The following is a 55,682-nucleotide window of genomic DNA, read 5'->3' as shown; positions in this document are numbered from 1 at the left end:
CCCCGGCGGCGCCCGCGCTCAGCGGGCCGGGGCTGTTCACCGTCCTGCTGGCCGCGGCGCTGCCGCTGGTCGACTTCTTCATCGTCAACGTCGCCCTGCCGACCATCGGTGCCGATCTCGCCGCGGGCGAGGCCGTACTGGAGCTGGTCGTGGCGGGATACGGGGTCGCCTACGCCGTGCTGCTCGTGCTGGGCGGGCGGCTCGGGGATCTGTTCGGGCGGCGGCGGCTGTTCCTCGGCGGCATGGCCGCGTTCGGGCTGACCTCGCTGGCCTGCGGGCTGGCGCCGGGCGCGTGGAGCCTGGTCGCCGCCCGTATCGCGCAGGGCGCCTCGGCCGCCGCGATGCTGCCGCAGGTGCTCGCCACCATCCAGGCCGCCACGAGCGGCACCCGCCGGGCCCGGGCGATGAGCCTGTACGGCGCCACCGCCGGACTGTCCATGGTGGCGGGGCAGATCCTGGGCGGGGTGCTGGTCGCCGCTGACCTCGCCGGGAGCGGCTGGCGGACGATCTTCCTCGTCAACGTGCCGGTCGTGCTGCTCGGCCTGGTGCTCGCCGTCCGGCACGTGCCGGAGACGCGGTCGCAGCACCCGGAGCCGGTCGACGGCCCGGGCACGATCCTGCTCGCGGTGTCCCTGCTGACGCTGCTCGCGCCGCTCACCGAGGGCCGGGCGGCGGGCTGGCCGCTGTGGACGTGGCTGGCGCTGGCCGCGTTCCCCGTCGCCGCGGCCGCGTTCTACGCCGTGGAGCGGCGGGCGGACCGGGCGGGCCGGACCCCGCTGGTGCCGCCGAGCCTGTTCGCGCTGGCGTCGCTGCGGCGGGGGCTGGTGCTGATGGTGCCGTTCTCGATGGGCTTCAGCGGGTTCATGTTCGTCATCGCGCTGGCGCTCCAGAAGGGGGCCGGGCTCGGACCGGTGCCGGCGGGCCTGGCGCTCGCGCCGATGGCCGTGGTGTTCCTGTTCGTCTCGCTGGCCGGGCCCCGGCTCATCGCCCGCTACGGCACCCGGGTGGTCACCGCCGGCTCGCTCGTGCAGGGCGTCGGGGTGCTGCTGATCGTGCTGGCCGCCTGGCGGGACTGGCCGCATCTGGGCTTCGGCTCGCTGCTGCCGGGCGCGGCCGTCGCCGGGGCCGGACAGGCGCTCCAGCTCCCCAACGTGTTCCGGATCGTCATGTCCGAGGTGCCGCCGGCCCGTGCGGGCGTCGGCAGCGGTGTGATGGTCACCACCCAGCAGTCCGCGCTCGCCCTCGGCGTGGCCACCCTGGGCACCCTCTTCCTCTCCCTGGTCCCGCACCACGGCATGCGGGACGCGCTGGTCATCGCGCTGCTGGTGCAGCTGGCCGGCATCGTGCTCACCGGTCTGCTCAGCCTGCGGCTGCCCCGCACCGTCGGCTGAGCCCGGCGACGGCCCGGCGAACTCGCCGGGAAGCTCTCCCTGTTGATGTTGCGTTTGCTGCACACTCCTTGCCGTCGGACAACGGCACCAGCGGACGTGGGAGACGTCATGCCGCAGAACAACACCATGAGCAAGGTCAGCCGCTGGGACCAGCACGGGCGGGAGCACGTGGTCCGGGTGCAGCGCACGGGCATCCAGCGCACCCTCAGATGCGACACCTGCGGCTGGCGGAAGGCGGCCCAGTTCCTGCCCTGGCTGAAGGCGGAGGAGCATCTGGCGGAGGCCCATCAGGCCACGGTGGACCCGACGGCGGACCGACAGCCGTCACGCTGAGGGCGGCACGGCGGTCACGGGTGCCCGGGTGCGGTCGATGACTTCCGGCGGCGGCAGGAGTCGTACGTACGACAACAGCGACGACAACCGCGTACGACGACAACCCCGTACGACGACGACCGCCGACCGGAGGGCCTGGACCATGACCGCACTGCACGACACCCTGCGCCGGTACGTGGACGACGGGACCGTGCCCGGCGCGGTGGCCCTGGTCGCCCGCGGGGACGACGTCGAGGTGGTGACCGTCGGACACGCCGACACCGGGCGCACGGCGCCGATGGCCCGGGACTCGCTGTTCCGGATCGCGTCGATCACGAAGCCGGTGACGGCGGCGGCGGTGCTGATGCTGGTGGAGGAGGGCCGGATCGGCCTCGACGACCCCGTGGACGCGTGGCTTCCGGAGCTGGCGAAGCCGCTGGTCGTGCGGACGCCGTCGAGCCCGCCGGACGACCTGGTGCCGGCCGTCCGGCCCATCACCGTCGAGGACCTGCTCAGCTCGCGGACCGGCTGGGGCTTCCCGTCCGACTTCTCGCTGCCCGCGGTGGGAGCGCTGTTCGAGGTGCAGAAGGACGGCCGCGCCCCACAGGCCTGTCCCGCCCCGGACACCTGGCTCGCCGCCCTCGCCCGGGTGCCGCTGCTGTACCAGCCCGGGGAGGCGTGGCTGTACCACACCTCCTCCGATCTGCAGGGGGTGCTGATCGCGCGGGTGTCCGGCCGGAGCCTGCCGGAGTTCCTGGCCGAGCGGGTCTTCGAGCCGCTCGGGATGCGGGACACGGCGTTCGAGGTGCCCGCGGGCCGGCGGGACCGGTTCACGACGTCCTACCGGCCGGGCGCCGACGGCACACTGGAGGTCGCCGACACCCCCGACGGCGAGTGGAGCCGGCTCCCCGCGTTCCCCTCGGGCGGCGGCGGGCTCGTCTCCACGGCCGACGACTATCTGTCCTTCGCCCGGATGCTGCTGGCCGGCGGCGAGGCGGGCGGCCGACGGCTGCTCACGCCCACCTCGGTGAGCCGTATGACCAGCAATCACCTCAGCGCCCGCCAGCGGGAGATCGGCCGGCTCTTCCTGGAGGGCCAGGGCTGGGGCTACGGCGCCCAGGTCGACGTCATGCCGGACCAGCCCTGGAACGTGCCCGGCCGCTACGGCTGGGTCGGCGGCACGGGCACCACCGCCCACCTGGTCCCGGCCACCGGCACCGTCGCCCTGCTGCTCACCCAGGTGTACATGGCCAACCCCACACCGACACCGCTGATGCGGGACTTCTGGCGGGTCGCACGGTAGGCGCACGGTAAGAAGTCCGACCGGCGATCCGGGCGGTGACCTGCGGTCTTACACAGAGGACGGCTCGTTCTGACTCGTTCTGCCACGATCTCGGCTGGCCGCCCGCACCGACCGGCGCCAGCCTGAGAAGGTCCAACGAGCGACAGGACGGGAGACGCCTATGACCTCCGTACTCCGCCACCGTTACGGCCGCGCGCTCGGCGCCGGCGCGCTGTCCGTGGCCCTGCTCTCCGGCAGCTCGGCGGCCACGGCCTTCGCCGCCACGGACACCGCCAAGCCCAGCCCCATGGCCGGCTCGATCACGGTCAAGGCGAACAAGTCCTCGGTGAAGGCCGGGGACAAGGTGACGTTCACCGGCCGCACCAAGGGCCTGAAGATCGGCACCCCGCTCGTGCTCCAGCACGAGAAGAACGGCAAGTGGAACGCGCTGAGGGCGACCGCCAAGGTCAAGAAGGGCAGCTCGTACGCTCTGATCGCCCAGCTCAACACCAAGGGCACCGAGGAGCTGCGCGTCGCGAGCGCGAACACCTCCGGCAAGGTCCACTCGCCCACCGTCACGGTGAAGGTCAGCTGAGACCGCGTACCAACAGGTCCACGACGGCCCTGAACTCCTCCTCGACGCCCGGCCGCTGCCACTCCCGCGCGTAGCACGGGTCGTGGAAGCGGCCGGTGGCCTGGAAGACGGCGCGGGCCGCCGCGGCCGGGTCGGACACCCGGAAGGCGCCCGACCCGGCACCGGCCTCGATGATCCGGGTCAGCTGCGCGGTCAGGTCGGCGATGTGCTCGCCGACCGCCGTGCCGTTCTCGTCGGCCAGCACGCTGTAGGTGGCGAACAGCTCCGGATCGTCGCCCGCCTTGTGCCGCTTGGCCTCGAACAGGGCCGCCAGCCAGGAGCGCAGCCGCTCCTCGGGAGTGCCGTCCCCGGTGACGATCCCGGCGAGCCGCAGCGAGGTCCGGTCCAGCCAGCGCTTGGTCACCGCCTCGCGCAGCGCCGCCTTGGTGCGGAAGTGCCGGTAGACGCTGCCGTGGCTGACGCCGAGCGCCCGGGCCACGTCGACCACGGTGGCCTTCGCCGGGCCGTGACGGCGCAGCACCTCCTCGGTCGCCTCGAGGATGCGCTCGGCGGTCAGGGTCTCGGTGGTCGCTGCCATGTCCTAGACCGTACCTGGCGGCATGGTCAGCGCTCGCTGTCGAGGTGGGCCATCGCGGCGGCCGGGTAGCGGTCGCCCGCCGCCGCGTCCGCCGGCACGGCCGCCTCGACGGCCGCCAGGTCGGCCGCGTCCAGGGTCACGTCCAGCGCGCCCAGCGACTCGGCCAGCCGCTCGCGGGTGCGCGCGCCGATGAGCGGCACGATGTCCTCGCCCTGGGACAGCACCCAGGCGATGGCGGTCTGCGCGACGCTGACGCCCTTCTGCTCGGCGACCTTGCGGAGCGCGTCGACGAGGTCGAGGTTGCGCTGGAGGTTGTCGCCCTGGAAGCGGGGCGAGTAGGCGCGGAAGTCGTTCGCGGCGAGTTGCCGGTCGCGGGCGAAGTGCCCGGAGATCAGTCCGCGCGAGAGGACGCCGTACGCGGTGACGGAGATGCCCAGCTCACGGGTGGTGGGCAGGATCTCCCGCTCGATGCCCCGGCTGATCAGCGAGTACTCGATCTGGAGGTCGGCGATCGGGGCGACGGCGGCGGCCCGGCGGATGGTCTCGGCGCCGACCTCGCTCAGTCCGATGTGCCGGACGTACCCCTTCTCGATCAGTTCGGCGATCGCGCCGACGGTCTCCTCGATCGGCACGTCCGGGTCGAGGCGGGCGATCCGGTAGACGTCGATGTGGTCGACGCCGAGGCGCTGGAGGGAGTAGGCGGCGAAGTTCTTCACGGCGGCGGGACGGCCGTCGTAGCCGGTCCAGTTGCCCTCCGGGTCGCGCAGGGCGCCGAACTTCACGCTGGTCAGGGCCTGCTCGCGGAGGGCGGCCGGGGCGGTGCGCAGGGCCTCGCCGACCAGCATCTCGTTGTGGCCCATGGCGTAGAAGTCGCCGGTGTCGAGCAGGGTCACGCCCGCTTCCAGGGCGGCGTGGATGGTCGCGACGGACTCCGCGCGGTCGCTGTCGCCGTAGAGGGGGGACATGCCCATGCAGCCGAGGCCGAGGGCGGAGACCTGGGGTCCGGTGGTTCCGAGGGTTCGGGTTCGCATCGTCATGTGCTCCAGCCTGCCATGACAGCTGACAGATTTCAATATCTGTCAGTCCATAGTTGTCAGTAGACCCTGGCTGGTCCAGACCTATTGACGGAAGGTCTGGACCAGAGCACTGTCATGTCTACGACCACACCGACTGTCATGTCTGCGACATCAGCGCGCACCCACCCCGACCCCACCGGGAGGCCCCGCATGATCCGCCGCACGCTGTCCCTGCTCGCCGCCGCACTCGCGACCGCCTGTCTCACCCAGCTCCCGGCCGCCCCCGCCGCCTCCGCCGCCGACACCTGCGCGGTGAAGTCCCGCCCGGTCGGCAAGGTGCTCCAGGGCTACTGGGAGAACTGGGACGGGGCCGCGGGCGGCGTTCACCCGCCCTTCGGCTGGACCCCGATCACCGACTCCCGTATCCCGGCGCACGGTTACAACGTCCTCAACGCGGCCTTCCCGGTGATCCGCTCCGACGGCACCGCGCTGTGGGAGGACGGCATGGACAGCGGGGTGAAGGTGGCCACGCCCGCCGAGATGTGCGCGGCCAAGGCGTCCGGACGGACGATCCTGCTGTCCATCGGCGGCGCGGCGGCCGGCATCGACCTCAACTCCTCCGCCGTGGCCGACCGGTTCGTGGCGACCATCGTCCCGATCCTGAAGAAGTACAACTTCGACGGCATCGACATCGACATCGAGACCGGTCTGGTCGGCAGCGGCAGCATCACCCGACTCTCCACGTCCCAGGCCAACCTGATCCGCATCATCGACGGGATCCTCGCTCAGATGCCGCCCGGCTTCGGGCTCACCATGGCCCCGGAGACGGCGTACGTCACCGGCGGCAGCATCACCTACGGCTCGATCTGGGGCGCGTATCTGCCGATCATCAAGAAGTACGCGGACAACGGCCGTCTGTGGTGGCTGAACATGCAGTACTACAACGGCAGCATGTACGGCTGCTCCGGCGACTCGTACGCGGCCGGCACGGTGGCCGGGTTCACCGCCCAGACGGACTGCCTGGGCAGGGGCCTGGTGGTGCAGGGCACGACGATCAGGGTGCCCTACGACAAGCAGGTCCCGGGCCTGCCCGCCCAGCCCGGCGCGGGCGGCGGCTACATGTCACCGTCCCTGGTCTCCCAGGCCTGGCGGCACTACGGCAGCTCGCTCAAGGGCCTGATGACGTGGTCGGTCAACTGGGACGGCTCGAAGAACTGGACCTTCGGCGACAACGTCAAGGCGCTTCAGGGCCGTTGACGTTCACTTGGCCGTGACGGCGAGCTTGGCGCCCAGCGCGAGGAACGATCCCGCGAAGCTCCGCCGCAGCCACGTCATCACGCGCGGCCGTGCGGTGACGTGGCCCCGGACCGAGGCCGCGAGGACGCCGTACGCGGCGAAGACCACGAAGGTCGCCAGCATGAACACGCCGCTCAGCCCCAGCATCCGCGGCAGCGCGTGCGGCTCGTCCAGGTCCACGAACTGAGGGAGGAACGCGAAGAAGAAGATCGTCAGCTTGGGGTTGAGCAGATTGATCAGCACACCCCGGACGATCACCTGCCCGGCCGACCGGGGCCCGCCGTCCTCCTCGACGACGATCGCCTCCTTGTCCCGCAGCGTCGCCCACGCCATGTACAGCAGATAGGCCACACCGGCGTACTTGAGGACCTGGAAGGCGGCGGCACTGGCGTTCAGCAGCGCGGCGAGCCCGGTGACGGTGGCGAGGACATGCGGCACGATCCCGAGCGCGCAGGCGAACGCGGCGATCACACCGGCGCGGCGGCCGTGCGCGAGAGCGGCGGCCAGGGTGTAGACGACACCGGTGCCGGGGGTGGCGACGACGACGAGGGTGGTCAGGAGAAAGGCGAGGCTCATGGGAGCCACCCTGCTGATCACGGCGATCGCCGAACAGGGCCAATCCCGGGCCGTCATGGGGGACCACTCGGGGGCGTGAACCGACGGACGACAGCCCCCACCAAAACGCCCACCCACCAGCCGACCGAGTCGGGTGGTGGGTGGGCGAAAAAGCGGCTGAGGCGCCGGGGGCCTCAGCAGCCGAGCAGGCGACCCGCGAGGTACCCCTCGATCTGGTCCAGCGACACCCGCTCCTGCTTCATCGAGTCCCGCTCGCGAACCGTCACCGCGTTGTCCTCGAGCGTGTCGAAGTCGACGGTCACGCAGTACGGCGTACCGATCTCGTCCTGACGGCGGTAACGGCGGCCGATGGCGCCGGCGTCGTCGAACTCGATGTTCCAGTGCTGGCGCAGCGCCTGCGCGAGGCCCTTGGCCTTCGGGGACAGCTCCGGGTTACGGGACAGCGGGAGCACCGCGACCTTCACCGGGGCCAGGCGGTGGTCCAGGCGCAGCACCGTGCGCTTCTCCATCTTGCCCTTGGCGTTCGGCGCCTCGTCCTCGACGTAGGCGTCGAGGAGGAAGGCCAGCATGGTGCGGCCGACACCGGCCGCGGGCTCGATGACGTAGGGGGTCCAGCGCTCGCCGGCCTCCTGGTCGAAGTAGAAGAGGTCCTGGCCGGAGGCCTTGGAGTGGGCGCTGAGGTCGTAGTCGGTGCGGTTGGCGACGCCCTCGAGCTCGCCCCACTCGCTGCCGCCGAACTGGAAGCGGTACTCGATGTCGGCGGTGCGCTTGGAGTAGTGGGAGAGCTTCTCCTTGGGGTGCTCGTACCAGCGCATGTTCTCCTCACGGAGACCGAGGCCCCGGTACCAGTTCCAGCGCTGCTCCATCCAGTATTCCTGCCACTGCTCGTCCTCGCCCGGCTTGACGAAGAACTCCATCTCCATCTGCTCGAACTCGCGGGTGCGGAAGATGAAGTTGCCGGGCGTGATCTCGTTGCGGAAGGACTTGCCCATCTGCGCGATGCCGAACGGGGGCTTCTTGCGCGCGGTGGTCTGCACCTGGGCGAAGTTGGTGAAGATGCCCTGGGCGGTCTCGGGACGCAGGTAGGCGACGGAGCCGGAGTCCTGGGTCGGGCCGAGGTGGGTGGAGAGGAGACCCGAGAACTGCTTGGGCTCGGTGAACTGGCCCTTGTTGCCGCAGTTCGGGCAGTTGATGTCGGCCAGCCCGTTGGCGGGGGCGTGGCCCTTCTTCTCCTCGTACGCCTCCTCCAGGTGGTCGGCGCGGAACCGCTTGTGACACGAGGTGCACTCGGTCAGCGGGTCCGTGAAGGTGGCGACGTGGCCGGAGGCGACCCACACCTCCGGGGCCAGGATGACGGACGAGTCGATACCGACGACGTCCTCGCGCGACGTCACCATGTAGCGCCACCACTGACGCTTGATGTTCTCCTTGAGCTCGACACCCAGCGGTCCGTAGTCCCAGGCGGCACGCTGTCCGCCGTAGATCTCACTGCACGGGAAAACGAAGCCACGGCGCTTGCTCAGGCTGACGATGGTGTCGATCTTGTCGGCGGCCACGGTGCTCTCTTCATTACGACGACGGGCGTTGAAGCGAGATGCTTCCAGCGAATGATTCAGGTTACCGGCGCAGGCTCCCCCTCGGCCAAATCGGCCCCCCTGCCAGAGGCTCCCCACCGGGCTTGTTGACAACGGTTTCCATGTTTGTTGAAAATGACTGTCATGAACGTACGACGACGCCTCATACCCGCGGCCGTGATCACGGCAGTCACCGCCCTCGGGACCGGCACGCTCTCCGCCTGCTCCACCAGCGCCGCGGCCAGGAACACCGACAAGTTCGACGTCGTCACGTCCTTCTATCCGATGACCTTCCTCGCCGAGCAGATCGGCGGCGACCACGTGCACGTCACGACGCTCACCTCCCCCGGCCAGGAACCGCACGACCTGGAGCTCAGCCCGCAGCAGATCGCCGGAATCCAGGAGTCCGACGCCGTCCTGTACCTGAAGAACCTCCAGCCCTCCGTCGACGACGCGGTGGCCCAGTCCCCGGTGAAGACGAAGATCGACGCGGCCTCCCTGACCACGCTGGAGGAGCACGGCAACGAGGTCGGCGGCCACGCGGCCGCGCACGACAGCCACGAGGGCGAGGAGTCCGGCGGCAAGGACCCGCACATCTGGCTCGACCCGGTGCGCTACGCCCAGGTCGCCGAGGGCGTCGGCAACGCCTTCGCCAAGGCCGACCCGAAGCACGCGGCCGACTATCAGAAGAACACCGCGAAGCTGGTCGGGAAGCTGGACGCCCTGAACTTCGAGTTCAAGCAGAGCCTCGCGCACACCAAGTCGAAGGTCTTCATCACCACGCACGCCGCCTTCGGCTACCTCGCCGAGCGCTACGGCCTCACCGAGGAGGCCATCAGCGGCCTCGACCCGGAGTCGGAGCCCAGCGCCGCGCGCGTGAAGGACCTGGAGAACATGGCCAAGGCCGACGGGGTCACCACCGTCTTCTACGAGACGCTGGTCAGCGACAAGACCGCCAAGACCGTCGCACACGACGCCGGTCTGCGGACGGACGTCCTCGACCCGATCGAGGGCATCACCGACCGGTCCCGCGGCAAGGACTACTTCTCCGTCCAGGAAGCCAACCTCAAGGCGCTCCAGCAGGCTCTGGGCGCCAAGTGACGGGAGACGACGAGATGACCACCGAGCCCGTCATAGCCCTGCGCGGGGTGACCGCCGAACTCGGCGCCCGGCCCGTGCTGCGCGGCATCGACCTCACCGTCGGCCGCGGCGAGGTCGTCGCGCTGCTCGGCGCGAACGGCTCCGGCAAGTCGACGGCCGTGCGCGCCGTCATCGGCCAGGTGCCGGTCAGCGGCGGCACGATCGAGCTGTTCGGCACCCCCCGCCGGTCCTTCCGGGACTGGGCGCGGGTGGGCTACGTACCGCAGCGCACCACCGCCGCCGCCGGGGTCCCCACCACGGTGACCGAGATCGTCTCCTCCGGGCGGCTCTCCCGCACCCGCTTCGGCCGCTTCCGCAGGGCGGACCGGGAGGCCGTGCACCGGGCTCTGGAGCTGGTCGGCATGGCGGACCGCGCCAAGGACTCGGTGACCGCGCTGTCCGGCGGCCAGCACCAGCGGGTGCTGATCGCCCGCGCCCTGGTCGCCGAGCCCGAGCTGCTGATCATGGACGAGCCGATGGCGGGCGTCGACCTGGCCAGCCAGGAGGTGCTCGCCCGCACCCTCCGCGAGCAGGTCGCGGCCGGTACGACCGTCCTGCTGGTCCTGCACGAACTGGGCCCGCTGGAGCCCCTGATCGACCGGGCGGTCGTCCTGCGCGACGGCTGCGTCGTCCACGACGGCCCGCCCCCGCAGGCCCTCGGCCAGCACGCCCTGCCGGGCCACGACCACGTACACCCGCACGCACCCGCGGGCGCCGAACCGATCCGCACGGGACTGCTGAGCTGATGGACATCCTGAACTACGACTTCATGCAGCGGGCGCTGGTCGCGGCCGTCCTGGTCGGCATCACGGCACCCGCGATCGGCATCTACCTCGTCCAGCGCCGCCAGCCGCTGATGGGCGACGGCATCGGGCACGTCGCGATGACCGGCGTCGGCCTCGGCTTCCTGCTGAACGCCTCGCCGGTGTGGATGGCCACGGCCGTCGCCGCGCTCGGCTCGGTCCTGATGGAACTGATCCGCTGGTACGGCAGGACGCGCGGCGACATCGCCCTCGCGATGCTCTTCTACGGCGGCATGGCCGGGGGTGTGCTGTTCGTCAACATCACGCCGGGCGGCTCCAACGCCAACCTGATGTCGTACCTGTTCGGCTCGCTGTCGACGGTCTCCCCCTCGGACGTGACCGCGATCGTGATCCTCGCGGCGTTCGTGATGCTCGTGACCCTCGGGCTGCGCCGGCAACTGTTCGCGGTCAGCCAGGACGAGGAGTTCGCGCGGGTCACCGGGCTGCCCGTGCGCGCCCTGAACCTGCTCACCGCCGTCACGGCGGCCGTCACGGTCACCGTGGCCATGCGGGTCGTCGGCCTGATCCTGGTGTCCGCGCTCATGGTCGTACCGGTCGCCGCCGCGCAGCAGCTCACCCGCAGCTTCGCCGCGACCTTCGCGATCGCCGTCGCCCTCGGCGTCACCGTGTCGATCGGCGGCACGGTCACGTCGTACTACCAGAACGTGCCGCCCGGCGCGACGATCGTCCTGCTGACCATCGGGGTGTTCGTCGCCCTCACCGCCCTGGCCGCTCCCCTGGCCCGTCGCAGGGCCCGCGCGGCCGCCGCGGCACTGCCCGCCGGGGACCCGGCGGAGTGCGCGATTCCGGCCACCCGGGCGGCCGGGGACGGGGTCGGCGTCTGACCGCCGAAGGCCCGGACTGGCACAATGGCCCGGGCAGACGCGAGACGCGCCATCGAAGGAGGCAACCGGTGACGACCGCTGGACCGCCCGTGCGGGGCCGCGCCACCCGGCAGCGTGCGGCCGTGGCTGCGGCCCTGGACGAGGTCGACGAGTTCCGCAGCGCTCAGGAACTGCACGACATGCTCAAGCACAAGGGCGACTCGGTCGGCCTGACCACGGTCTACCGCACCCTCCAGTCCCTCGCCGACGCCGGCGAGGTCGACGTGCTGCGCACCTCCGACGGCGAGTCCGTCTACCGCCGCTGCTCCTCCGGCGAGCACCACCACCACCTGGTCTGCCGCAGCTGCGGCAAGGCGGTCGAGGTCGAGGGCCCCGCCGTCGAGAAGTGGGCCGAGGCCATCGCCGCCGAACACGGCTACGTCAACGTGGCCCACACGGTGGAGATCTTCGGCACCTGCGCCGACTGCGCGGAGTGCGTGGTGCAGCACGACCGACGTGCCTAGGGCCTGTCCGGCGGATCCTGTCTCAGACGCGGGGCCCTAGACCCGGCTGAGGTGGCGGTCCAGGATCGCGCGCAACCGGTCGACGTCCGCCGGGTCGGTCAGGCAGCTCTTGGGGAGCATGGTGAACCCCGTGGCGTTCTTGTCGTCGCTGAGAAGCACGAACACGCGGGCCGTCTCCCGGTACCGGGGCTGCGCGGCCCAGTTGACGGAGGCCGTGCTGTTGTCGGTGGCCACCGTGACACCGCCCTCCGTCACCGTCACCCGGAACTCGCCCTGCCGCTCCGCGAGCCGCTGGACCGTGCGGGCCTGCAACCACGGAGTCAGCGCCGACACAACCGTGGCCACAACCGCCGCCACCAGCATGCCGGGCGAGAAGCCCCATGTCCATGACCATGAGGCGGGATCGTACATAAGCCGATCATGCAGCGCTCGCGCTTATACCGAGGCGGCCCGCGTGAACCGCGACGGCTACGAGGTGGACTCGCCCTTCATCGCGGCCTCCATGGCGAGGAGTTCCTCGTTGGGGACGGCCCCGCCGAAGCGGCGGTCGCGGGAGGCGAATTCGACGCAGGCACGCCACAGGTCGCGGCGGTCGAAGTCGGGCCACAGGACGTCCTGGAAGACCATCTCGGCGTAGGCGCTCTGCCAGATCAGGTAGTTGGAGGTGCGCTGCTCGCCGCTGGGGCGCAGGAACAGGTCCACGTCCGGCATGTCGGGGTAGTACAGGTACTTCGCGAGAGTCTTCTCGGTGACCTTCGACGGGTCGAGCCGGCCGGCCTTCACGTCCTCGGCGAGGGCCTTCGCGGCGTCGGCGATCTCCGCGCGGCCGCCGTAGTTCATGCAGAAGTAGAGGGTGAGCAGGTCGTTGTCCTTCGTCTGCTCCTGGGCGACCTGCAGCTCCTTGGCGACCGACTTCCACAGCTTGGGCATACGGCCCACCCAGCGCACCCGGATGCCGAGCTCGTCGAGCTGGTCGCGGGTCTTGCGGATGAAGTCGCGGTTGAAGTTCATCAGGAAGCGGACCTCGTCGGGCGAGCGCTTCCAGTTCTCGGTGGAGAAGGCGTACAGGGAGATGTTCTTGACGCCGATCTCGATGGAGCCCTGCAGCACGTCGAGGACGCGCTCGGCGCCGACCTTGTGGCCCTCGGTGCGGGGCAGGCCGCGCTCCTTGGCCCAGCGGCCGTTGCCGTCCATGACGATCGCCACGTGGTTCGGGACCAGCTCGCCGGGGAGCTTAGGTGCGCGGGCGCCGGACGGGTGCGGTTCCGGCGTCCGGTACTCGCGGCGCTGGCGCCCCAGGATCCCGCGTACGACCATGTGCTTCTCGTCTCCTCTGTGGTGCTTACGACTTTTCCACGTACCTGAGCGAGCGCAGCCCGCGCTCCAGATGCCAGTGCAGGTAGGCGGACACCAGTCCGCTGCCCTCCCGGACGTAGCGCGCCTCGCACGCGTCCGCCGTCTCCCAGTCTCCCGTAAGCAGCGCGCCGAGCAGTACCAGGGTCCCCGGGGAGGGTACGACGCTGCCGGGCGCCCGGCAGTCGGCGCAGACGCTGCCGCCGGAGGCGACCGAGAAGAACCGGTTGGGTCCGGGCATGCCGCACTTCGCGCAGTCGCCGAAGCTGGGCGCGTAGCCGTTGACGGCGAGGGAGCGCAGCAGGAAGGCGTCGAGGACGAGGTGCGGGGCGTGCTCGCCGCGGGCGAGGGTGCGCAGGGCGCCGACGAGCAGCAGGTACTGCTGGACCGCCGGCTCGCCCTCGTGGTCGGTGAACCGCTCGGCGGTCTCCAGCATGGCGGTGCCGGCGGTGTAGCGGGCGTAGTCGGTCACGATCCCGCCGCCGTACGGGGCGATCGTCTCGCTCTGCGTGCACAGCGGCAGCCCACGCCCGACCAGCTCGCTGCCCCGCGCGAAGAATTGCACGTCGACGTGGGAGAACGGCTCCAGCCGGGCCCCGAACTTCGACTTGGTCCGCCGCACGCCCCGGGCCACGGCACGCACCCGGCCGTGACCGCGTGTGAGCAAGGTGATGATCCGGTCCGCCTCACCCAGCTTCTGGGTGCGCAGCACGATGCCGTCGTCGCGGAACAGGCTCATGGCCCCATTGTCGCGTACGGCGTCAGCGCGTGCGGTCGGGGTGACGAATGGCGTCCCAGGGGACCTGGTTCCAGGGGCTGGAACGATTCGCCGGGTCGAGCAGGAAGCGCAGGTGGGCGTCGGCGGCGGCCTGCAGCGCGGGGAGATCCGCGTCAGCGGTGCCCCGCGGCCCGTCCTGCCACACCTTCCGCCCCAGCAGGCAGTGATCGGCGTACTCCTGCCAGGAGGCGTAAGCCCCCGCGACCGCCGGCACGATGTTCTTCAGCGCGGTCCAGGCCTCGGCCTCGGTGATGATCCCGCAGCCGAAGGCCAGGCGGGAGATGTCGACGTACAGGGCCGCGTCCCAGGCGAGTGGCGAGACGCCGAGGAGCCGCTGCGCCCGGGCCCGGTAGCCGACGCGGGCCAGCCCGTCGAGGCGGCCGACCAGTTCGTCCCGTGAGGTGATGGCCCATTGGTCGGCCAGCCGGCTGCGGGCGCCGGCCTCGTCGATGCGCGTGAACGGATACAGGGTGGTCCGCGAGGCGTTCCGGTCCCGGCTCACCGGGGCGCTCAGCGACACCATCCAGAACTGGTGCGTGGTGAGGCGACCGGGATACCGGCTGACGGTCCTCGGTTTTCTCCAGTCTCTCCAGACTCTCTGGTCTCTCCAGGCTCTCCAGTTCCAGGGACCCATGGGCCCGCAGCCTACGTCAAGGCACCTCGCCCCGACTGCGGGCGTTGGCGTACGCGGTCGCCGCGCTGAGCCGCTCGGCGGGCGTGGCATGCCGGATCGCCCCGGGCTCACAGTCCCACTCCTTCCCGCCCCCATGCGGTCTGAGTTGCACGTACGGCCCCTCGTGCCCCATGACGATGCCCAGCCTCCCGTCGCGGGTGTCGACGACATACGTACCGAGCGGCAGCTCTCGGGCGCTCACCGCAGGACCGCCGCGAGCCGGGCGGCCGCCTGGACGGCTCGCGCGGACACCGACCGCAATTCCTTCACCGTTTCCTCCGCCTCTTCGACGCAGCGCGCCGAGGTCGTGCCGTCAGATGGCTCCCCTCCCCTTTCGGGTTTCACGCTTTGTGTCCCCGGGATGACGTTGCGCATCTAGAATCGGCGCGCGTCTGCGTCCTCCATGTGTGGGGCAGCGCGAGGGGGGCCGTGGCCGACGGTTCGCGTCAGGCGGCGTGGGAATGCTTCGTTCTCCGGCGCGGCGGGGCGACTGCCTCGAGGGCGGCTGCGGCCAGAGGTGCGAGGTCACGGTGCGTACTGGTAGCTGACGCTTCTGGTGCCGCCCGGGCTGTGGACGATGACGCTGACGCTGCCGGGGGCGCCTCCTGGCGCGACGGCCACGACTTTGGTGTCGGAGACGGTGACGAACGAAGCCAGGATGCCCCCGACCCTGATGCTGTCGGTGTAGGTCAGGTTGCTGCCGGTGATGGTGAAGCTGTTTCCGCCGGCGGCCGGCCCCTGGTCGGGGCTGAGACCGGTGACGAGAGGCTGCCCGACGTAGGTGTAGTACGGATTGCCGACGGTGGGAAGGCTCGTGCCGCCCGGCGTGGTGGCGGTGACGCTGACAGTTCCGGAGCCGGAAGGAGCAATGGCGGTGATCTGGTCGTCCGAGACGACAATGATGCCGAGGGCCGATCGGGAGCCGAAGCGTACGGCGCTGGTGAAGGACAGGTTGCTCCCGGTGATGGTGACGGTGTTGCCGCCCAGAGTGGGCCCCAGAGCGGGGTCGACGCTGACGACGGTCGGCGGGGGGACGTAGGAGTACGGCAACGGATTGCTGGTGCCTCCCGCCGTGATGACCGTGACGTTGACGGGCGACGCCGCGGGGGCCTGGGCGGTGATCTGTGTGCCGGTGTTGCCGGTGATGGTGGCACTGTGGCTGCCGACCATGACGGCGGTGGCAGCGGAGAGGTTGGTGCCGGTGACGGTGACGGTGTTCCCTCCGGCCGTGGGGCCCTGGTTCGCAGTGACCGAGCTGATGACCGGGCTGGTGAGGTAGGTGAAGGTCACGCCGTTGCTGGTCCCGCCGGGGGTGGTGACGGTGACGGCGGGCGAATCCGACCCCGGGGGGGCCGTGCAACTGATCTTGGTGTCGCTGATCGTGGCGAACTGCGCCTGGTTCGTTCCGAAGCGCACCGATGTCGTGCCGGTGAAGTTGCTGCCGGTGAGTGTGACGGCCGTACCGCCGGAGGCCGGTCCCTGGTTGGGGCTGACGCTGGTGAGGGTGGGCGCCATGACGTGCTCCTTTCCACGTGACAGTGCGGGCGCGCCGTGCCCCGGCCAGGAGCGGGGCCGGGGCACGGCGGTCCGCGCACTCCCGAGTGCGTGCCCAGGGGCGGCCCCTTTCGAGGGGGGACGAGGGGCGGCCCCTGGGCGGTGGAGGGTCAGGCGGCGGTGAACACGTCGCCGGCGACGATCGCGCTGGTACCGCCCGGGGTCACGACCCGGATGTCATAGGTCGCGGCCGGGGTGAGCCCGGCGGGGACGACGGCGATCAGCTGGGTTTCGCTGACGGAGGTGATGCTCGTCGCCGAGATCGAGGCGCCACCGCCGGTCGGCGTGAAGGTCACGTTGCTGACGCTGTCGAAGCAGGTGCCCGTGACGGTGACGTTCGTGTCGGCCGCGCCCGTGGTCGGACTGATTCCGGTGACGGCGGGCGCGTCGTAGTAGACGAACTGGTCGTTGGCGCTCGTGGTGCTGGTTCCGCCCGGGGTGGTGACCGTGATGTCGACGGTGTCCAGGCATCCGGTGAAGGCCCCGTGCGCGGGAGCCGTGACGGTGAGCTGGCCGTCGTTGACCACGGTCACGCTGGTGCCGGCCCCGATGGCGCCGAACGTCACCGCAGAGGCGTTGAGTAAACCGCTGCCGTTGACGGTGATGGTGCCGGGGCTGGCCGCACCGAGGGCGGGGCTCACGGACGAGACGACCGGGGTGGCGGCGTAGAAGAACGGCAGGGCATTGGTGGTCCCCGTCCCGACCGTCACGTTGACGTTGTACTGCCCGGCGCACAGCGACGGGATGGTGCAGGTGATCTGCGTGGCGCTGACGACGGTGGCGGTGGCCGACTTGGTCCCGAAGTTCACCTTGGTGGCGCTCGAGAGGCTGGTCCCGTTGATCGTCAGCGTCTGCCCGACCGAGCCGGGACTGCCCGTGCTGAACGAGGTGATGGTTGCCATGATGCGTCCTTTCTCGCGGTTGACCGTGTGATCGGCCGTGGTTGCGTGGGCTGACGGGCCTTGTGGGCGGGGGAGTTGGGGAGGATGTGCGCGCAAGGGCCGGCTGAACGATGGGGGCGTCCGGCACCGACGCATGGTCGTGCGGGCCGTGTCGCTGCTCAGGTCCTTGCGCCACCGGCTTGGCGACGGCGCCTTCGGTCAGGCCGCCGGCGCGCTGTGAGCCGTGCAGCAGGGGCGGGTCATGCCGAGCCGCTTGCGCGTGGCAGGGAGCGGAAGAGCCCCGGCGAACTCGCGGATCCGGAAGCCTTGGGCATACATGGAACGGTTGACGTCCTGGGTCGGTCCGGCACCAGGACCAAAGCGCGTGACGTCCTGAGCCTCACCGGAACGGCGGCGCGTCCCAGGCCGGTTCGACGGTGAGGGTGTGACAGGGAAGGACAGAAGGACAGAGGGAGTCGAGCGTCCGGGCGGGGCCCATGTCGGCATCGGCTTCAGCCGCAGTTGAACACGACCATGGCACCACTTCCCATTCAATCCCGAACTCAGAGGCGGATGAATCGGTCGGCCTCACACCATTCAGTAATCCATTCAAGTGACCATCATCGCAAGAGATTTCCAACCGATTCGCGCATTCGGCGGAGCGCACACCCATCCGTCACTGCATGGCGTACCCACCTTTGCGGAGGGCGCGGCAAAACCGCACTCCGGCGCGATTCGGTATGAAAATATCACCGCGTTTCGCGGTGTTCGGACCGATCCCAAAAACAGGGACGCGCACAGCAGAAAGCGGTCCGTGCCGCCCGCCGGAGAGGCATGGCGGCACGGACCGCTGAAAGGCTCGGGATCAGGGACCCGCTGCGTGGCGCCGGCGGGGATCGTGCTGGTCACCGTCAGCGGCTGCGCGTACGGGCCGGTCGGACCAGTGTCGCCCGTGGCACCCGTCGGACCCGTGGCACCCTGCGGGCCCTGCACGCCCTGCGGGCCGGTCGCACCGACCGGGCCCGTCGGGCCCGTCGGGCCCGTCGGGCGGGTGTCCCCGCCCACGCAAGCGCCCGTGTCCCAGCACAGGATGCTGACGCTCGTCCCGTACCGGAGCGAGCCCAGGACCGCCGCGCCGATCGAGGGCTGCTGACGGATGTTCACGCCGGTCCTCGAGATGACCGTCCCCGTGACCGCCGCCCGAAGACTCCCGAGGCTGCCCTTCGCCCCGGCCTCCTGGACGATCCGCGCCACCTGCGCGGCGGTGGCCTGAGCATGCGCCCGGCCCGCGAGAGTCTGTTCCCTTGACTGCCCCATGCACCAAAACCCACCGCCTTTCCAGTTGAACCGTCGGGGAGGCTCGAAAATAATCTGCTAGTACGCACGGGCCAGCACCAACTCCCGCCATTTCACCGTGTCATTGATCCGGCCCCTTGGCGGCTGTGCCATTCCTGACACGCACACGGTCGAACTCGTGCTTGGCGGACCAGCTCAGGGAGTCGATGGCTCGCCGACACGACGCCTGACTTGGCGGCCGCATCCCGGCCCCGACACCGCTGTCGCTGTCACCATCCTGTGGAGGAGGACCAGCCGACCCGCGACCTCGTGCGCCAGAACCCGCCCCGGAGCTCCCCATGACCCTTCCCGTCCCCCTGACCGGTGTCGTCCCGCCCGTCTGCACGCCGCTGACCCCGGACCGCGAGGTGGACGTGCCCTCCCTGCTCAGGCTGGTCGACCATCTGGTGGAGGGCGGGGTGCACGGGCTGTTCGTGCTCGGGTCGACGTCGGAGGCCGCGTTCCTCACGGACCGGCAGCGCAGGCAGGTGGTCGAGGCCGTCGTGGGCCATGTCGGGGCGCAACTGCCCGTGCTCGCCGGGGCCATCGACATGACCACCCCGCGCGTCCTGGACCACGTCACGGCGGTCACCGCCGCGGGCGCCGGGGCCGTCGTCGTCACCGCCCCCTTCTACGCCCGCACCCACCCGTCCGAGATCGTCCACCACTACCGCCGGATCGCCGCCGCGAGCCCGGTCCCGGTCATCGCCTACGACATCCCGTCCGCCGTGCACACCAAGCTCCCCGCCGACGTGGTGCTGGGCCTGGCCGCCGACCGTGTACTGGCCGGCCTGAAGGACTCCAGCGGGGACCTGGCGGCCTTCCGCGCCATCGTCACCGGCGCCCGCGCCCACCCCGGCTTCAGCGTCCTGACCGGCTCCGAGCTGATCGTCGACTCGGCGCTGGCCCTGGGCGCCGACGGCGCCGTACCGGGCCTCGCCAACGTGGATCCGCACGGCTACGTCCGCCTCTACCGCCAGTGCCGGGCCGCCGACTGGGAGGGAGCCCGCGCCGAACAGGAACGCCTGTGCGCCCTCTTCGGCCTGGTCCACGCCGGCGACCCCACCCGCATGGGCCGCAGCTCCTCCGCCCTGGGCGCCTTCAAGGCGGCCCTGCATCTGCGCGGCGTCATCGCCTGCCCCATCACCGCCGAACCCCAGGTCCCCCTGTCCGGCGAAGAAGTCGAAAAGGTCGCCAAGTTCCTGGCGGCGGCGGGGTTGCTCTAGCGGCGATCGGCCCTTACGCCGGTGACACGCAGCCGCCGGAACTCGATGGTCTCGTACGGGCCCTTCGTGCCCGTTTCGTACAGGATGCCGAGTGTGGTGGGGTCGAGTTGGGTCAGGTCGGAGTAGGCGGCCGGGTGGTCGGAGAGGGTGTGGAGTCGGGTGAAGGTGTGGCCGGTGTCCGTGCTGGACCAGAGGGCCATGGATCGGCGGGCGGTGGGAAGGGAGGGGGCCGAGAGCAGGAGCGGGGCTCGGGGGCCGTGGAGTTGGAGGACGGCGGCCTGGACCACGGGGACGTCGTTCAGTGTGGGGTTGACCGTCTAGGGGTGGGTGAGGGTCCGGCCGCCGTCGCGGGAGTAGGTGTCCAGGCGGTGGCCGGGGGCGGTGCCGTTCTGGTCGCGGGCGGCGAAGTAGAGGCGGCCGTCGGGGAGTTGGGTGGCGCTGGTCTCGTTGGCGTGCGTCACGCCGTCGTCGGTGGCGGCCACGAAGCCGAGGTGCCAGGTACGGCCGCCGTCGTCGCTGTAGAGGGCGTGGCCGCCGTAGTAGCGGGGCTCCCGGCCGGTGTCGGGTGAGCCCGCGGGCGGGGCGGCGGAGTGGTTGGCGGGGACGACGAGGCGTCCGGCGTGCGGGCCCCGGGTCAGGGCCACCGCGTGGCCGGGGCCGGTCGCGTACCAGCGCCAGCCGGCGGGTTTCACCTGGTCCGTGATGTCCCGTGGGGGTGAGAAGTGGCGGCCGTCGTCCGTGCTGCGCTGTACGAACACCCGGCGGCGCTGCTCGGGACCGACCTCGCCGCGCATGATCTGCGCCTCCGTCACCGCCCCGCTGTTGAAGCAGGTGAGGAGGACGATCGCACCGGTGCGCGGGTCGATGACGGGGGCCGGGTTGCCCCGGGTGTCGCCCTGCCCGGCGGCGACGACCGTGAGCGGGCCCCAGGTGCAGCCGCCGTCGGTGGAGCGGCGCAGGACGACGTCGATGTCCCCGGTGTCACCCGCGCTGTGGTGCCGGCCCTCGGCGAAGGCGAGGACCGTGCCGCGCCCGGTGACGATGGTCGCCGGGATGCGGTAGGTGTCGTAGCCGCCCTCCCCCGACACGTAGGGCACGGAGGAGACGCAGCGGGTCGCGGCGTGGGCCGGCGGGCCGGCGGCGAGGGGACTGAGCAGCACGGTGGCGGCGAGAAGCGCGCGGCGCAACGAGGTCACGCCCGACATGCTCCCCCATGTCCTGCGGGCCGACTCATCTGCCGCCCGGCACCACCAGCCCCGACTCGTACCCCACGATGACCAGTTGGGCCCGGTCCCGGGCGCCCAGCTTGCCCATGATGCGGCTGACGTGGGTCTTCGCGGTGAGCGGGCTGAGCCCCAACGCCTCGGCGATCTCGGTGTTGTTCAGGCCCCGGGCGACCAGCGTGAGCACCTCCCGCTCGCGGTCGGACAGACATTCGGGGCCGCCGGTGACCGGTGCGGAGGGGCTGCGCAGGAATCGCTCGATCAGCCGTGCCGTCGGCCCCGGGGAGAGCAGCGCCTCGCCCGCGGCGACCGTGCGGATCGCGTCGAGCAGGTCGGCCGGACGGGTGTCCTTCACCAGGAACCCGGAGGCGCCGGCGCGCAGCGCCTCGACGATGTTCTCGTCGGTGTCGTAGGTGGTGAGGACCAGCACCTTCACCCCGGCGAGGTCCTCGTCGGCGGCGATCAGCCGGGTGGCCTCGATGCCGTCGAGGTCGGGCATGCGGATGTCCATCAGCACCAGGTCGGCGCGCCGCGCGCGGACGAGGTCGACGGCCTCGCGGCCGGTGCCGGCCTGTCCGACCACCTCCATGTCCGGCGCGGACTCCACGAGCATGGCGAACGCGGCTCTGACGAGGGTCTGGTCGTCGGCGAGCAGGACCCGGACCGGGCTCATCGTGTTCCTCCCGTGGCTCCGTCGATCGGCAGTACGGCCGTCACCTCGAAGCCGGCCCCGTTCTCGCGCGGTCCTGCCTCGACCGTGCCGCCGACGCTGCGGGCCCGCTCCCGCATGCCGACCAGCCCGAAGCCGGGCGTGCCGGGCCCGCCGCCGCCCGTGCCGTCGTCGCGGACCAGCACCCGCAGGGCGCCCGGCTCCGCGGACACCCGCACGTCCACGGTCAGGTCCTCGCGTCCGCCGTGCCGCACGGCGTTGGTGAGCGCCTCCTGGACGATCCGGTAGGCCGCCGCGCCCACGGCGGGCGGCACCTCGCCCGCCGTGACCGTGAGCCTCACCTCGGCGCCCACGACCGACCGCGTGAGGCCGGCCAGGCCGTGCAGTCCGGGCAGCGGGCCGCGCGCGTCGGGTGCGTCGGGCTCGCGCAGCACCTCCAGGGTGGTACGGAGTTCGCCGCGGGCGGTGCGGCAGGTGTCGGCGATGTCGTCGAGGGCCTGGGCGACGGCGGCGCGGTCGAGGCGGTCGGGGTCGGCGTTCAGGACGTGGGCGGCGACCGAGGTGCGCACGCCGATGAGGGTGATGCTGTGGGCGAGCAGGTCGTGCAGGTCGCGGGCGATGCGCAGGCGTTCCTCGGCGACCCGGCGGCGGGCCTCCTCCTCGCGGGTGCGCTCGGCGCGTTCGGCGCGTTCCAGGGCGGCGGCCACGTTCTCCCGGTGGGCGCGCAGATAGCTGCCGATGACGAGGGTGGCCAGCACCCAGCCGGTGATGCGCCCGATCTCCTCGACCCCGGTCATCCCGTCGTGCAGCTTGAAGACGACCATCAGCCCGACGACTCCGCCGCCGACGGCGAGCGTGCGGCGGAAGCTGCCCGCGACGGCCACCGTGTACAGGGCGACCACGGAGGCGGGGGTGGGTGCGCTGTGGTTGTAGTCCAGTTCGTGGTACGTCAGGACCTGCAGCACGGTGATCCACAGCACGGTCATCGGGGCGCGGCGGCGCCAGACCAGCGCGAGGTGGGCGCCGAGCAGCAGGGTCCAGCCGAGCGCGTCGGGGTGCCGGCCGCTGCCGACGGTGACCGCCAGGACCGAGGCGAGGACGGCGAGAGCGACGGCGAGCCAGGCGTCCTGGCGCCGGAGGTCGACGGGGTCCCGCCCGAGGACGGCGCGGAGCCGCCCGGCGGGGGCGGCCTGGGTGATGGTTGCCTGCACGGGGTTCATCTTCCGGTAGGCGGGCGCCCCCGCCGAGGGTGGGGGCGCCCGTTGGTTCAGCACACAGGCTTGCGGGGGTGGTTCAGCCCACGGGCTGCGGTGTGCGCTCGGTGCTCGCCGCGTCCGGTGTCCTGGACAGCGGCCCCGGCCACCACACCCTCCGGCCCAGCGCCACACTCGCGCTGGTCACCAGGTAGGTGCGGACGAGGAAGGTGTCCAGCAGGACCCCGACCGCGATGACGAAGCCCAGCTCGACCAGCTGCACCAGGCCCATGTTGGTGAGCACCGCGAAGGTGGCGGCGAGGACGAGCCCCGCGGAGGCGATGACCCCGCCGGTGGTGCGCAGCGCGGTCAGCGCGGCCGCCGACGGTTCCGCGCCCTTCAACGACTCCTCCCGCATCCGGTGCATCAGGAAGATGCCGTAGTCGACGCCGAGGGCGACCAGGAACACGAAGGACAGCAGGCCGAGGCCGGGATCGGTGCCGTGGAAGCCGAACAGCGGCCCGAAGACCAGCCCGCCGAGGCCGAGGGCGGCCCCCCACACGGCGACCACGGCGACCACCAGGAGCAGCGGAGCGACCAGGGAGCGCAGCAGGGCGATCAGGATCAGCAGCACGGACAGCAGGACGATCGGCACGACGACCAGCCGGTCGCGGGCGTTGGTGTCCGCGAGGTCGAGCTGCTGGGCGCTGGGCCCGCCGACGTGGGAACCGTCGAGCCGGTCCCGGAGCGCCTCGATGGTGGCGGTCTCGGCGGCGGACTGGGGCGGGGCGGACGCGGTCACCGTGATCTCGGTCCAGCCGCCGCCGGTACGGCCCTCCCGGGCGTCCGCCACTCCCTTCGTGCCCCGGATCGCGGCCAGGGCGGCGTCGGCGCGGCCGGCCGGGGCGAGGATCTCGATGGGCTGCGCGGACCGCTCCGGGTAGGCCTCGGCCAGGGTCCGCATGGCGGTCACGGACTCGGGCCGGTCGACGAAGGCGTCCAGCTGCTTGGCCGGCCCGGGCAGGTTCAGCGCGCCCAGCGCCAGCGCGCCGAGCAGGGCGGCGCCGGAGGCGAGGACGGTCCCCGGACGGCGCCCGGCGGAGGAGCCCATCGCGGCGAACAGCGACCGGCCGGCCTTGGGCGTGCTGCCGTAGGCGGGGACGAGCGGCCAGAACAGGCGGCGGCCCAGCAGGACCAGGACGGCGGGCAGCAGGGTCAGCATCGCGACCAGCGCGCACAGCACGCCGACGGTGCCGAGCGGGCCCATGCCCCGGCTGGAGTTGAGGTCGGCGGCGAGCAGGCAGAGCAGGCCGGCGGCCACCGTGCCGGAGGAGGCGAGGACGGCTGGCCCGCAGCCGCGCAGCGCCGCCCGCATCGCGTCGTACGGCCGCTCGTGGCGTCGTAGCTCCTCGCGGTAACGGGAGACGAGGAGCAGGGCGTAGTCGGTGCCGGCGCCGAAGACGAGGATCGTCATGATGCCGGTGCTCGCGCCGGAGACGGCGGTGCCGAAGGCCTGGTTGAGGGCGTACGCGGCGGCTTGGGCGAGGAAGTCGGCGACACCGGCGACGACGAGCGGGACGAGCCACAGCAGCGGGCTGCGGTAGATGAGGATCAGCAGGATCGCGACGACGGCGACGGTGGTGTAGAGCAGCGGGCCGCCGAGGGACTGGTAGACGCCCGCGGCGTCGGTGGCGAGGGCGGCCGGACCGCCGACGTCGACCGTGAGTCCGCCCGTGTCATGGGCTGTGCCGCGGACGTCGTCGACGAAGGCGTCGCGCTTCTTCTCGTCGATGCCGGGCTCGTTGCTGGTGACCGGGTACATGAGGGTGGTGCCGTCGGCGGACGGGATGCCCTGCGGGGTCCGGCCGGTGAGGGTGTGCCGGTGGGCGATGGCGGCGACCTGCGCGCCGGCGGTGGCCCGGTCGGCGGCGGTCAGGCCGCTCGCGCGGTGGTAGACGAGGACCAGTTCGGTGGTCTGCCCGCCCGGGAGGCGCTCCTGGAGCCGGGCCACCTGCGTGGAGTCGGCGGAGGCGGGCAGGTAGTCGGTCGGTCGGTCGTGCTGGACGTCGGCCAGCTTGGCGGCGAACGGCCCGGCCACGGCGAGCAGGGCCACCCACAGGCCCAGCACCAGCCACGGCAGGCCCCGTCGCCCGCCTCTCACACGTGTTGTCGCGGCCCCCATGAAACCGGGCCCTCCCTCCGGAGCGGATGTCTGGATACGGCTTCCAGACTTCCGCCGGAACGGGGCGGGTTCGTCGGGCGTGGGGGCGAGTTCGGCGGTACTGCGCGGGGTGACCGGGCGGGCGGACTACTCCCCGGGGAGTAGCCGGGGGCGTGCTCCGCCCGCCCGGTCGTTCTTGGCGGAGAGTCAGGACGGGGTCCGGGCGGCGGCCAGCAGTCGGTTCACGTCGTCGGTGCAGATCGTCAGCGCCGCGCCGATCGTCGTGAGGGCGTCGCGTTCGGCCGGGGTGTAGGGGCCGTCGGCCAGGGCGATGCGGGCGGCCTGGAGGAAGAGGGACTCGCGGCCCGCGCAGGCCAGGTGCGGGGCGAGCGGGTCGAGGGCCTCGTGCAGCTCTATGGCCAGGCTCGCGCCGCTCGGCCCGCCGAGGACCCGGCCGGTGTCGGCGGCGAGGGCCTCGACCAGCGCGGCGAGCTGGTCCTCGGTGCAGTCGTCGAAGCCGGCGGCGCGGACCGTGGCGGCGGCCGTCTCCAGGGCCGTACGGGAACCGGTGCCGCCGGCGGCGAGCACGGCGAGGGCGACGGTGTGCACGGCGTCGCGGAGCATCGCGGAGAAGCGGCGCGTGGTGGGATGGTCGAGGACGTCGGTGCCGAAGTGCCGGCGGCAGGCGGCGCACTCCACGACCGGCCCGGTGACCCCGCGCGGCAGCACGGGCACCCCGAGGAGGGTGAACCGGCGACGCCCGGTCAGCCGCTGGTAGTTGCGGTCGCCTCCGCAGCCGGGGCAGAAGAACTCGCCGTCTCCCACGGGTGTCCACGCGGTGCGGGTGCCCAGGATGCGCGCAGCCCTCGCGGCACGGTCGTCTCGTCCCCGTACTGGCAGCACGTCGCACCTCCGTAACCGCGCGGCAACATCGCAGCGCTGGCGTGATGTTAGCCACATCACGGAGGCTGAGTCAGTACCCCGTACGAGACCTCTCTGTGACCTGCGGGGCGCGCTGGCCGATAAGCAGTGCTTTTGGCTCCGCCTCCGGTGCGCCTCAGCCGGGGACGAGGGGGCGACCGTGCTCAACCCTTCGGGCCTCCGCGCGCTCGCCCCCTCGTCCCCGGCGCGCCCCTGCGGCTACGCGCGGCGCCCCGCCCGTCGTACACCACGGGCGGGGCGCCGAAAGACCCGGTCAGGAGGGTCAGCGGGCCGCGCGGTTCACCGCGGAGACGACCGCCTTCAGCGACGCACGCGTCGTGTTCGCGTCGATGCCGACGCCCCACAGGACCTTGCCGTCGATCGCGCACTCGATGTAGGAGGCGGCCTGCGCGGAGGCGCCCTCGCTCATCGTGTGCTCCTGGTAGTCCAGCAGGCGTACGTCGACGCCGATGGACTCCAGCGCGTCGAAGAAGGCCGAGATCGGACCGTTGCCGGTACCGGTCAGGACCGTGTCCTCGCCGTCGACCGTGGCCTCGACGGTCAGGGAGTCGACCCCGTCCGTGTCGGTGGTCGACTGGCCCGTCCTGACCTGGATGCGGCCCCACGGGTTCTCGGGGTTCGGCAGGTACTCGTCCTGGAAGACCGCCCAGATCTCCTTCGGCGTGATCTCGCCGCCCTCGGCGTCGGTCTTCGCCTGGATGAGCTTCGAGAACTCGATCTGCATGCGGCGCGGCAGGTCCAGCTTGTGGTCGTTCTTCAGGACGTAGGAGATACCGCCCTTGCCGGACTGCGAGTTGACGCGGATGACGGCCTCGTAGGAGCGGCCGACGTCCTTCGGGTCGATCGGCAGGTACGGCACGGCCCACTCGATGTCGTCCACGGTGACCCCGCGGGCCGCCGCGTCGGCCTCCATCGCGTCGAAGCCCTTCTTGATGGCGTCCTGGTGGGAGCCGGAGAAGGACGTGTAGACCAGGTCGCCCACGTACGGGTGGCGCGGGTGGACCTCCATCTGGTTGCAGTACTCCCACGTACGACGGATCTCGTCGATGTCGGAGAAGTCGATCTGCGGGTCGACGCCCTGGGAGAACAGGTTCATGCCCAGGGTGACCAGGTCGACGTTGCCGGTGCGCTCGCCCTGCCCGAACAGGCAGCCCTCGACGCGGTCGGCGCCGGCCATCAGGGCCAGCTCGGCCGCCGCCACGGCCGTACCGCGGTCGTTGTGCGGGTGGACGGACAGGCAGACGTGCTCGCGGCGGGACAGGTTGCGGTGCATCCACTCGAAGCGGTCCGCGTGCGTGGAGGGGGTCGAACGCTCCACGGTGGCGGGCAGGTTCAGGATGATCTCGCGGCCCGGGCCGGGCTGCCAGACGTCCATGACCGCCTCGCAGACCTCCAGCGCGAAGTCCAGCTCGGTGTCGGTGAAGATCTCCGGGCTGTACTGGTAGCCGAACTCGGTCTCCGGGCCCAGCAGCTTCTCGGCGTACTCCATCACCAGGCGGGTGCCGTCGACGGCGATCTGCTTGATGTCGTCCTTGGAGCCGCGGAAGACGACCCGGCGGAAGACCGGGGCGGTGGCGTTGTACAGGTGCACGGTGGCGCGACGGGCGCCCTTGAGGGACTCCACGGTCCGCTCGATCAGGTCCTCGCGGGCCTGGGTCAGGACGGAGATGGTCACGTCCTCGGGGATCGCGCCCTCTTCCTCGATGATCGAGCGTACGAAGTCGAAGTCGGTCTGGCCGGAGGCGGGGAAGCCGACCTCGATCTCCTTGTAGCCCATCTTGACCAGCTGGTCGAACATCCGGCGCTTGCGCTCGGGCGACATCGGGTCGATCAGGGCCTGGTTGCCGTCGCGCAGGTCGGTGGAGAGCCAGCGGGGGGCGGCGGTGACACGGTTCTGGGGCCAGGTCCGGTCCGGGATGTCCACCTGCTCGTAGCGGCCGTACTTGTGGATCGGCATGGGGCTGGGCTGCTGGCGGTTGACCATGACTGCGTGGGCTCCTAGGGAGGTCCGGATGGACGGCCGACGACGCAACGCCAGAGCTCCGCGGGGAGGGAGTCGGCCTTTGACTACAGGCCCTCGCCGCGGCAGCTAAGGAGAAGCAGCCCGAAACGCATGATGCTCCGCAGCGTAGCCGAGCCGCGCCGGTTGCGCGGGCTCGTATCAGTATGCGGGACCGCACGGACAAAACGGACAATAGGTGCGCCATATCACGTGAACTACGGAGCGCGAGCGCGCGACCACCGGATTGTCACCCTATTTCACCAATCATGGTCGCAGGTAGTGACACCGCGATGACGCAGTGCAAGGGTGCCGGGCATGACGACCAACGGGGGCTTTGAGCCCGTCTTCTGCACGATCGTCCCGCCGCACCTCCTCGACCGGCTCGCCCGCCACGAGGACGCCGCCGTCTCCGGCCCGGCCCGCCGCTCCCTGGAGCGCGACGCCTACGAGCGCACCAAGCGCCGCCTGACCACGGTGATCGGCGCGCCCTCCGTCGCCCCGCCCGCCGGCGCCGCGGCCGACCAGCCGCACCGCACGATCTACGACGCGGGCCACACCCAGGACCTGCCCGGCACCAAGGTCCGCGAGGAGGGCTCCGAGCCCGGCACGGACGGCTCGGTCAACCGCGCCTACGCGGGCCTCGGCGCCACCTTCGACCTGTACCGGAAGGCGTACGGCCGGCACTCCATCGACGACAACGGGCTGCCGCTCGACGCCACCGTGCACTTCGACAAGGACTACGACAACGCCTTCTGGAACGGCGAGCAGATGGTGTTCGGCGACGGCGACAACGAGATCTTCCTGGACTTCACCATCCCGGTCGACGTCATCGGCCACGAGCTGACCCACGGGGTCACCCAGTACACCGCCAACCTGGAGTACTTCGGCCAGTCCGGCGCGCTCAACGAGTCGCTCTCCGACGTCTTCGGCTCGCTGATCAAGCAGCACGCGCTCGGCCAGACCGCCGAGGAGGCCGACTGGCTGATCGGCGCGGGCCTGCTCGCGCCCCGCGTCACGGGCACCGCCCTGCGCTCGATGAAGGCCCCGGGCACGGCCTACGACGACGACGTCCTCGGTAAGGACCCGCAGCCGGCCTCCATGGACGACTACGTCGCCACCGGCCGCGACAACGGCGGTGTGCACATCAACTCCGGCATCCCGAACCACGCCTTCTACCTCGTCGCCACGGCGATCGGCGGCTACGCCTGGGAGCGGGCCGGCCAGATCTGGTACGACGTCCTGACCGGCGGCCACCTCAAGGAGGACGCCCGTTTCGCCGACTTCGCCAAGCTGACCGCGCAGGCCGCCCGGAAGCGGTACGGCGCGGGCGACGAACTCCAGGCCGTGCAGAAGGCCTGGGAGCAGGTCGGGGTGCGGACCCCCTGAATCGGTAGTAGACAGGAACCCATGCGTATTCAGGTGAGGCGGACGGGTGGATTCGGGGGCATCGAGCGGCACGCCGAGGTGGACACCTCGGGGCGCCCCGACGCCCCCGAATGGCACGCCCTGGTCGAAAAGGCCCTGGCCGAGGGCCGGGCCACGCCCCCCATCGGGGTACCTGACGGCTTCAACTACCAGATCACGGTGGACGAGCACACGGTGTACTGCGCCGATCCGCGGCTGACCGAGGACCAGCGCAGCCTGATCTCGCGGGTGCTGAAGGAAGGGGCCTGACCGGAAGCGCGGCCGAGGGAGCGTAACCGCCGTTTCCCGCACGGGCGTTGACTTCCGTTACCTCCGGTAAGGATGATCGCGCGCATGGCGACGGATGCGCGCACGGCGACGAACCCCGTACCCCGCTCGACGAACCCGGTACCCCGCTTCCCGGACGGCTTCCTCTGGGGTGTCTCGACCTCCGCCCACCAGATCGAGGGCGCCGTCGAGAAACGCGAGCCGTCCGTGTGGGACGTGTTCACGGCCGAGGCCGGACGGGTGAAGGACGGTTCGACGGCGGCGGTGGCCTGCGACCACTACCACCGCTACCGGGAGGACGTGGCCCTCCTCGCCGGCCTCGGCGTGGACGCCTACCGCTTCTCCGTCTCCTGGCCCCGGGTGAACTCCCCCGGCGGCCTGGACTTCTACGACCGTCTGGTGGACGAGCTGTGCGCGGCGGGCGTACGGCCCGTGCCCACCCTCTTCCACTGGGACCTGCCCGCCTCGCTGGACTGGCGGGAGCGGGACACAGCGGCCCGGTTCGGTGACCATGTGTCGGTCGTGGCCGAGCGGCTGGGCGACCGCGTGCCCACGTGGATCACGCTCAACGAACCCGCCGAACACACCCTGCTGGGCCATGCCCTGGGCGTCCACGCGCCCGGCCTGCGGCTGCTGTTCGACGCCCTGCCCGTCGCCCACCACCAGCTGCTGGCCCACGGTCTGGCGGTGGGGGCCCTGCGCGCGGCCGGTGCCACGCACGTCGGCATCGCCAACTCGCACGGGCCGGTCTGGCCGGCATCGGCGGACCAGGCCGACGTGGAGGCGGCGGACTTCTACGACGTCCTGCTGAACCGGATGTTCGCCGAGCCGGTCGTCCTGGGCGCGTACCCGGAGGGCATCGGCGAGTTGATGCCGGGAGACGTGCACTCCGACCTCAAGGTCATCGCCGAGCCGGTCGACTTCTACGGCGTCAACTACTACGCGCCGACACAGGTGGGCGCGCCGAAGGGCACGGAGATCGAGTTCGGCGGGATCACCATGCCCCCCGAACTCCCCTTCTCCGTCCAGGAGATCGAGGGCCGGCCGGTCACCGACTTCGGCTGGCCGATCGTCCCCGAGGGGCTCACCGAGCTGCTCACCGGCTTCCGCGACCGCTACGGCGACCGGCTCCCGCCGATCGTCATCACCGAGAACGGCTGCTCGTACGAGGGCGTCGACGACCAGGACCGCATCGCCTACCTGGACGCCCATGTCCGCGCACTGCACCGGGCGTCGGAGGCCGGCGTGGACGTGCGCGGCTACTTCGTGTGGTCCCTGCTGGACAACTTCGAGTGGGCGGAGGGCTACGCGCGCCGCTTCGGCCTGGTCCACGTCGACTACGCCACCCAGAAGCGCACCCCGAAGGCGTCGTACCACTGGTTCCGGGACCTGCTGCGGGCGCAGCGGTGACCCGGTGACCACCGTCCGCGCCCCGGCCGCCCTGACCGAGCCGGCCGAACCGGTGGGCCGGGGCTGGACGGCCGCGCTGTCGCTGGCCAACGGGGCGATCTGGGTGGGCTGGTTCGGCCCGCTGCAGATCCTGCTCGCCTCCCAGGCGAAGGACTTCGCGCCCGGCTCCGGCACGTCGAAGGAGTCCCTGCTGGCGTGGGTGACGGGCGCGGGCGCGGTGGTCTCCCTGCTCGCGAACCCTCTCTTCGGCGCCCTGTCCGACCGGACGACCGCCCGCCGGGGCCGCCGTACGCCGTGGATCGTGGCCGGGAGCGGGGGCGGCGCGCTGGCGCTGCTGCTGCTCGCGGGCGCGGACGGACCGTGGACGATGGCGCTGGGCTGGTGCCTGGTGCAGCTGACCCTGAACGCGGCGTTCGCGGCGGTGACGGCGGCCGTCCCGGACCGGGTGCCGAGGCTCCAACGGGGCGCGGTCGGCGGCTGGTTGGGCGCGGCCCAGATCCTGGGCGTGGTCGCGGGCACGGGGCTCGCGACGGCGGCGGGCGGGATCGGTGCCGGGTACGCGGCCTGTGCGGTGTTCACCGTGGTGGGCGTGCTGCCGTACGTGCTGGCCTACGAGGATCTGCGGCTGGCGGCGGAGGACCGCCCGGCCTGGTCCTGGCGGTCCTTCCTCGCGGGGTTCTGGCTGAGCCCGCGCCGTCACCCGGATCTGGGCTGGGCCTGGCTGACCCGCTTTCTGATCAACCTCAGCAATTCCCTCGTCCTGCTCTACCTCCTCTACTACCTCCGCGACCGCCTCCACCACGCCGACCCCGACCAGGGCGTGCTGGTCCTCACGGCCGTCAACAGCCTCACCCTGGTGGCGACCGTGGTGTTCGGCGGGATCTGGTCGGACCGGGTGGGCCGGCGCAAGCCGTTCGTGGTGTGGTCGGGCGTGCTGATGGCGGTGGCGACGGCGGCCCTCGCGGGCTGGCAGACCTGGCCGGGCGCGATCGTGGCGGCGGCCGTGCTCGGCATCGGCTTCGGCGTGTTCACCTCCGTCGACTTCGCCCTGATGACGGACGTCCTGCCGACGGCCCTGGACCGGGGCAAGGACCTCGGCGTGATCAACGTGGCCAACGCCCTGCCCCAGGTCGCGGCCCCGGCGCTGGCGGCACCGATCGTGACCTACCTGGGCGGCTACCGGGTGCTGTACCTGGTGGCGGCGGTGATCGGGCTGGCGGGGGCGGTGCTGGTGGGCCGGATCAGAGGGGTGGACTGAGGCGTCCACGCGATCCGGAGCGCCTTACAGGGCTCCGGCGTCCCTGGCCGCGTAGACGCTGGGGTACAGCGGGCGGTAGCCGAGTTCCCGGCGGATGCGGTCGGTGGAGGTGATGACGTACCACGGGTCCGGGTCGGTGCGGGTGTACAGCTCGGCGGGGATGTCGGCGCCGTTGAGCTGGTGCAGTTCGACCGCCGTGAGAGGGGCGTCGTCGGCGATGTTGTAGATCCGGCCGGCGATGCCCGGCGCGTGCAGGATGCGCAGCAGCGCCTGGGCGACATCCGCGTGGTGGCCCATCTGCAGCCGCTGGGTGGCCGCCCAGTTCCGGGCCCACATCAGCGACTGCGCGAGATGCGGATCGCCCTCGCCGTAGACGAAGGGCAGCCGGCCCACGCGTACGTCCATGCCCTCCAGCGCGAGCAGTTCCCGCTCGGCCGCGGCCTTGGACGCGGGGTAGGCCCCCCACATCGGCCCGCCGGGCCGGCTCTCGTCCTCCTCGGTCACCGGGCGCCCCCGCCCGAGGCCGTACACCAGCCCCGTGCTGACCTGCACGAACCGCCGCACGCCGGAGGCCAGCGCGGCACGGCCCAGCTCCACGGCCGCGTCCCGGTTGACGGCCCAGGCCTCGTCGTCCGGCACCCCGCGGAAGGAGGCCGCCACGTTCACGACGGCATCCGCCCCGGCCACCGCCTTGCCGAGCGCCTCCGTATCCCGCAGATCCCCGACCACGACCTCGGCACCCAGTTCCGCGAACCGCTCCCCGCGCGTCGCGTCCCGCACGAGCACCCGCACCCGCTCGTCCGGCCGGGCCTGCGCCAGCAGCCTCGGCACGAAGCGCCGCCCGACCTGTCCCGTCGTACCCGTCACCAGTGTCAGCATGTTCTGCTCCTCTCGTCCCGACCCAGCTTTCAGCGGGGATGCCGCCGCCGGGAGAGACCCGTCGATCAGGGGATCGGCAGTCCCTGGATAAGCCGGACGGACTCCCGCACGCTGGAGAGGTGAACCGACCCGAACTCGCCGACTTCCTGCGCCGCGGCCGCGCCCGGCTGGAACCGTCCGACGTGGGCCTCGCCCCCGGCGCGCGCCGCCGGACACCCGGACTGCGCCGGGAGGAGGTGGCGTCGCTGGCCGGGATGTCGGTGGACTACTACACGCGCCTGGAACAGTCCCGCGGCCCACGCCCGTCCCGCCAGATGCTGACGGCGCTGGCCCGTGCGCTGCGCCTGACCGACGACGAACGGGACCATCTCTTCCACCTGGTGGGCGAGGAGCCCCCGCGCCGGGACGCGGCCTCGGCGCACGTCCGCCCCGGCCTGCTGCTGGTCCTGGACCGGCTGTACGACTCACCGGCGCAGGTGGTCACGGACTGCGGTGCGGTGCTGGCGCAGAACGCGCTGGCCAAGGCCCTGGTCGGCGACGCGTCCGCCCGCCCGCCGCGCGAGCGGAACCTGACCCGGCGGTTCTTCCTGGACCCCACGGCCCGCGCCCTCTTCCCGCCCGAGGACCTGCCGGGACACGCGCGGGACCATGTGGCCAACCTGCGCGCGGTGGCCGCGGCCCGCCCCCACGACCCGGAACCGGCCGCCCTCGTGGCCGAACTCCGCGCGTCCAGCGAGGAGTTCGCCCGGCTCTGGGACGAGCACGAGGTCTCCACCCGTCGACCGAACAAGAAACGCTTCCTGCACCCGGTCGTGGGCCTGCTGGAACTGGACTGCGAGGTCCTGCTGAGCCACGAGACCCACCAACACCTCATCATCCACACCGCCCGCCCGGACACGGACTCCTACGAACGGCTTCAACTGCTGAGGGTGGTGGGGCTGCAGGACATGACCCCCCAGGGAGCCACCGGCTAGAAGCCCACAGCACACGCCACGGGGTTTGGGGCGAAGCCCTGTGAGGCCGGCTTTCCAGCCGACCGAGACGGGTGGGCGGGTGGGAAACGGGGTCCAGGGGCAGAGCCCCTGGCGGGGTCTGGGGCAGCGCCCCAGTACCTCAGAAGCCCAGCTTGCGCAGCTGCTTCGGGTCGCGCTGCCAGTCCTTGGCGACCTTGACGTGGAGGTCCAGGAAGACGGGCGTGCCCAGCAGCGCCTCGATGTGCTTGCGGGACTTGATGCCGACCTCCTTCAGGCGCTTGCCCTTGGGGCCGATGATGATGCCCTTCTGGCTGGGGCGCTCGATGTAGAGGTTGGCGTGGATGTCGAGGAGGGGCTTGTCGGCGGGGCGGTCCTCGCGCGGGAGCATCTCCTCGACGACCACCGCGATGGAGTGCGGCAGCTCGTCACGGACGCCCTCCAGGGCCGCCTCGCGGATGAGTTCCGCGATCATGACCTGCTCGGGCTCGTCCGTGAGGTCGCCCTCGGGATAGAGGGCCGGGCCCTCGGGGAGGAGCGGGATCAGGAGGTCGGCCAGCAGATTCACCTGCTTGTCGCCGACCGCCGAGACCGGCACGATCTCCGCCCACTCGAAGCCCAGCTCCTTGCCCAGCTGGTCGATCGCGATCAGCTGCTCGGCGAGGGTCTTGGAGTCGACCAGGTCGGTCTTGGTGACGATGGCGATCTTCGGGGTCTTCCGGATCCCGGCCAGCTCCTTGGCGATGAAGCGGTCACCGGGGCCGATCTTCTCGTTCGCGGGGAGGCAGAAGCCGATCACGTCGACCTCGGCCCACGTCGTCCGTACGACGTCGTTGAGCCGCTCGCCGAGCAGGGTGCGCGGCTTGTGGAGCCCGGGGGTGTCCACGAGGATCAGCTGGGCGTCGGGCCGGTGCACGATGCCGCGCACCGTGTGCCGCGTCGTCTGCGGCTGGTTCGCGGTGATCGCCACCTTCTGCCCGACCAGAGCGTTCGTGAGGGTGGACTTGCCCGCGTTGGGGCGGCCCACGAAGCAGGCGAAGCCGGCGCGATGGACGGTCTCGGCCGGCTGCTCGGATGACTGGGTGCGAACGCTCATGCCGTTCATTGTCCCTGATCCACGAGCCCCCGCCGTACCGTGAGGTTTCGGTAACCCTCAGGCAATGAAACGTCACGGAAACACACCCGTACGCATCCGGAAACCGGCACCGGTGACCCTCTGACGAGCCCCCACACCGTTGGAGACGCCCGTGACCCTCGCCGCCGCGCACGTGAACACCGGCGACACCGCCTGGCTGCTCGCGGCCACCGCCCTCGTCCTGCTGATGACCCCGGGCCTGGCCCTGTTCTACGGCGGCATGGTCCGCACGAAGAGCGTCCTCAACATGCTGATGATGAGCTTCGTGTCGATCGCCCTGGTCACGGTGGTCTGGCTGGCGGCCGGCTACTCCCTCGCCTTCGGCGACGACACCTTCGGCGGGCTCATCGGCGGCCTCAAGCACACCGGCATGAGCGGCCTCGGCCCGGACAGCGTCCACGGCACGGTCCCCACCCTGCTCTTCGCCACCTTCCAGCTCACCTTCGCGATCATCACGGCCGCCCTGATCAGCGGCGCGGTCGCGGACCGCACGAAGTTCTCGGCCTGGCTGGTCTTCGTGCCGGTCTGGACGCTCCTCGTATACGTTCCCGTCACCCACTGGGTGTGGGGCCCCGGAGGCTGGATCCTCGACAAGCTCGGCGCGCTCGACTTCGCGGGCGGTCTGCCCGTCGAGATCACCTCGGGTGCCTCCGGTCTCGCCCTGTGCCTGGTGCTCGGCCCGCGCCTCGGTTTCAAGAAGGACGCGATGCGTCCGCACAACCTGCCCATGGTGATCCTCGGCGCCGGTCTGCTCTGGTTCGGCTGGTTCGGCTTCAACGCGGGCTCCGCCCTGGGGGCCAACGGCCTCGCCGCGGCCGCCTTCCTCAACACCCTCGCCGCCGGCTGCACCGGCCTGCTCGGCTGGCTCTTCGTCGAGCAGCGGCGCGACGGCCACCCGACCACCCTCGGCGCCGCCTCCGGCGCGGTGGCCGGCCTGGTCGCGATCACCCCGTCCTGCGGCACGGTCTCGCTGCTCGGCGCGCTGGTCGTGGGTCTCGCCGCCGGTGTCGTCTGCTCCTACGCGGTCGGCTGGAAGTTCCGGCTGAACTACGACGACTCCCTGGACGTCGTCGGCGTCCACCTGGTCGGCGGCATCATCGGCACCCTCCTCATCGGCCTGTTCGCCGAGAAGGCCATGACCGGCGGCGTCGAGGGCCTCTTCTACGGCGGCGGGCTCGCCCCGCTCGGCAAGCAGCTGGTGGCCGTCGTGGTCGTCGCCGGGTACGCCTTCACCGTGACGTACGGCCTGGGCAGGCTGCTCGACAAGGCGATGGGCTTCCGGGCGAGCGAGGAGCAGGAGCACACCGGCCTCGACCTTACGGTGCACGCCGAGACGGCTTACGATCACGGGGTCCTGGGCCATGGTGCCCCGGTCTCCCACTCCCTCGCCGCCGCCGGCAAGTCCCCCACCCAGAAGGTCGAGAGCCAGGCATGAAGCTCATCACCGCGATCGTCAAGCCGTACCGTCTGGACGCGGTCAAGACCGCCCTGCAGGAGCTGGGCGTGCACGGTCTGACCGTGACCGAGGCGAGCGGCTACGGCCGTCAGCGCGGCCACACCGAGGTGTACCGGGGCGCCGAGTACCGCGTCGACCTGGTGCCGAAGGTGCGCATCGAGGTCGTGGTCGAGGACGCCGTCGCCGACGAGGCGATCGACGCGGTCGTCAACGCCGCGCGGACGGGGAAGATCGGGGACGGGAAGGTGTGGGCACTGCCCGTGGAGACCGTCGTCCGCGTGCGGACCGGCGAACGCGGCCCCGACGCGCTCTGACCAGCAGCCCGCCCACGGCCGCCCCGGCGACGAACACCAGGCCGGCGAGCAGCCACGGCAGCGCGAGGAAGGAGGCGCTCGCCGACTCCCGTGTGCCCTGCGCGCTCGCGGTCAGGGTGACGTCCGCCCGGTCCAGCTGGGGCGCCCCGGACCACGTTTCGGTGAGCCGCACCCGCTGCCCGGGCAGCAGCTCGGACGGGACCCCGGTCAGGTCGCGGTCGAGCAGCGTCCGGCCGAACAGACCGCGCGCCGTGAGCCGCACCCTCGGGTCGAGGGTGACGTTGCCGGTGTTGTGCAGGGTGTAGGAGACGGTCGCCGTGCTGTCGCCGAGGCCGGGGACGAGGGGCTGGTGGTGGCTGATGTGCACCTGCTCGACGGAGAGGGCGGGCAGCGTGGGCCCGCCGACCCGGAGGTAGACACGGGCGCCGACGGCCCGCTGGACACCGAGGGCCAGGGAACCGCTGCCCGGGTCCACGCGCTCGTCCAGGGCGACGATCGCGCCCGGGTGGTCGCCGGGTTCGGCGCCCTGGGGCACACGCAGGGTGAACGGCACGGTGACGGTCCTGTGTCCGGGCACGGTGACCCGGGACTTCGCGGGCTTCGCCCACGCGCCCACCCCGCGCATCCGCTCCTTCAGAGTCCGTACGGCGAACCCGCCGTCGCGGGCGGTGTTGTAGGCGTCGGCGGCGTAGAGCCGGAAGGTGAGCGGCTTGCCGGTCTTGTTCTGGACGGCGACCTTGTCGGTGAGGGTCTGACCGGGGTCGGCCGAGAGGTAGAAGTAGGGCCGCGCGGCGATCTTCGAGGCGACCGGATAGACGGACCAGCTGCCGTTGTCGGCGGCGTGCGCGGGCGTGGCCTGCCATGCCAGCAGGAGGCCCAGGAGGAGGACGTACAGCTTGCGCATGGGTGCGGACCCCCACGGAGGAGAGGTGCGGGAACGGGCGGGTGCGGACGCCCGCACGCTCAGGTGAGCGTCAGCGTGAGCACACCGGAGTACGCGCCCGGAGGTGTGAACGCCGGTACGTCCAGGGAGAGTCCGGCGTCGACGGTGAACTCACCGCCGGTGACCGTGCCGTCGGCGGTCGACGCGAGGGTCGCCCCCGAGGGGCCCACGGCGCCCGTCGAACCGGCCTTGCAGGTGCTCGGGCTGCCCGGCTTGGTCGCGCAGGCGGGCGTCCAGCTCAGCCTGCCCGCGTCGATCTTGGCGCCGGGACCGGTGAAGTCGGTGACCTTGCCGGTCAGGGACCAGCCCGCGGGCCCGCCGCGGAAGTCCTTGACGGTCACCGTCTGCAGGGTTCCGGTCGAGGCGCCGCCCTTGCCGAAGTCGACCGCCGACAGGGCGACGGCGTCCCCGGCCTGGGACATGGACAGGGTGCCCGCCTTGACGGTGGTGGTCAGCTTCTGACTGCCCGGCGGGACGGGCGTGTTGTCGTTGACGACGTAGGCCGCGGGGCCCGCGCCCTTGTCCGCGCTCCAGGAGGCGCCCTCGTAGGCCACGATCCCGGTCGTCGTCTTGTCGTTGACGACCAGCGAACCGCTGAAGGAACCCTGGGCATTGGCGGTCACGGTGGCGGTGTCCGCGGTCTGGGTGGCCCCGGCCCGCCCGGCCAGGGTGACGGTGGCGCCCGGCGTGAAGTTGCTGCCGTGGACCGTGACCCCTGCACCCGGGTCACCGGAGGCCGAACTCAGCGAGATGGCACGGGTGTTGGCTGGGGTTCCGTCGGTCGCCGTGACCGTCTCGGAGGTCGGCGCGGGCGGGTTGGTGACCGTGCAGGGGGTGTCCAGCTCCAGGATGTAGCTGGTGTGGATGTTGTAGTCGCCCGGCGAGAGCGTGATCCGGCCGGCCTTGGTGACGGTGAACGTCCCGGTCATGGAGAAGGACGGGAACGGCGCCTTCCCCGGCACCGGGGCGTTCTTCTTCGGCCCGGCGACCGTGACGGACCCGGTCTGGGCGCCGCCGAGCGTGACCTTGCCGGTCGGGGTCATGATGTCGGCCGGCAGGGCCAGGTCGGTGGGGTTGCCGGCGGCGGGTGTGACCACGGTGTAGGTCACGGTGACGGTGTCGCCGACCTTCGGGCTGGTGTTGTCCACCGACACGCTCGCGGTGGTGGTGCCGTCGATCGGCGGAAGGCCGGAGACGGCGGGCGGGATGCAGTGCGTGGCGAAGTCCACGTTCGCGCCGGCGGCACCGGCCGGACCGGCCAGCGCGCCGCCCACGGTGACCGCGAGGGCGGTCGCCCCGATCAGCGACGCCCAGCGCCGCCGTCGGGATCTTGGGGGTGTCGAACCCATGAGGCCCCCTCCTGAGGGTCGCGGGCGCAGCGGCTCGTCTGCGCCGACAGGGGGCATTGATGTGGAGCGGGGGTGAGAAGTCAATGGAGACGCCGCAGAAATCTGACGGATCATCAGTTTCTGCGGCATCCGGAACAGATCGCTCAGTCCGGCGGACCCGACGACCCCGCCGGGCGGTCCGGACTACTCCGCGGTGCCCGCCCGGACCGTCAGCCGCACGGCCCCGTCGGGCCCGGCGAGCAGCACCGGCGTCCCCGCACCCCCGAGATCGGCGACGGCGGCCAGGTCCTCGGCCGGAACGGCCTCCGCCTCGCTCACCACCGCCGCCGCCTCCAGCGACTTCGCCCCGGAGGCCACGGCCATGGCCACGGCGGTCCGCAGGGCACTCAGCTTCAGCGAGGCCAGCTCCACCGACCCGGCGACATACGTACGCCCGGTCTCGTCCCGCACGGCCGCCCCCTCGGGCACGGCATTACGAGCCCGCGCGGAACGAGCCAACGTGACAATCTTGCGGTCCTCAGGATCAAGCCCATTGCTGTCGGTCATGCCCCGAGCATACGAAGCCGGTCGCCGAACCCACGCCGGGGTCGGCCGAGGGTCTGGACGAAAGGCCCGGACTACGGCCGGTCCAGCCGCAGGCGCTCCGCCCTCGGCAGGCCTGCGACGACCAGGTCGTACGAGTCCTCGATCAGCTCTTTCACCAGCCGGTCCGGGAGGCCGCCGTCGACGGTCACGGTGTTCCAGTGGCGTTTGTTCATGTGGTAGCCGGGGATGATCAGGTTCTCGTGCTCGGTGCGCAGCCGGAGCGCGTCCTCCGGGTCGCACTTGAGGTTGATCGTCAGCGGCTCCGCGTCCAGCCGGCTCAGCGCGAACATCTTGCCCAGCACCTTGAAGACAGAGGCGTCCGGCCCGAACGGGAAGTCCTCCACGGCCGCATTGAAGGACAGGCAGAAGGCGCGCAGTTCCTGGGGGGTCATGCGGGAGTCTCCTCACCGGTGTCCGGTCGGCCGTGAGCGCACTCGATCTCGTTGCCGTGGCCCCGGTTGGTCACCCGCATCCGGGCCACCGGTCCCCCCTCCGCCATCGGCGTCACTCCTCCGGCTCCTCCTCGGCCACGGTCCCGCCCACCGGCTCCACCAGAACCGTCAGGATCTTGTTCCGGCGGCCGGCCGACGCCTCCGCGGTGAGCCGCAGGCGGCGCTCGTCGGGTAGTTCGACCTGGGCCGAGGCGCCCGCGATGGGCACCCGGCCGAGCGCCTTGGCGAGCAGTCCGCCGACGGTCTCCACGTCCTCGTCGTCGTACTCCTCCAGCCCGTACAGCTCGCCGAGGTCGGTGATGTCGAGGCGGGCGGTGACCCGGTAGCGGTCGTCGCCGAGGTCCACCACGGGCGGGAGTTCGCGGTCGTACTCGTCGGTGATCTCGCCGACGATCTCCTCGAGGATGTCCTCGATCGTGACGATGCCGGCGGTGCCGCCGTACTCGTCGATGACGACGGCGACGTGGTTGCGTTCCTTCTGCATCTCGCGCAGCAGGTCGCCTGCGTTCTTGGTGTCGGGCACGAAGACGGCCGGGCGCATGGCCGTGGACACCAGGTCGTTCTCGGCGTCCCGGCTGATGTGGGTCTTGCGGACCAGGTCCTTCAGATACACCATCCCGACGATGTCGTCCTCGCTCTCACCGGACACCGGGATGCGGGAGAACCCGGAGCGCAGGGCGAGGGTGAGCGCCTGCCGGATGGTCTTGTACCGCTCGATGACGACCAGGTCGGTGCGCGGGACCATGACCTCCCGCACCAGGGTGTCGCCGAGTTCGAAGACCGAGTGCACCATACGGCGCTCCTCGTCCTCGATCAGCGACTCCTGCTCGGCGAGGTCCACCAGCGCGCGCAACTCCGCCTCGGAGGCGAACGGGCCGCGCCGGAAGCCCTTGCCGGGCGTCAGCGCGTTGCCGATGAGGATCAGCAGCGAGGGGATCGGGCCCATGATCCGCGCCAGCGGCAGCAGCACGTACGCCGCCGCTGTCGCCGTGTTCAGCGGGTGCTGGCGGCCGATGGTCCGCGGGGAGACGCCGACCGCCACGTACGACACCAGGACCATGACGCCGATGGCGACCAGCAGGGCCTCCCAGGTGGCGGCGAACTCCTGCAGGCAGGCGTACGTCACCAGGGCCGCGGCCGCCATCTCGCAGGCGACGCGGACCAGCAGGGCCACATTGAGGTAGCGCGTGGGGTCGGCGGCCACCTGGGCGAGCTTGGCGCTGCCCCGGCGGCCCGACTTCACAGCCTCGTCGGCGCGGAAGCTGGAGACGCGCGCGATGCCCGCCTCCGCGCAGGCGGCGAGCCAGGCGACGACGACCAGCGCGATCGCCCCGAGCACGATCTGCGGACTCATACGCCCCTCTTACGAGACGGTCGGCGCCGGGGACGGACCGGTCAGCCCGCGCTCGCCCCGCCATCCGTCCACGATGGCGGCCTGCAGGCCGAACATCTCGGCCTTCTCGTCGGGCTCCTCGTGGTCGTACCCGAGCAGGTGCAGCACGCCGTGGACGGTGAGCAGCTGGAGCTCCTCGTCCATGGAGTGCTGCGTGGGCGCCTCGGCCCCCTGCTTCGCGGCGACCTCCGGGCACAGCACGATGTCGCCGAGCAGCCCCTGCGGCGGCTCGTCGTCGTCCTTGGACGGCGGCCGCAGCTCGTCCATCGGGAACGACATCACATCGGTCGGACCCGGCAGGTCCATCCACTGGATGTGCAGCTGCTCCATGGCGTCGGCGTCCACGACGATCACCGAGAGCTCGGAGAGCGGGTGGATGCGCATCCGCGCGAGCGCATAGCGGGCGATGTCGAGGATCGCCTGCTCGTCTACCTCGGTGCCGGACTCGTTGTTGACGTCGATCGACATGGTCGTGCTGGTCTACTTCCCCTTGTGCCCGGACTTGCCCCGGCTCTTCTGCATGCCGTTCTGGGTGCCGTGCCTGCTGTCGTACTTCTCGTACGCGTCGACGATACGGCCGACGAGCTTGTGCCGTACGACATCGTGGGACGACAGCCAGGAGAAGTGGACGTCATCGACGCCGTCCAGGATCTCCTGGACCTGCCGCAGGCCGCTCTTGGTCCCGTCGGGGAGGTCGACCTGCGTCACGTCACCCGTGATCACGATCTTCGAATCGAAGCCGAGGCGGGTGAGGAACATCTTCATCTGTTCGGGGCTGGTGTTCTGGGCCTCGTCGAGAATGATGAAGGCGTCGTTGAGCGTACGGCCACGCATGTACGCGAGCGGCGCGACCTCGATCGTGCCCGCGGCCATCAGGCGCGGGATCGAGTCCGGGTCGAGCATGTCGTGCAGCGCGTCGTACAGCGGGCGCAGGTAGGGGTCGATCTTCTCGTACAGCGTGCCGGGCAGGAAGCCCAGCCGCTCCCCCGCCTCCACCGCCGGGCGGGTCAGGATGATCCGGTTGACCTGCTTGGACTGCAGGGCCTGGACGGCCTTGGCCATGGCCAGGTAGGTCTTGCCCGTACCGGCGGGGCCGATACCGAAGACGATCGTGTGCTTGTCGATCGCGTCGACGTACCGCTTCTGGTTGAGGGTCTTGGGGCGGATGGTGCGGCCGCGCGAGGACAGGATGTTCTGCGTCAGTACCTGAGCCGGGGTCTCCGGACCGTCGCTCGTCCCGTTCTCGCTCGCCTTGAGCATGGCGATCGAGCGTTCCACTGCGTCCTCCGTCATCGGCTGCCCGGTGCGGAGCACGAGCATCATCTCGTCGAACACGCGCTGTATCAGGGCGACTTCCGCGGAGTCGCCGACCGCGCTGATCTCATTGCCCCGGACGTGGATGTCGGCCCCCGGGAAGGCCTTCTCGATCACGCGCAGCAGGGAGTCGCCGGACCCCAGCACGGTCACCATGGGGTGCTGGGCGGGAATGCTGATCTGTGCTCGCGCCTGCTCCTGCGCGGGGGTGTGAGCTGTGGGTGTCTGAGTCATGGGCCGGCTCTGTAGGCCTGCGGTTCCTCCTCGTCACGGCCGCGTAGCTGAGGGCGGCCTCGCATGTCCAGGGTACGACGGTGCACAGACAAGACCGTAGGGCTTTTCGCAGGGCCTTTCCCGGGCGGAGCCCCCTGGGCGCTCAGCCCGTCCGACGGAACCCAATGGTCGGCACAGCCCTGCGCAACGGCCACGGCCGGTCCAGCTCCGCAGGAACCACGCTGTCCAGGAACGCGTACCGCCGTAGCGCCGCGGGATCCTGCCCCGCCACCGACTGCACCTTCCGCCACCATGCCCCGATCTCCGACCACCCCGGCGCCGACAGCGACCCCCCGAACTCCTGCACGGACAGCGCCGCCGTGAGCCCCGCGAAGGCGAGCCGGTCGGCGAGCGGCCACCCCGCCAGCGTCCCGGTGACGAACCCCGCCACGAACACGTCCCCCGCCCCGGTCGGATCCAGCGCCTCCACCGCGATCGCGGGCACCTCGGCCGTCTCCCCGGTACGCCGGTCCACCGCGTACGCCCCCTCCGCCCCGAGCGTGACGACGGCCACCGGCACGTGCTCGGTCAGCGCGTGCGCGGCCGCCCGGGGGCAGTCCGCCCCGGTGTACCGTCGCGCCTCCTCCGCGTTGGGCAGGAACGCCTCGCAGTGCTCCAGATCGGCGAGTCCCGCGAGGTCCCACGCGCCGGTGTCGTCCCAGCCGACGTCCGCGAAGATCCGGGTGCCGTGCCGGGCGGCCTGGGCGATCCAGGGGGCCCGCTTCCCGGGGGTGAGGGAGGCCACCGCCGCCCGCGCCCGGGGCGGGCAGTCCGGCGCCGGCTCCTCGGGCGGCGGCTCGTGCCCGTGGGAGACCATGGTCCGCTCCCCCTCGTAGGCCATGGACACCGTCACCGGCGAGTGCCAGCCGGGCACCGTGCGTGACGGGGTGAGGTCGATGCCCTCGCCCTGCTCCAGCGCGTCCCAGCAGTAGTCCCCGTAGTGGTCGTCCCCGAAGGCCGCCGCGAGGGACGTCCTGAGGCCGAGGCGGGCCAGCGCGGCGGCCATGTTGGCGACGCCGCCGGGGCTGGACCCCATCCCCCGGGCCCAGGACTCGGTGCCGCGCACGGGCGCCGAGTCCAGGCCGGTGAAGATGATGTCGAGGAAGACGGTGCCCGTGAGGTAGACGTCCCAGGGCGGATCGGCGGGGGTGCGCAGGGCGGCCAGCGGGTCGATCTGGGCCTGACAGCGCGCTGCCTGCGTGAGGTGCTCCGGTTCCTCTCCGGCGATCGCGTGGGACGGGGTCACGGTGCGCTCCCTGACGTGGTGCGGATCTGGCCAGTGTGCACCAGATCGCACCCTTGACAAGGCTGTCATATACGCCTGTCGGACACGGCCGTTCGCCCTCGCCCGCTCGCGCTGCCCTGCTACCAGCGGGGCATCACCGGGGTCCGCCACTCCGGCTCGCCCCGCCGCATCGCCGCCGCGTCGTCCCGTTCGCGCAGCGACCCGTCGTCCTCGGCCCACCGCCGGTGCAGCCGGGCCAGCTCGTCCCGGTCCAGCTCGACGCCGAGTCCGGGCGCGTCGGACACCGCGACCCTGCCGTCGGTGAAGGCGGGCCGCTCGGTGAGGACGTCCTCCGACTGCCAGGGGTAGTGGGAGTCGCAGGCGTGGTGGAGGTTCGGCACGGTGGACGCCACCTGGGTCATGGCGGCGAGGCTGATGCCGAGGTGGGTGTTGGAGTGCATGGACACGCCGACGCCGAAGGCGGCGCAGATCGCGGCCAGGTGGCGGGTGTTGCGCAGCCCGCCCCAGTAGTGGTGGTCGGAGAGCACCACCTGGACGGCGTCCTTGGTGAACGCCTCCTTGATCTCGCCGAAGGTGGTCACGCACATGTTGGTGGCGAGCGGGACGTCGGTCCCGGCGGCCACCTCGGCCATGGCGGGCGTGCCGAGCGTCGGGTCCTCCAGGTACTCGAGGACGTCCCCGAGCTCCTGCGCCACCTTCAGCGAGGTCGCCACCGACCAGGCGCCGTTGGGGTCCAGGCGCAGCGGGTGTCCGGGGAAGGCCTCGGCGAGGGCGCGTACGGCGGCGATCTCCTCGTCGGGCGGGAAGACCCCGCCCTTGAGCTTGAAGGAGGTGAACCCGTACCGCTCCTTGAAGGTGCGGGCCTGCGCGACCACTCCGGCCGGGTCCAGGGCGGCACCCCACGTGTCCGGCTCGCAGGCCACGCCCTCGGGGTGGCTGCCCCACTTGTAGAAGAGGTAGGCGCTGTACTCGACCGAGTCCCGCAGCCTGCCGCCGAGCAGGGCGTGCACGGGCAGCCCGAGCGCCCTGCCCTGGGCGTCGAGGCAGGCGACCTCGAAGGCGGACAGCACGGACAGCCGCAGCTTGTCGGCGCTCTGGACGCCCCGCAGACCGCCCGCGTCCACGGCACCCCGGACCCGGCTCTCGTCCACGGCGAGGTCGAAGGAGAACAGCTCGTTCACATCCATGACCGACCGGCCGGTCAGGTGCTCGGCGAGGGGGCGGGCCAGCTCCAGGTACTTGGTGTCGCCGTAGGTCTCGCCGAGGCCGGTGACGCCGTCCGCCGTCACCACCTCCACGATCAGCCGGGGGGTGTACGGCTGGTGCACGCCCTGCGTGTTCAGCAGCGGCGCGTCGGCGACCAGGATCGGCGTCAGCCGTACCTCGGAGATGGACAGGTCACGGGTCACAGGGAGGCTCCTACGAGGTCGAGTCCGGCGGTGAGCAGGGCCTTCAGCTCGGCGAGGTCGGCGGGCGAGGGGTCGGTGAGCGGGGCGCGGACGGGGCCGACGCGCTCACCGCGCAGCCGGGCCGCGGCCTTCACCAGGGACACCGCGTATCCGGGCGCCCGGTCGCGGAGTTCGGCGAAGGGGACGTGGAAGTCGCGCAGCAGCTTCTCGGTCGTGCCGTGGTCGCCGTCCCGCAGGGCGGTGAAGAAGGCGCCGGCGATCTCGGGGGCGAAGGCGTGCACGGCGGAGGAGTAGGCGGGGACGCCGACGGCGGCGTAGGCACGGGCCTGGAGCTCGGCGGTGGCGGCGCCGTTGAAGAACAGGAAGTCCTCGGGGGCCGCGAGGGTGAGGCGCTGGAGCCGGTCGAGGTCACTGTGGCCGTCCTTGAGGCCGATGACGTTCGGGATGCGCGCGATGCGCCGCAATGTGGCCACCGTATAGGCGACCTGGCCGCGCTGGTAGGTGACGACCGGCAGCCGGGTGCGGGCGGCGAGCTGCTCCAGCTGGGCGGCGAGGCCCTCCTGCGGGGCGGCGACGAGGTAGTGCGGCAGCACGAGCAGGGCGTCGGCGCCGGCCTCCTCGGCGATCCAGGCGAACCGGGCGGCCTGCGCCCAGCCGTACCCGGTCCCGGCCACGACGGGCACCCTGCCGGCCGCCTCCTCGACGGCGATCGTGACGACCTGCCGGTACTCCTCCTCGTCCAGCGAGAAGAACTCACCGGTGCCGCAGGCCGGGAAGACCGCGCCGGGTCCGGCCGCCAGCCGGGCCGCGACGTGGGCGCGGAAGCCGTCAGGGTCGAGGGAGCCGTCGTCATGGAAGGCGGTGAGCGGGAAGGACAGCACACCGCGCGCCATCCCCTCCCGCAGCCGTCGCGCCACATCCCGCGGACTCGGATCGCCACCCACCCCGACCATCTCCCCTTGTGAATATCGTCTATATATGCGAACGAGCATAGCGTTCATACCCGGGCCCCCACCAGGCAAACCGAAAAGTGACGCAGATCGCACGCCCGACCGTTCTTCCTCGAACCGCGTGCTTGGTACAACTTCCTCGCGGGTTCCTGTCCGTCGACAGGCGTCGCCCTCCCCCCCTTTTCCAGCCCTGCCTTGCCCTTCCTTTCGCCTGCCCTGGAACGCCCGTGCCCGCCCCCCGCTCCATGCCCTGGCCCCTCGTCGCCCTCTTCACGGCCGGGTATCTCGCCCCGTACCTGCTGCCGACCACGGTCGGCCGGCTCGACACCGGGCTTCCGCTCTCCGCCACCCAGGCCGGGGCCATCGGCAGTGCGCTGCTGCTGAGTTCGGCGTCGGCGGGCTTCCTGCTGGCCTGCCGGGTCGAGCGGATCGGCGCCCGGGCGCTCGCCCGCCTGGGCCTCGCCCTCGCGTTCCTCGGTTACGGCGGGGCGGCGCTCACCGGGCTCGTCCCGGCCGTCGTCGCGGGCGCGGTCGTCGGCGGGTTCGGGTCCGGCACGGCCACGGCGGTCGCCGCGAGCGGTATCGCCGGCCACCGCGACCCGCACCGGGTCACCACACTGGGCCTGCTCGGCGTCTCCGCCCTCGCGGGCGCCCTCTACCTGACGATCCCCCACCTCGGCCCGGGCCACGGGCAGCCGCTCGCCACGATCGCCCTGACGGCTCTCGCCGCCTGGCCGCTCACCTCCCGCCTGCCCGGCCCGGCCGCCACGCCCCGCGCCTCCACCGCCGAACGGGGCCGGCTCCCGCGCCCGCGCGCCGGGCTGCTGCTGGCCGCCGTCATGCCCCTCTGGTCCCTGGCGCAGAACTCCCTGTGGGGCGTCAGCGGCCGCATCGGCCTCGGCCAGGCGCACCTCACCGAGGTCAGCGTCGGCGCGGTGTTCGCGGTCGCCCTCGGCGCCGGCCTGGTCGGCGTCGTGGGTGCGGGGGCGCTCGGGACGCGCCTCGGCCGCGCGGTGCCGATCGGCGGCGGTACGGCGCTGATCGCGGCCTGCATCGCGGTCAGCGCGTCGGCGACGGACCTGCCGTCCTTCGCCGGGGGCGAGATCGCCTGGAACCTGGTCTACCCCGTCGTGCTGTCGTACGTCATCGGCCTCGCCGCCTCCCTGGACCCGCGCGGCCGCTGGGCGGTCCTGGTCGGCTCGGCGGCGTCGCTCGGCACGGCGGCGGGCCCGCTGACCGGAAGCGCGCTCGCGGCATGGGCGGGCTACCCGGGCATGGGCGCGGTCCTCGCCCTCGGGCTGCTCGGGGTGGCGGTGCCGATGACCGTGGTGGCGGTGCGGTCGGGCGGGCGGCGGCCCCTGCCGGTCGTGGAACTCCCGCTGGAGTCGCCCGCCGTGCCCGCCCAGGAGGCCTACGACACCGCCGCCTACGCGAACTCGTACGCGTCGACCTCGGCCAGGTAACGGGCCCGCCGTTCCTCGTCGTCCTCCAGGAAGGAGGCGAGGAAGGAGTTGCGGGCCAGCTCGCGCATCTGCTCCTTCGCCAGGCCGAGGGCGTCGCGGACGGCGTGGTAGTTGTCGCTGGCGTACCCACCGAAGTAGGCCGGGTCGTCCGAGTTGACCGTGCACAGCAGGCCGGCGTCGAGCATGGCCGGGAGCGGATGGTCCTTCAGCGTGTCCACGGTGCGCAGCCGGACGTTCGACAGCGGGCACAGGGTCAGCGGGACACGGTCCCGGACCAGCCGCTCGACCAGCGCCGGGTCCTCCATGCAGCGCAGGCCGTGGTCGACGCGCTCGACGCCGAGCACGTCCAGGGCCTCGGTGATGTACTCGGGCGGCCCCTCCTCACCGGCGTGCGCCACGCGGCGCAGCCCGAGCGCGGCCGCGGCCTCGTACACCTCCCGGAACTTCACCGGCGGGTGCCCGACCTCGGCCGAGTCGAGGCCGACCCCGGTGATCCGGTCCAGGTACGGCCTGGCCCCCTCCAGGGTCTCCAGGGCGGATTCGGCGGACTCGTCGCGCAGGAAGCACAGGATGAGCTTCGTGGAGACGCCGTGGTTCTCCTCGCTGCCGCCGAGCGCCCGCCACAGCCCCTCCACGACCGTGCCCATGGCCACGCCCCGGGCGAGATGGGCCTGCGGGTCGAAGAAGATCTCCGCGTGCCGCACGCCCTGCGCGGCGGCGCGGGCGAGGTAGGCGTTCGCGAGGTCCTCGAAGTCCCGCTCGGTGCGCAGGACGGCCATCAGCTCGTAGTAGAGGTTCAGGAAGGACTGGAGGTCCTCGAACCGGTACGCCTCGCGCAGGGCGTCGGTGTCGGCGTAGGGCAGCTCGACGCCGTTGCGGGCGGCCAGCTCGAAGGCCAGCTCCGGCTCCAGGGTGCCTTCGATGTGGAGGTGCAGTTCTGCTTTGGGGAGGGGCATCAAAGCATCGTAAGCGTGTTTTATCGGCGCTTCGGAACCGGCACTCGCAGGAGGTCGTGCGCCACGGTCAGCTCGCCCTCGAACCCGGCCGCGCGCGCCTGCCGCTCGAACTCCTCGGGTTCCGAGTAACGCTGGCTGAAGTGGGTGAGGACGAGGTGCCGCACCCCCGCGTCCCGGGCCACGGCGGCCGCCTGCCCGGCGGTCAGATGTCCGTGGTCCACGGCGAGTTCGACGTCCTCGTCGAGGAACGTGGATTCGATGACGAGCAGGTCGCAGCCGTCGGCAAGCGCGTGCACGCCCTCGCACAGCCGGGTGTCCATGACGAACGCGAACCGCTGCCCGCGTCGCACCTCGCTGACCTCGTCCAGCGTCACGCCGCCGAGGGCGCCCTCGCGCTGGATCCGGCCGACGTCCGGCCCCTCGATCCCGTGCGCGGCGAGCCGGTCGGGCAGCATGCGGCGGCCGTCGGGTTCGACCAGCCGGTAGCCGTAGGACTCGACGGGGTGGGACAGCTTGCGGGTCTCCAGCGTGTACGACGGGGTCGCCGCGAGGGTGCCCTCCACGTCGACCGGTGCCTCGGTGAGGCGGACCGTCTCCCGGTAGGCCGTGGCGTACCGCAGCCGGTCGAAGAAGCGCTGACCGGAACGCGGGTAGTGCGCGGTGATCTCGTGCGGCACCTGGTCGAGGTTGATCCGCTGGATGACTCCGGCGAGGCCGAGGGAGTGGTCGCCGTGGAAGTGCGTGACGCAGATCCGGTTCAGGTCGTGGGCGGCGACCCCGGCGCGCAGCATCTGCCGCTGTGTGCCCTCGCCGGGGTCGAACAGGATGCCCTCGCCGTCCCAGCGCAGCAGGTAACCGTTGTGGTTGCGGTGCCGGGTCGGGACCTGGCTGGCGGTGCCGAGGACCACCAATTCACGGACGGACATGACGACTTATCCGGGGGGCCATTCCATGCCACGGCCGCCGAGGACGTGCGCGTGGGCGTGCCAGACGGTCTGGCCGGCGCCGCTGCCGGTGTTGAAGACGATGCGGTAGCTCTCCAGCTTGTCCTCGTCGGCGATCGCCTGCGTCTCGGCCAGCACGTCGGCGGCGAGCGCGGGCGCCGACGCGGCGAGCACGGCGGCGTTCTTGTAGTGGGCCTTGGGGATCACCAGGACGTGGGTGGGGGCCTGGGGGTTTATGTCCCGGAAGGCGATGGTGGTCTCGGTCTCGCGGACGATCGTCGCCGGGATGTGGCCTGCGACGATCTTGCAGAACAGGCAGTCGTCCTGCGGTTCTCCCGCCATTGCGCTGCGCTCGCTTTCGCCGGTGATCGGTACGGGGGCATGGTAGTCGTTCTGAGTGCGGGCCCGGTGGGGGTTGCACGCGCCCACGCGGCGGAGCCGCACATCGATACAGTCCTGCGCCCCTAGGTCGGCAGACTCGGCGGTGTTTTTGCAGGTGAGGTTTCCAGTGCCGCCAATGCCAGCCTTATCGCCTCGTCCAGCTGGGGGTCCCGGCCCGCTGCCCAGTCCTGGGGCTTGTGGACGACCTCCACGTCCGGGTCCACGCCGTGGTTCTCCACGCCCCAGCCGTAACCCTCCAGCCAGAAGGCGTACTTCGGCTGGGTGATCTGGGTGCCGTCGACCAGGCGGTAGCGGCTGTCGATGCCGATGACGCCGCCCCAGGTGCGGGTGCCGACGACGGGGCCGATGCCGAGGGCGCGGATCGCCGCGTTGACGATGTCGCCGTCGGAGCCGGAGAACTCGTTGGCCACGGCGACGACGGGGCCGCGCGGGGCGTCTCTCGGGTAGCTCTCGGCCCCCATGCCGCGGGGCAGGTCCCAGCCGACGATCCGGCGGGCCAGTTTCTCCACGACGAGCTGGGAGGTGTGGCCGCCGCGGTTCTCGCGGACGTCGACGACGAGCCCCTCGCGGGCCACCTCGACGCGCAGGTCACGGTGGATCTGGGCCCAGCCGGGGGCCTGCATGTCCGGCACGTGGAGGTAGCCGAGGCGGCCGCCGGAGCGCTCGTGGACGTAGGCGCGGCGGTCGGCGACCCAGGCGTGGTAGCGCAGGGGTTCCTCGTCGGCGAGGGGGATGACGACCGCGTGCCGGGGGTCGCCCCCGCCCGCGGGGGAGATGGTCAGCTCGACGGGCTTTCCGGCCGTACCGGTGAGCAGCGGGCCGGGTCCGGCCACGGGGTCGACCGGGTGTCCGGCGACCGCGGTGATCGCGTCCCCGGGGCGGACGGCGACGCCGGGCGCGGCGAGCGGGGAACGGGCGTCCGGGTCGGAGGTCTCCGACGGGAGGACGCGGTCGACGCGCCAACTGCCGTCCTCGTGGCGGGAGATGTCGGCGCCGAGCAGGCCCTGCCGGGCGCCGTCGCCGTAGCCGCCGCGCGGGGTGACGTAGGCGTGCGAGGTGCCGAGTTCGCCGTGCACCTCCCACAGGAGGTCCACGAGGTCGTCGTGGGTGGCGAGGCGGTCGAGGAGGGGGCGGTAGCGGTCGAGCACGCCGTCCCAGTCGACGCCGCCCATGTCGGGCCGCCAGAAGTTGTCCCGCATGAGGCGGCCCGTCTCCTCGTACATCTGCCGCCACTCGGCGACCGGGTCGACGGTTCCCCGGATCCGGCCGAGGTCGACGGTGATGTTCCCGTCGCTGTCCTCGTCGTCGGGGGCGCGCCGGTCGGCGGGTACGACCTTGAGCCGGCCGTCGGTCCACAGCAGCACCCGCTTGCCGTCGCCGCTGACCTCGAAGTGGTCGGCGTCGGCGGCGAGGTGCTCCAGGCGCTGCTGGACGAGGTCGTAGCGCTCCAGCTCGGTCTTCGGGTCGGGGGCGTCCGGGGTGGCGCGGGAGGCGCCGAGGACGCCGCGCACCGGGTGGCGCAGCCACAGCACGCCGTCCTTGGCGGCGCGCAGGTTGGAGTAGCGGGCGGCCTCGACCGGGAAGGGCACGATGCGGTCGGCGAGCCCGTCGAGGTCGATCCGGGTGGTCGGGGTGCCCTCGCTGTCGGGGGTCTCGTCCTTGTCCGGGGTGCCGAAGGGCCGGCCGTGCCGCTGCGGCCCGAAGGGGGACGGCGTGGTCGCGGCGAGGGTGATCAGGTAGGGGCGGACGCCCTCCACGAAGGCCAGGTCGAAGACGTGCTCGTCGTAGACCGGGTCGAAGGAGCGGCTGGAGAGGAAGGCGAGGTGCTTGCCGTCCTGGGTGAAGGCGGGCGCGTAGTCCTGGAAGCGCAGCGGGGTCGCCTCGGTCACCGACAGGTCGGTGGTGTGGGCTATGCGGAGCTGGGACAGCGGGCGGGGGCCGGGGTGGGACCAGGCGAGCCAGCCGGAGTCGGGCGAGAAGGCCAGGCCGCTCACGTCGCCGTGCTCGCTGCGGTCCACCTCGCGGACCTCGCCGGTCTCGCGCTCGACCAGCAGCAGCCGGCCGTCGTGCGAGGCGACGGCGGCCCGGCTGCCGTCGGGGGCCATGGCGAGGGCCAGCACGCGGCCGAGCTGTCCGGCGGCGAGCCGGCGCGGGACGGCGCCCGGGGCGAGGCCGGTGGCGGGGGCGAACTCCAGGGCGTCGTCGCCCTCGGCGTCCGTCACCCACACCACCCACTCCTCGCCCTCGGCGCGGAAGGTGCGCGGCAGCCGGGCCCGTACGCCGGGCTGGGCGGCGAGCGCGCGGGCCGGTCCGGAGCGGTGGGTGACCCAGTGGACGGCGCCGCGCACGGAGACCGCGCTGCCGCGCGCGGTGTGGTCGGGGGCGGCGGAGCCGAACCAGCGGGAGGCGTTCACCGGGAAGGGCTGCAGGTCCACGCGTGGGCCGCCGAGCCGGATGTCCAGCGGGCGCGGTGCGGCGCCGTCGAGGTCGTCCAGGATCCACAGCCGGCCGGCGCTGGAGTAGACGACCCGGCGGCCGTCGGTCGCGGCGTGCCGGGCGTAGAAACCTCCCCCACTCTCGGCTTCGCTCGAGCGGGAGGTGCCCCCAAGGGGCGTGTGGCGCCGCAGGTCGGAGCCGTCGGCGAGGGAGGAGTACAGCGCGCCGGTGCCCTCGTGGTCGGACAGGAACGCGATCCGGTCCCCCACCCACACGGGATACTCGATGTTGCCGTCCAGTTCCTCGTGCAGCCGGACGAACTCCCCGGCGCCTGCTTCGCCTTCGGCGGCACGGTCGATCCACAGCTTGCCCGCCGTGCCGCCCCGGTAGCGCTTCCACCAGGCGGCCTCGCGGCCCATCGGGGCGGACAGCAGCACGGTGTGCGGGCCGTACGCGATGTCGCCGACAGGCCCGTACGGCAGGGTGGTGGCCGGTCCGCCGTCCAGCGGGATCGCGCGCGCCCAGGTGCGGCGCAGGCTCGCCTGGCCCTGGGTGCTGACCGCGAGGACCTCGCCGTCCGGGGTCCAGCCGCGCACCTGGGTCTTCCCGCTCCCCCAGTACGTGAGCCGTTTGGCGGGCCCGCCGGCGACCGGGGCGATGTGTGCCTCGGGGGCGCCGTCCCGGGTGGAGGTCCAGGCGACGGTGGTGCCGTCGGGCGAGATACGGGGGTGGTTCACCGGCACGTTGTCGGCACTGACCCGCCAGGCCCGCCCGCCGTCCAGCGGCGCCAGCCACACGTCGTCCTCGGCGACGAAGGTCACCAAGTCGCCGTGGAGATGGGGGAATCGGAGGTACGAGGAACTTTCCGTGGTTTCCGTGGAAGCGCCCTGAGTCACTCCGTCACCTTACGCGCGACCCGGTGCTCCCGGCCCCGGTTTTCGATCACTTGCCCTCGACGGGCCAGCAGGTCGGGTCGCCCTTGCACCACAGGGTCCGGGTGACGGTGACCGTCACGGTGGGCCGGGGCTGCCCCGGGGGACTGTAGGTGGGCGGGGTGAACACCGGCCCGGGGGTGGCGTCGCAGTCGCCGAGCCCGCTGACGTGGAACACCCGGCGGCCGCCGACCGTGGCGGTCAGACTCCCGCGCACACAGGCGCCGTCGACGGCCTTGGTCACCTTCCCGGTGACGGTGATCTTCCGTCGGTCCTGGGTCTGTCCCTGGCAGTCGACGGAGACGACGATGGTCTCCTTCGGCGAGGGCGAACGGCCGGGTGTGTAGCCGTGGTTGCCGTTGTCGGCGGTGCAGCTGAGCCAACTGACGTCGACATGCCGCCGTTTCAGCTCGTCGGTCGCGGTCTTGTCGGTGGTGTACGCCACCGTCGCCGAGCCGAGCCCGCCCGGCTCGCAGGCCACCATCCCGCCCACGGCCACCATCGCCAGCCCCGCCACGGCCATCGCCCTCGCGGGTCGCGGCCGATACCGAATTCTTCTCAATACCCCCATGAACGGCAGAGTGCCACCGACACATGCGGGGCGGAAGGGCGCATACGGCCACTCACTCGTTCGAGTGCCGGTCCGGGTTCCGCCGTAGTCTGGGCCGATGGGCGGCGAAGACAGACTCAGGCGGCTGACCGTGCCGGACGGGACCCTGTACCGGTGGCGTGTGCGGCACCGGCACGGGGACGACGAGCCGTGCGAGGAGGTGCTGGCGCTGAACCGGGACGGGGTCCGGGTGCAGATCGTCTTCCGGGGCGGGCCCGGGCGGGTCGCCGGCAGCGCGCCCTACAGCCACTCGGGGCTGGTCTGCGACGAGCACGGACGCTGGGTCAACCTCCACGAGCCCGGTGTCGTACGGGCGTTCGTGGACGAGCTGCGCCGACGCGGGACCGAGGCCGGACAGGTGGACGGCTGGGAGCTGCTGCCCGCCGTCGTGGTCAGCCGCGCAGCAGCAGCCACTCCTGGAGTTCCACCAGATTGCCCTCCGGGTCCTTGAGGTGGGCCACGCGCATCCGGTCGGTCATGGGGGCCGGGCCGTGCAGCACGGTCGCGCCCCGGGAGGTGATCTCCGCGCAGTAGGCGTCGAGGTCGTCGACGCGCAGCACGACCAGGGAGCGGTGGCCGCAGGCGGTCTCGCCCAGTTCGTCGAGGACCTCGGCCATCATCGCCCGGTCCTGCAGCGCGATCCCGGCGGAGCCGGTGTGCGGGCTGAACTTCTCGTACGGGCCCTCGGTCGCCCCCGACTGCGGCTTGAGACCGAGGACCTCGGCGTAGAAGCGGTAGCAGGCGGGGAAGTCGGTGACGAGGAGGCGTACTTGGGCGAGTTCCATGGTGTTCCCCCAGGTGTCAGGACCAGCGGCCGGTGCGGCCCAGGAGAAGGGCCGCGGCGGCGGTGCCGGCGGTGGATGTGCGCAACACGGTAGGACCGAGCACGTACGGCCGCGCCCCCGCCTCCGCGAACAGCGCCAACTCCTCCGGGGAGACGCCCCCTTCGGGGCCGACGACCAGCACGATCTCGCCGTCCGCGGGGAGTTCGGCGGTGGCCAGCCGCTCC

At 71.9% G+C, this 55,682-nt stretch carries 54 protein-coding genes and 1 pseudogene (2 of these 55 cut by a window edge); 19 read left to right on the top strand and 36 right to left on the bottom strand.

The window, feature by feature from the left end; all coding sequences use genetic code 11:
* The 4 genes from ABZ865_RS01920 to ABZ865_RS01905 all read left to right on the top strand — a co-directional run.
* Positions 1-1,391, top strand: partial view of an MFS transporter gene (locus ABZ865_RS01920; RefSeq protein WP_361222423.1) — the 3' portion only. Its footprint begins 34 nt before the window's first position; the window shows 1,391 of its 1,425 coding nt (coding positions 35-1,425); its start codon lies beyond the left edge, outside the window; its stop codon occupies positions 1,389-1,391.
* Positions 1,392-1,499: 108 nt separating this feature from the next.
* Positions 1,500-1,724, top strand: a complete 225-nt coding sequence (locus ABZ865_RS01915; protein WP_361222421.1) for a hypothetical protein — start codon at positions 1,500-1,502, stop codon at positions 1,722-1,724.
* 142 nt (positions 1,725-1,866) lie between these two features.
* Positions 1,867-3,006 carry a serine hydrolase domain-containing protein gene (locus ABZ865_RS01910; RefSeq protein ID WP_361224312.1) on the top strand — a complete coding sequence of 380 codons (1,140 nt, stop codon included), beginning with the start codon at positions 1,867-1,869 and terminating at the stop codon, positions 3,004-3,006.
* Between the two features lie 160 nt (positions 3,007-3,166).
* Complete coding sequence (locus tag ABZ865_RS01905) at positions 3,167-3,580, top strand: hypothetical protein (RefSeq protein ID WP_361222419.1); 414 nt, start codon at positions 3,167-3,169, stop codon at positions 3,578-3,580.
* Here ABZ865_RS01905 and ABZ865_RS01900 read toward each other — a convergent pair.
* Positions 3,573-4,157, bottom strand: coding sequence for a TetR family transcriptional regulator (locus ABZ865_RS01900; protein ID WP_361222417.1), 585 nt, complete (start codon positions 4,155-4,157; stop codon positions 3,573-3,575). The two genes, ABZ865_RS01905 and ABZ865_RS01900, sit on opposite strands and share 8 nt — an antisense overlap.
* A gap of 26 nt (positions 4,158-4,183) precedes the next feature.
* Positions 4,184-5,194 (bottom strand): aldo/keto reductase, encoded by a 1,011-nt coding sequence (locus ABZ865_RS01895; protein WP_361222415.1) that lies wholly within the window; start codon positions 5,192-5,194, stop codon positions 4,184-4,186.
* A 189-nt stretch (positions 5,195-5,383) separates the two neighbouring features.
* Here ABZ865_RS01895 and ABZ865_RS01890 point away from each other — a divergent pair, with 189 nt between their 5' ends.
* Positions 5,384-6,430, top strand: a complete 1,047-nt coding sequence (locus tag ABZ865_RS01890) for a chitinase (RefSeq protein ID WP_361224309.1) — start codon at positions 5,384-5,386, stop codon at positions 6,428-6,430.
* A 3-nt stretch (positions 6,431-6,433) separates the two neighbouring features.
* On the opposite strand, the gene ABZ865_RS01885 is transcribed toward ABZ865_RS01890, so the two are convergent.
* Positions 6,434-7,045, bottom strand: a complete 612-nt coding sequence (locus tag ABZ865_RS01885; protein WP_361222413.1) for a LysE family translocator — start codon at positions 7,043-7,045, stop codon at positions 6,434-6,436.
* A 173-nt stretch (positions 7,046-7,218) separates the two neighbouring features.
* On the bottom strand, positions 7,219-8,601 hold the full coding sequence (locus ABZ865_RS01880) for a glycine--tRNA ligase (protein WP_361222411.1): 1,383 nt from the start codon (positions 8,599-8,601) through the stop codon (positions 7,219-7,221).
* Positions 8,602-8,763: 162 nt separating this feature from the next.
* Here ABZ865_RS01880 and ABZ865_RS01875 point away from each other — a divergent pair, with 162 nt between their 5' ends.
* From ABZ865_RS01875 to ABZ865_RS01860, 4 genes are all read left to right on the top strand, one after another.
* Positions 8,764-9,720 (top strand): metal ABC transporter substrate-binding protein, encoded by a 957-nt coding sequence (locus ABZ865_RS01875; RefSeq protein WP_361222409.1) that lies wholly within the window; start codon positions 8,764-8,766, stop codon positions 9,718-9,720.
* 14 nt (positions 9,721-9,734) lie between these two features.
* Positions 9,735-10,505 carry a metal ABC transporter ATP-binding protein gene (locus tag ABZ865_RS01870; protein WP_361222407.1) on the top strand — a complete coding sequence of 257 codons (771 nt, stop codon included), beginning with the start codon at positions 9,735-9,737 and terminating at the stop codon, positions 10,503-10,505.
* The gene (locus ABZ865_RS01865) at positions 10,505-11,407 is read left to right on the top strand and encodes a metal ABC transporter permease (RefSeq protein WP_361222406.1); all 903 of its coding nucleotides are present in this window, start codon (positions 10,505-10,507) and stop codon (positions 11,405-11,407) included. The genes ABZ865_RS01870 and ABZ865_RS01865 overlap by 1 nt, the downstream gene beginning before the upstream one ends.
* 68 nt (positions 11,408-11,475) lie before the next feature.
* A complete protein-coding gene (locus tag ABZ865_RS01860; protein ID WP_361222404.1) occupies positions 11,476-11,910 on the top strand; it encodes a Fur family transcriptional regulator in 435 nt (144 codons plus the stop codon).
* A 36-nt stretch (positions 11,911-11,946) separates the two neighbouring features.
* Here ABZ865_RS01860 and ABZ865_RS01855 read toward each other — a convergent pair whose 3' ends face one another.
* The 7 genes from ABZ865_RS01855 to ABZ865_RS01825 all read right to left on the bottom strand — a co-directional run bounded on the left by ABZ865_RS01855 (position 11,947) and on the right by ABZ865_RS01825 (position 17,170).
* The gene (locus ABZ865_RS01855) at positions 11,947-12,321 is read right to left on the bottom strand and encodes a YcxB family protein (protein ID WP_361222402.1); all 375 of its coding nucleotides are present in this window, start codon (positions 12,319-12,321) and stop codon (positions 11,947-11,949) included.
* 57 nt (positions 12,322-12,378) lie between these two features.
* Complete coding sequence (locus tag ABZ865_RS01850) at positions 12,379-13,227, bottom strand: isoprenyl transferase (protein WP_361222400.1); 849 nt, start codon at positions 13,225-13,227, stop codon at positions 12,379-12,381.
* Positions 13,228-13,252: 25 nt separating this feature from the next.
* Positions 13,253-14,002 carry a DNA repair protein RecO gene (gene recO / locus ABZ865_RS01845; protein ID WP_361222398.1) on the bottom strand — a complete coding sequence of 250 codons (750 nt, stop codon included), beginning with the start codon at positions 14,000-14,002 and terminating at the stop codon, positions 13,253-13,255.
* Between the two features lie 22 nt (positions 14,003-14,024).
* The gene (locus tag ABZ865_RS01840; RefSeq protein ID WP_361222396.1) at positions 14,025-14,564 is read right to left on the bottom strand and encodes a DUF1266 domain-containing protein; all 540 of its coding nucleotides are present in this window, start codon (positions 14,562-14,564) and stop codon (positions 14,025-14,027) included.
* A 127-nt stretch (positions 14,565-14,691) separates the two neighbouring features.
* Positions 14,692-14,916 (bottom strand): hypothetical protein, encoded by a 225-nt coding sequence (locus ABZ865_RS01835; RefSeq protein ID WP_199843615.1) that lies wholly within the window; start codon positions 14,914-14,916, stop codon positions 14,692-14,694.
* Between the two features lie 323 nt (positions 14,917-15,239).
* The gene (locus ABZ865_RS01830) at positions 15,240-16,229 is read right to left on the bottom strand and encodes an IPT/TIG domain-containing protein (protein ID WP_361222394.1); all 990 of its coding nucleotides are present in this window, start codon (positions 16,227-16,229) and stop codon (positions 15,240-15,242) included.
* 149 nt (positions 16,230-16,378) lie between these two features.
* Complete coding sequence (locus tag ABZ865_RS01825; RefSeq protein ID WP_361222392.1) at positions 16,379-17,170, bottom strand: IPT/TIG domain-containing protein; 792 nt, start codon at positions 17,168-17,170, stop codon at positions 16,379-16,381.
* A gap of 1,613 nt (positions 17,171-18,783) precedes the next feature.
* On the opposite strand from ABZ865_RS01825, the gene ABZ865_RS01820 reads away from it, so the two are divergent.
* Positions 18,784-19,710 (top strand): dihydrodipicolinate synthase family protein, encoded by a 927-nt coding sequence (locus ABZ865_RS01820; protein ID WP_361222390.1) that lies wholly within the window; start codon positions 18,784-18,786, stop codon positions 19,708-19,710.
* Here ABZ865_RS01820 and ABZ865_RS01815 read toward each other — a convergent pair.
* From ABZ865_RS01815 to leuA, 6 genes and pseudogenes are all read right to left on the bottom strand, one after another.
* Positions 19,707-20,906: pseudogene (locus ABZ865_RS01815) on the bottom strand (sialidase family protein). The gene ABZ865_RS01820 and the pseudogene ABZ865_RS01815 sit on opposite strands and share 4 nt — an antisense overlap.
* Positions 20,907-20,940: 34 nt before the next feature.
* Positions 20,941-21,606, bottom strand: a complete 666-nt coding sequence (locus ABZ865_RS01810; RefSeq protein ID WP_361222388.1) for a response regulator transcription factor — start codon at positions 21,604-21,606, stop codon at positions 20,941-20,943.
* On the bottom strand, positions 21,603-22,814 hold the full coding sequence (locus ABZ865_RS01805) for a histidine kinase (protein WP_361222386.1): 1,212 nt from the start codon (positions 22,812-22,814) through the stop codon (positions 21,603-21,605). Before ABZ865_RS01805 ends, ABZ865_RS01810 begins: the two co-directional genes overlap by 4 nt.
* Before the next feature lie 82 nt (positions 22,815-22,896).
* Positions 22,897-24,978 carry an MMPL family transporter gene (locus tag ABZ865_RS01800; RefSeq protein WP_361222384.1) on the bottom strand — a complete coding sequence of 694 codons (2,082 nt, stop codon included), beginning with the start codon at positions 24,976-24,978 and terminating at the stop codon, positions 22,897-22,899.
* A gap of 186 nt (positions 24,979-25,164) precedes the next feature.
* The gene (locus ABZ865_RS01795; protein ID WP_361222382.1) at positions 25,165-25,860 is read right to left on the bottom strand and encodes a TerB family tellurite resistance protein; all 696 of its coding nucleotides are present in this window, start codon (positions 25,858-25,860) and stop codon (positions 25,165-25,167) included.
* 301 nt (positions 25,861-26,161) lie between these two features.
* Positions 26,162-27,883 carry a 2-isopropylmalate synthase gene (gene leuA, locus ABZ865_RS01790; RefSeq protein WP_361222379.1) on the bottom strand — a complete coding sequence of 574 codons (1,722 nt, stop codon included), beginning with the start codon at positions 27,881-27,883 and terminating at the stop codon, positions 26,162-26,164.
* Between the two features lie 333 nt (positions 27,884-28,216).
* Here leuA and ABZ865_RS01785 point away from each other — a divergent pair, with 333 nt between their 5' ends.
* The 4 genes from ABZ865_RS01785 to ABZ865_RS01770 all read left to right on the top strand — a co-directional run bounded on the left by ABZ865_RS01785 (position 28,217) and on the right by ABZ865_RS01770 (position 32,261).
* A complete protein-coding gene (locus ABZ865_RS01785; protein WP_361222377.1) occupies positions 28,217-29,287 on the top strand; it encodes a M4 family metallopeptidase in 1,071 nt (356 codons plus the stop codon).
* 21 nt (positions 29,288-29,308) lie between these two features.
* Entirely contained in the window at positions 29,309-29,575 is a 267-nt protein-coding gene (locus tag ABZ865_RS01780) for a protealysin inhibitor emfourin (RefSeq protein ID WP_361222375.1), read from the top strand.
* Between the two features lie 84 nt (positions 29,576-29,659).
* A complete protein-coding gene (locus tag ABZ865_RS01775; protein WP_361222373.1) occupies positions 29,660-31,003 on the top strand; it encodes a GH1 family beta-glucosidase in 1,344 nt (447 codons plus the stop codon).
* Positions 31,004-31,007: 4 nt separating this feature from the next.
* Entirely contained in the window at positions 31,008-32,261 is a 1,254-nt protein-coding gene (locus ABZ865_RS01770; RefSeq protein ID WP_361222371.1) for an MFS transporter, read from the top strand.
* A gap of 24 nt (positions 32,262-32,285) precedes the next feature.
* Here the strand turns inward: ABZ865_RS01770 and ABZ865_RS01765 are convergent, their stop codons facing one another.
* Positions 32,286-33,140: an NAD-dependent epimerase/dehydratase family protein gene (locus tag ABZ865_RS01765; RefSeq protein ID WP_361222369.1), complete on the bottom strand. Its 855-nt coding sequence runs from the start codon at positions 33,138-33,140 to the stop codon at positions 32,286-32,288.
* 119 nt (positions 33,141-33,259) lie between these two features.
* Between ABZ865_RS01765 and ABZ865_RS01760 the strand changes: the two genes are divergently transcribed.
* Positions 33,260-34,114, top strand: a complete 855-nt coding sequence (locus tag ABZ865_RS01760) for a helix-turn-helix transcriptional regulator (protein ID WP_361222367.1) — start codon at positions 33,260-33,262, stop codon at positions 34,112-34,114.
* Between the two features lie 139 nt (positions 34,115-34,253).
* On the opposite strand, the gene era is transcribed toward ABZ865_RS01760, so the two are convergent.
* Positions 34,254-35,207: a GTPase Era gene (gene era / locus ABZ865_RS01755; RefSeq protein WP_361222365.1), complete on the bottom strand. Its 954-nt coding sequence runs from the start codon at positions 35,205-35,207 to the stop codon at positions 34,254-34,256.
* Positions 35,208-35,358: 151 nt separating this feature from the next.
* Here era and ABZ865_RS01750 point away from each other — a divergent pair, with 151 nt between their 5' ends.
* Positions 35,359-36,681: an ammonium transporter gene (locus ABZ865_RS01750; protein ID WP_361222363.1), complete on the top strand. Its 1,323-nt coding sequence runs from the start codon at positions 35,359-35,361 to the stop codon at positions 36,679-36,681.
* Complete coding sequence (locus ABZ865_RS01745; protein ID WP_100826144.1) at positions 36,678-37,016, top strand: P-II family nitrogen regulator; 339 nt, start codon at positions 36,678-36,680, stop codon at positions 37,014-37,016. Before ABZ865_RS01750 ends, ABZ865_RS01745 begins: the two co-directional genes overlap by 4 nt.
* On the opposite strand, the gene ABZ865_RS01740 is transcribed toward ABZ865_RS01745, so the two are convergent.
* The 10 genes from ABZ865_RS01740 to ABZ865_RS01695 all read right to left on the bottom strand — a co-directional run bounded on the left by ABZ865_RS01740 (position 36,910) and on the right by ABZ865_RS01695 (position 46,873).
* Positions 36,910-37,920 carry a DUF916 domain-containing protein gene (locus ABZ865_RS01740; protein ID WP_361222361.1) on the bottom strand — a complete coding sequence of 337 codons (1,011 nt, stop codon included), beginning with the start codon at positions 37,918-37,920 and terminating at the stop codon, positions 36,910-36,912. The genes ABZ865_RS01745 and ABZ865_RS01740 overlap by 107 nt on opposite strands.
* A gap of 59 nt (positions 37,921-37,979) precedes the next feature.
* A complete protein-coding gene (locus tag ABZ865_RS01735; protein ID WP_361222359.1) occupies positions 37,980-39,308 on the bottom strand; it encodes a beta-xylosidase in 1,329 nt (442 codons plus the stop codon).
* A 183-nt stretch (positions 39,309-39,491) separates the two neighbouring features.
* On the bottom strand, positions 39,492-39,854 hold the full coding sequence (locus ABZ865_RS01730) for a cytidine deaminase (RefSeq protein ID WP_361222357.1): 363 nt from the start codon (positions 39,852-39,854) through the stop codon (positions 39,492-39,494).
* Between the two features lie 71 nt (positions 39,855-39,925).
* The gene (locus ABZ865_RS01725) at positions 39,926-40,285 is read right to left on the bottom strand and encodes an MmcQ/YjbR family DNA-binding protein (RefSeq protein WP_361222355.1); all 360 of its coding nucleotides are present in this window, start codon (positions 40,283-40,285) and stop codon (positions 39,926-39,928) included.
* Between the two features lie 112 nt (positions 40,286-40,397).
* Positions 40,398-41,699 carry a hemolysin family protein gene (locus ABZ865_RS01720; RefSeq protein WP_361222353.1) on the bottom strand — a complete coding sequence of 434 codons (1,302 nt, stop codon included), beginning with the start codon at positions 41,697-41,699 and terminating at the stop codon, positions 40,398-40,400.
* Between the two features lie 9 nt (positions 41,700-41,708).
* Positions 41,709-42,206 carry an rRNA maturation RNase YbeY gene (ybeY, locus tag ABZ865_RS01715; protein WP_100826151.1) on the bottom strand — a complete coding sequence of 166 codons (498 nt, stop codon included), beginning with the start codon at positions 42,204-42,206 and terminating at the stop codon, positions 41,709-41,711.
* A gap of 12 nt (positions 42,207-42,218) precedes the next feature.
* Complete coding sequence (locus ABZ865_RS01710) at positions 42,219-43,286, bottom strand: PhoH family protein (RefSeq protein ID WP_361222351.1); 1,068 nt, start codon at positions 43,284-43,286, stop codon at positions 42,219-42,221.
* A 142-nt stretch (positions 43,287-43,428) separates the two neighbouring features.
* On the bottom strand, positions 43,429-44,553 hold the full coding sequence (locus ABZ865_RS01705; protein WP_361224306.1) for a PfkB family carbohydrate kinase: 1,125 nt from the start codon (positions 44,551-44,553) through the stop codon (positions 43,429-43,431).
* A gap of 137 nt (positions 44,554-44,690) precedes the next feature.
* A complete protein-coding gene (locus tag ABZ865_RS01700) occupies positions 44,691-45,980 on the bottom strand; it encodes a glucarate dehydratase family protein (protein ID WP_361222349.1) in 1,290 nt (429 codons plus the stop codon).
* On the bottom strand, positions 45,977-46,873 hold the full coding sequence (locus tag ABZ865_RS01695; protein ID WP_361222347.1) for a 5-dehydro-4-deoxyglucarate dehydratase: 897 nt from the start codon (positions 46,871-46,873) through the stop codon (positions 45,977-45,979). Before ABZ865_RS01695 ends, ABZ865_RS01700 begins: the two co-directional genes overlap by 4 nt.
* A gap of 284 nt (positions 46,874-47,157) precedes the next feature.
* Between ABZ865_RS01695 and ABZ865_RS01690 the strand changes: the two genes are divergently transcribed.
* Positions 47,158-48,393 (top strand): MFS transporter, encoded by a 1,236-nt coding sequence (locus tag ABZ865_RS01690; RefSeq protein ID WP_361222345.1) that lies wholly within the window; start codon positions 47,158-47,160, stop codon positions 48,391-48,393.
* On the opposite strand, the gene ABZ865_RS01685 is transcribed toward ABZ865_RS01690, so the two are convergent.
* The 5 genes from ABZ865_RS01685 to ABZ865_RS01665 form a co-directional block, all read right to left on the bottom strand.
* On the bottom strand, positions 48,357-49,349 hold the full coding sequence (locus ABZ865_RS01685) for an adenosine deaminase (RefSeq protein ID WP_361222343.1): 993 nt from the start codon (positions 49,347-49,349) through the stop codon (positions 48,357-48,359). The two genes, ABZ865_RS01690 and ABZ865_RS01685, sit on opposite strands and share 37 nt — an antisense overlap.
* 20 nt (positions 49,350-49,369) lie before the next feature.
* On the bottom strand, positions 49,370-50,275 hold the full coding sequence (locus ABZ865_RS01680; RefSeq protein WP_361222341.1) for a ribonuclease Z: 906 nt from the start codon (positions 50,273-50,275) through the stop codon (positions 49,370-49,372).
* 6 nt (positions 50,276-50,281) lie between these two features.
* A complete protein-coding gene (locus ABZ865_RS01675) occupies positions 50,282-50,635 on the bottom strand; it encodes a histidine triad nucleotide-binding protein (protein ID WP_361222339.1) in 354 nt (117 codons plus the stop codon).
* A 122-nt stretch (positions 50,636-50,757) separates the two neighbouring features.
* On the bottom strand, positions 50,758-53,955 hold the full coding sequence (locus tag ABZ865_RS01670) for a S41 family peptidase (RefSeq protein ID WP_361222337.1): 3,198 nt from the start codon (positions 53,953-53,955) through the stop codon (positions 50,758-50,760).
* 118 nt (positions 53,956-54,073) lie between these two features.
* Positions 54,074-54,586, bottom strand: a complete 513-nt coding sequence (locus ABZ865_RS01665; RefSeq protein ID WP_361222335.1) for a hypothetical protein — start codon at positions 54,584-54,586, stop codon at positions 54,074-54,076.
* Positions 54,587-54,731: 145 nt separating this feature from the next.
* Here ABZ865_RS01665 and ABZ865_RS01660 point away from each other — a divergent pair, with 145 nt between their 5' ends.
* Entirely contained in the window at positions 54,732-55,124 is a 393-nt protein-coding gene (locus tag ABZ865_RS01660; protein ID WP_361222334.1) for a hypothetical protein, read from the top strand.
* Here the strand turns inward: ABZ865_RS01660 and ABZ865_RS01655 are convergent.
* Together ABZ865_RS01655 and ABZ865_RS01650 are read right to left on the bottom strand one after the other, a co-directional pair.
* On the bottom strand, positions 55,066-55,458 hold the full coding sequence (locus tag ABZ865_RS01655) for a VOC family protein (RefSeq protein ID WP_361222333.1): 393 nt from the start codon (positions 55,456-55,458) through the stop codon (positions 55,066-55,068). The genes ABZ865_RS01660 and ABZ865_RS01655 overlap by 59 nt on opposite strands.
* A gap of 16 nt (positions 55,459-55,474) precedes the next feature.
* Positions 55,475-55,682: the end of a 16S rRNA (uracil(1498)-N(3))-methyltransferase gene (locus tag ABZ865_RS01650; protein ID WP_361222331.1), read on the bottom strand. The gene runs 533 nt beyond the window's last position; only the last 208 of its 741 coding nucleotides appear in the window; its start codon lies off the right edge, out of view; its stop codon occupies positions 55,475-55,477.

This window comes from Streptomyces sp. NPDC047085, assembly GCF_040643735.1.
Lineage (GTDB): Bacteria > Actinomycetota > Actinomycetes > Streptomycetales > Streptomycetaceae > Streptomyces.
Note: the sequence above shows the minus strand (reverse complement) of the source record. Positions and strands in the feature narration are given on the sequence as shown.

Bases quoted from the DNA above. Each gene is read 5' to 3' on its own strand.
- ABZ865_RS01840 (WP_361222396.1), bottom strand. From the start codon at position 14,564: ATGGTGTCGCTGAGCGCCCCGGTGAGCCGGGACCGGAACGCCTCGCGG.
- ABZ865_RS01890 (WP_361224309.1), top strand. From the start codon at position 5,384: ATGATCCGCCGCACGCTGTCCCTGCTCGCCGCCGCACTCGCGACCGCC.
- ABZ865_RS01720 (WP_361222353.1), bottom strand. From the start codon at position 41,699: ATGAGTCCGCAGATCGTGCTCGGGGCGATCGCGCTGGTCGTCGTCGCC.
- ABZ865_RS01765 (WP_361222369.1), bottom strand. From the start codon at position 33,140: ATGCTGACACTGGTGACGGGTACGACGGGACAGGTCGGGCGGCGCTTC.
- ABZ865_RS01800 (WP_361222384.1), bottom strand. From the start codon at position 24,978: ATGGGGGCCGCGACAACACGTGTGAGAGGCGGGCGACGGGGCCTGCCG.
- ybeY (WP_100826151.1), bottom strand. From the start codon at position 42,206: ATGTCGATCGACGTCAACAACGAGTCCGGCACCGAGGTAGACGAGCAG.
- ABZ865_RS01780 (WP_361222375.1), top strand. From the start codon at position 29,309: ATGCGTATTCAGGTGAGGCGGACGGGTGGATTCGGGGGCATCGAGCGG.
- ABZ865_RS01915 (WP_361222421.1), top strand. From the start codon at position 1,500: ATGCCGCAGAACAACACCATGAGCAAGGTCAGCCGCTGGGACCAGCAC.
- ABZ865_RS01870 (WP_361222407.1), top strand. From the start codon at position 9,735: ATGACCACCGAGCCCGTCATAGCCCTGCGCGGGGTGACCGCCGAACTC.
- ABZ865_RS01685 (WP_361222343.1), bottom strand. From the start codon at position 49,349: ATGCCCCTCCCCAAAGCAGAACTGCACCTCCACATCGAAGGCACCCTG.
- ABZ865_RS01830 (WP_361222394.1), bottom strand. From the start codon at position 16,229: ATGGCGCCCACCCTCACCAGCGTCAGCCCCAACCAGGGACCGGCCTCC.
- ABZ865_RS01910 (WP_361224312.1), top strand. From the start codon at position 1,867: ATGACCGCACTGCACGACACCCTGCGCCGGTACGTGGACGACGGGACC.
- ABZ865_RS01655 (WP_361222333.1), bottom strand. From the start codon at position 55,458: ATGGAACTCGCCCAAGTACGCCTCCTCGTCACCGACTTCCCCGCCTGC.
- ABZ865_RS01725 (WP_361222355.1), bottom strand. From the start codon at position 40,285: ATGACCCCCCAGGAACTGCGCGCCTTCTGCCTGTCCTTCAATGCGGCC.
- recO (WP_361222398.1), bottom strand. From the start codon at position 14,002: ATGAGCCTGTTCCGCGACGACGGCATCGTGCTGCGCACCCAGAAGCTG.
- ABZ865_RS01745 (WP_100826144.1), top strand. From the start codon at position 36,678: ATGAAGCTCATCACCGCGATCGTCAAGCCGTACCGTCTGGACGCGGTC.
- ABZ865_RS01675 (WP_361222339.1), bottom strand. From the start codon at position 50,635: ATGGCGGGAGAACCGCAGGACGACTGCCTGTTCTGCAAGATCGTCGCA.
- era (WP_361222365.1), bottom strand. From the start codon at position 35,207: ATGAGCGTTCGCACCCAGTCATCCGAGCAGCCGGCCGAGACCGTCCAT.
- ABZ865_RS01775 (WP_361222373.1), top strand. From the start codon at position 29,660: ATGGCGACGGATGCGCGCACGGCGACGAACCCCGTACCCCGCTCGACG.
- ABZ865_RS01900 (WP_361222417.1), bottom strand. From the start codon at position 4,157: ATGGCAGCGACCACCGAGACCCTGACCGCCGAGCGCATCCTCGAGGCG.
- ABZ865_RS01850 (WP_361222400.1), bottom strand. From the start codon at position 13,227: ATGGTCGTACGCGGGATCCTGGGGCGCCAGCGCCGCGAGTACCGGACG.
- ABZ865_RS01785 (WP_361222377.1), top strand. From the start codon at position 28,217: ATGACGACCAACGGGGGCTTTGAGCCCGTCTTCTGCACGATCGTCCCG.
- ABZ865_RS01885 (WP_361222413.1), bottom strand. From the start codon at position 7,045: ATGAGCCTCGCCTTTCTCCTGACCACCCTCGTCGTCGTCGCCACCCCC.
- ABZ865_RS01895 (WP_361222415.1), bottom strand. From the start codon at position 5,194: ATGACGATGCGAACCCGAACCCTCGGAACCACCGGACCCCAGGTCTCC.
- ABZ865_RS01740 (WP_361222361.1), bottom strand. From the start codon at position 37,920: ATGCGCAAGCTGTACGTCCTCCTCCTGGGCCTCCTGCTGGCATGGCAG.
- ABZ865_RS01865 (WP_361222406.1), top strand. From the start codon at position 10,505: ATGGACATCCTGAACTACGACTTCATGCAGCGGGCGCTGGTCGCGGCC.
- ABZ865_RS01855 (WP_361222402.1), bottom strand. From the start codon at position 12,321: ATGTACGATCCCGCCTCATGGTCATGGACATGGGGCTTCTCGCCCGGC.
- ABZ865_RS01695 (WP_361222347.1), bottom strand. From the start codon at position 46,873: ATGGCGCGCGGTGTGCTGTCCTTCCCGCTCACCGCCTTCCATGACGAC.
- ABZ865_RS01825 (WP_361222392.1), bottom strand. From the start codon at position 17,170: ATGGCAACCATCACCTCGTTCAGCACGGGCAGTCCCGGCTCGGTCGGG.
- ABZ865_RS01875 (WP_361222409.1), top strand. From the start codon at position 8,764: ATGAACGTACGACGACGCCTCATACCCGCGGCCGTGATCACGGCAGTC.
- ABZ865_RS01735 (WP_361222359.1), bottom strand. From the start codon at position 39,308: ATGGGTTCGACACCCCCAAGATCCCGACGGCGGCGCTGGGCGTCGCTG.
- leuA (WP_361222379.1), bottom strand. From the start codon at position 27,883: ATGGTCAACCGCCAGCAGCCCAGCCCCATGCCGATCCACAAGTACGGC.
- ABZ865_RS01660 (WP_361222334.1), top strand. From the start codon at position 54,732: ATGGGCGGCGAAGACAGACTCAGGCGGCTGACCGTGCCGGACGGGACC.
- ABZ865_RS01730 (WP_361222357.1), bottom strand. From the start codon at position 39,854: ATGACCGACAGCAATGGGCTTGATCCTGAGGACCGCAAGATTGTCACG.
- ABZ865_RS01710 (WP_361222351.1), bottom strand. From the start codon at position 43,286: ATGACTCAGACACCCACAGCTCACACCCCCGCGCAGGAGCAGGCGCGA.
- ABZ865_RS01665 (WP_361222335.1), bottom strand. From the start codon at position 54,586: ATGGCCGTGGCGGGGCTGGCGATGGTGGCCGTGGGCGGGATGGTGGCC.
- ABZ865_RS01905 (WP_361222419.1), top strand. From the start codon at position 3,167: ATGACCTCCGTACTCCGCCACCGTTACGGCCGCGCGCTCGGCGCCGGC.
- ABZ865_RS01810 (WP_361222388.1), bottom strand. From the start codon at position 21,606: ATGAGCCCGGTCCGGGTCCTGCTCGCCGACGACCAGACCCTCGTCAGA.
- ABZ865_RS01820 (WP_361222390.1), top strand. From the start codon at position 18,784: ATGACCCTTCCCGTCCCCCTGACCGGTGTCGTCCCGCCCGTCTGCACG.
- ABZ865_RS01680 (WP_361222341.1), bottom strand. From the start codon at position 50,275: ATGTCCGTCCGTGAATTGGTGGTCCTCGGCACCGCCAGCCAGGTCCCG.